Origin of the sequence: Cellulomonas gelida, assembly GCF_006538725.1 — a bacterium.
Lineage (GTDB): Bacteria > Actinomycetota > Actinomycetes > Actinomycetales > Cellulomonadaceae > Cellulomonas > Cellulomonas gelida.
In genome coordinates, this window is sequence record NZ_BJLQ01000019.1 from 1 (window position 1) to 57,671 (window position 57,671).

The window sequence follows — 57,671 nt, forward strand, 5'->3', positions numbered from 1 at the left end:
GGCCGCCCCGTGAGGGGCGGCCGCCTGGTAGGCCGTGCGCGCACACCGCGCGCGGCCTCGCCGACGATCAGGACCGCGGCTTCTCGCGCATCTCGAACGTCTCGATGATGTCCTCGACCTGCAGGTCGTTGTACGACCCGAGACCGATACCGCACTCGTAGCCCTCGCGGACCTCGGTCGCGTCGTCCTTGAACCGCTTGAGCGACTCGATCGTGAGGTTGTCCGCCACGAGCTTGCCGCCGCGCAGGACGCGCGCCTTGGTGTTCCGTCGGATCTCGCCCGAGCGGACGATCGAGCCGGCGATGTTCCCGAACTTCGAGGAACGGAAGATCTCGCGGACCTCGGCGGTGCCGAGCTGCGCCTCCTCGTACTCCGGCTTGAGCATGCCCTTGAGAGCGGCCTCGACGTCGTCGATCGCCTGGTAGATGACCGAGTAGAAGCGCACGTCGACGCCCTCACGGTCAGCCAGCTCCTCGACCCGCTCGGCGAACTTCACGTTGAAGCCGATGATGATCGCCGAGTCGACGGTGGCGAGGTTCACGTCGTTCTGCGTGATCGCACCGACGCCGCGGTGGATGACCCGCAGCTCGACCTCGTCGCCCACGTCGATCTTGAGCAGCGCGTCCTCGAGGGCCTCGACGGCACCCGAGACGTCACCCTTGATGACGAGGTTGAGGGTCTCGACCTTGCCCTGGGCGAGCGCCTGCGTGAAGTCCTCGAGGCTGATGCGCTTGCGACGCTTCGCCAGGAGGGCGGCACGCTCGGCGGCCTCACGCTTCTCGGCGATCTGGCGGGCCGTGCGCTCCTCGGGAGCCACGATCAGCGTGTCGCCCGCGGACGGGACCGACGCCAGACCGAGGACCTGGACCGGACGGGACGGGCCCGCCTCGGCGACCGGGCCGCCGTGCTCGTCGAACATCGCACGCACGCGGCCGTAGGCCGTGCCCGCGACGATCGCGTCACCGACGTGCAGCGTGCCGGACTGGACCAGGACGGTCGCCACCGCACCGCGACCCTTGTCGAGGTTGGCCTCGATGGCGACGCCTCGCGCGTCCTTGTCCGGGTTGGCCCGCAGGTCGAGCGCGGCGTCCGCCGTGAGCAGCACCGCCTCGAGGAGCTGGTCGATGCCCAGCCCCTGCTTCGCGGAGACGTCGACGAACATCGTGTCGCCGCCGTACTCCTCGGCCACCAGGTTGTACTCGGTGAGCTGCTGGCGGATCTTGGCGGGGTTCGACCCCTCCTTGTCCACCTTGTTGACCGCGACGACGATCGGCACGCCGGCCGCCTGCGCGTGGTTGAGCGCCTCGATCGTCTGGGGCATCACGCCGTCGTCGGCCGCGACCACGAGGATCGCGATGTCCGTGACCTGCGCACCACGGGCACGCATGGCGGTGAACGCCTCGTGACCCGGGGTGTCGATGAACGTGATCGGACGCTCGACGCCCTCGTGCTCCTTGACGACCTGGTAGGCACCGATGTGCTGGGTGATGCCGCCGGCCTCGCCCGCGACGACGTCCGTGGACCGGATGGCGTCGAGGAGCTTGGTCTTTCCGTGGTCGACGTGACCCATGACGGTGACGACCGGCGGACGCGCGACGAGGTCCTCGTCGGACTCGCCGGCCTCCTCGGCCTCGAGGTCGATGTCGAAGGCCCCGAGCAGCTCGCGGTCCTCCTCCTCGGCCGAGACCATCTCGATGACGTAGCCGAGCTCGGCCGCGAGCGAGCCGAACGTGTCCTCGTCGAGCGACTGCGTCGCGGTCGCCATCTCACCGAGGTGGAACAGCACCGTGACGAGCGACGCGGGGTTGGCGTCGATCTTGTCGGCGAAGTCGTTCAGCGACGAGCCGTGCCGCAGGCGGACGACGGTCTTGCCGTTGCCGCGAGGGACCTGCACGCCACCGAGCGACGGGGCCTGCATCGCCTCGAACTCCTGGCGCTTGGCCCGCTTGGACTTGCGCCCGCGGACGGGGCGACCTCCGGCGCGGCCGAAGGCACCCTGCGTCGAGCCACGTCCGGCACCGCCGGGACGACCGCCGCCACCGGGACGACCGGCGAAACCGCCGCCGCCACCGGCGCCGGGCGCGCCGCCGCCGCCACCAGGACGACCGCCGAAGCCACCGCGGCCACCGCCGCCGCCGGCACCACCACCGGTGCGCGCAGGACGCTCACCGGGACGGCCGACACCGCTCGAGGTACGACCGGGCATCATGCCCGGGTTGGGACGCGGACCACCCGGACGCGGCGCGGGACGCGGACCGCCGGGACGGTCGCCGGCACCGGCGGCCGGGGCGGCCTCGGTACGACGCTCGCCCGGGCGGGGCATGCCCTGCGAGGGCGCGAACGGGTTGTTGCCCGGACGCGGACCGCCGGGACGGGGGCCGCCGGAGCGCTCGCCGCCACCGGCCCGGGGCATGCCCTGGGACGGAGCGAACGGGTTGTTGCCCGGACGTGCAGCCGGACGCGGGGCGCCCGGACGGGCACCAGCGCCAGGCGCACCGCCGGTGCGTGCGGGCGTGCCCGGACGCGGGGCCGACGACGCCGGCGCTGCGGGGGCCTTGGCGGCCGGGGCAGCGGGCGCGGGCGCCGGTCGGGCCGGAGCCGGAGCGGGTGCCGCGGGCTGCGCCGGCGCCTGTGCTGCGGGCGCGGGCCGCGCGGGTGCGGCCGGAGTCGGTGCCGCTGCGGCAGGTGCCGGGGCGGGCGCCGCCGGGCGCGCGGGGGTCGCGGGACGTGCCGCGGGCTGCTGGGCAGCGCCACCGGCGGCGGGGTACTCGTCGCGCAGCTTGCGCACGACGGGGGGCTCGATCGTCGAAGACGCCGAACGAACGAACTCACCCATGTCGGTGAGCTTCGTCATGATGGTCTTGCTGTCGACCCCGAGCTCCTTCGCGAGCTCGTAGACGCGAAGCTTGGCCACTTCTCTCCCTGTCTCGGCCCGCCCGGACAGGGTCGGACCGTGGTTAGTTCTTGCTGCTCATGACAGTGCTCATCACGGTGCTCATCGCTGGGCACTCATCGGAGCGTGCTCATCGGGTCGCCATCGGCTTCCAACCCGCTTCCCTGATTGACGGTCGGCGCCGGTGCTCCCGGCGTCGTGACATGGTGCTCGAGATGGCTCCGCACGGCAGAGGCGTCCGGCGGGGCCTGCAGGCGCAGGGCCCGACCGAACGCTCGTCGGCGCGTGGCGATCTCAAGGCATCCAGGATCGGGGTGCAGCCAGGCACCCCGGCCCGGCATCGTGCGGTCGACGTCCACGACCAGCACGGGCTCTCCCGTGCCGTCCGCGACGGCGACCACCCTCAGCAGGGCGGACCTGAGGCCGGTCGCTCGGCACCCCACGCACGTGCGGACCGGGACACCCGCCGACCGCCTCGTGAGGCGCTCAGGGACGTCCGGGAGCCGCGTTCCAGCATGCGGGGACTGCCGGGCATCCGGCCCAGCCTCGCTCAGTCTACCCCTGCGGCTCACCCGACGTCGTCCGCCGAGGGGTCCGGGCCGCGGTCGTCGTCCGCGACGTCGTCGGCCGGGACCTCCGCGTCGGACCGGATGTCGATGCGCCAGCCGGTGAGCTTCGCGGCCAGGCGGGCGTTCTGGCCCTCCTTGCCGATCGCGAGCGACAGCTGGTAGTCCGGCACGATCACGCGCGCGGCCCGCGCCGCCTCGTCCACGACCGTGACCGAGATCACTCGCGCGGGCGACAGCGCGTGCGCCACCATCTCCGCCGGGTCGTCGGAGTGGTCGACGATGTCGATCTTCTCGCCACGCAGCTCGGCCATCACGGCACGGACGCGACCACCCATGGGGCCGATGCACGCGCCCTTGGCGTTGACGCCCGGCACGTTGGCCCGCACGGCCATCTTCGAGCGGTGGCCGGCCTCGCGGGCCAGCGCGGTGATCTCGACCGTGCCGTCGGCGACCTCGGGCACCTCGAGCTCGAACAGCTTGCGCACCAGGCCCGGGTGCGTGCGAGACAGCGTCACCTGCGGTCCGCGCGAGCCGCGCGCGACCTCGAGCACGTAGCCGCGGATGCGCTCGCCGTGCACGTAGGTCTCCGACGGCACCTGCTCGTGCGGCGGCAGCACGGCCTCCGTGCCGCCGACGTCGACGAGCACGACGCGCGGGTCGGGGCCCTGCTGGATGACACCACCCAGGACCTCGCCCTCCTTGCCGCGGAACGTGCCGAGCACCTGGTCGTCCTCGGCGTCGCGGAGCCGCTGGACGATCACCTGCCGCGCGGTCGCGGTCGCGATCCGGCCGAAGCCGGCGGGGGTGTCGTCGAACTCCGGCGGCTCGGACAGCGTGTGCCCGTCCTCGTCGACCGGTGCGGCCTCGCGCGCCCACACGGTGACGTGGCCCGAGCGCCGGTCCACCTCGACGCGCGCGCGCTGGTGGGCGCCCGGCGTGCGGTGGTACGCGGACAGCAGCGCCTGCTCGATGGCGGAGACGAGCACGTCGAGGCTGATCTCACGCTCCCGCTCGAGCAGCCGCAGGGCCTGCATGTCGATGTCCATCAGCTCTCCTGTCCGGCGTCGTCGCCGCCGTCGTCGTCGGGACCGAGCCCCGACATGTCCACCTCGACGCGCGCGTCCGCGACCTCGTCGAGCACGATCGTGACCGGGGCGCCGACGCGCGGCGGCCGCCCCTTGACGCCCGGGGTGACCGGCACGACGACGATCGCGTCGTCCTCGACGCCGGTCAGCCGACCCGTCAGGGACGTCCCGTCGGCGAGGCGCACGCGCACGGCACGCCCGACGGCGCGCACGAAGTGCCGGCGCTCGACGAGCGGGCTGTCGGCGCCGCGCGTCCCGACCTCGAGCGTGTACTCCCCCGCGACGGGGTCGGACGCGTCGAGCGCGTCGGAGACGGCGCGGGTCACGTCGGCGATGCGGTCGAGGTCGAGCTCGCGCTCGTCGTCCTCGGTCTGCCCCACGAGGACCTCGACGAGCACGCCTCGGCCGATCCGGCGGACGCGCACCTCCTCGAGCACGAGACCCTCGGCGACGACGACCGGGACGAGCACGTCGTTGACCCGCTGCGCGGATGCGGCTGCTGCGACCATGACCGCCTCCTTCGTGTGCGGGGCCGGACGTGCGACCCACTGGTTGTCGCACCAGGGTAACGACTCCGGCGGCCCGCGCCGGGCGGTGCCGGGCCGACGCGCCTTCGCGTGGGAGGATCGCCCGCGATGAGCACCACGATCTGCGCAGCACCGACCACCTCGCGGGTGGCGAGGATCACGCGTCCCCGACGAGGGTTCGCGGCCCGCCGTGCGGCGCTGGGCGCCGTCCTCGCCGTGACCGCGCTCGTGCTGTCGGGGTGCGGGCTCCGGCTCGAGACCCCGCCTCCGGTCGAGCCGTCACCCGACGCGCTCGAGCAGGTGCGCGCCCGCACGGTCGACGACGCCCTCGCTCTGCGGTCCGCAGCGCAGGACGCGCTGACCACCACGACCGACGAGCAGGTCCTGCCCCTGCTCGACCAGGTCGTCACGTTCTCGGAGCAGCACGTCGCGGCGCTCGGGGGCGAGTACGACTCGGGGCTCGAGGCCGACCCCGACGAGGCCCCCACGCCGTCGCCCACCCCGACGGTCGCGACGACCACGGCGCAGGACGTGCTCGCGCTGCTCGGCGACACCACGACGACCGCGGGCACCGACGCGAACAGCACGACCGACGGACCGCTCGCGCGCCTGATCGCCTCGGTGGCCGTCTCCCGCGCGGACCTCACCGACCGGCTCGCGAGCGCGCTCGGCGAGGACTCCCCCGGGCCCGCGGTGCCGGAGCAGGTCGTCGTCCCGCCGGAGGTCGACGCCGACGTCGCCGGGCCGCTCGCGCGGGCGCACGACGAGGCCGGCTACGCGCTCGAGGTGCTCGCCGCACGGGGTCCGGAGCAGACGCGCGCCGCCACGCTCGCCTCGGCCCGCGCGCACCGCGCCGCCGCGGACGCGTGGGCGAACGCGGCCGCGATCGCGGGGACCGAGCAGGACCCGCGCCTGGCCCAGTACGCGCTGCCCACCGACCTGGACGCGGACGGCGCGCTCAGCGCGCTCGGCGTCGCCGTGCAGGACGGGATCGCGCACGTGAGCACCGCGGCCATCGCCGCCGTGCCCGCGGGCACGCGCGACACCTACCTCGACAGCCTTCGCGTGGCGGTCAGCGAGGCGCGTGCGCTCGGCGCCGCCGCGTCCGCGTTCCCGGGCATGCCCGAGCAGGCCGCGCCCGCCACGCCCTGAGCCCCACCCCAGCCCGAGCCCCGGCCACACGCTCGGCCCGCGGCACGCTGAGCACGGGCCGCCCGTGTGAGCGGGCCCGTGCGACCAGGCGTCGCGGTCAGAGCAGCGCAGCGACCTGCGCGGCCACGACGTCGACCGCATCGGCGACCGGCACCTGCGTGCTCTCGCCACCCGCGCGCGGACGGACCTCGACCACGCCGTCGGCGAGCCCACGCCCGACGACCACGACGAGCGGCACGCCGAACAGCTCGGCGTCGGCGAACTTCACGCCGGGCGAGACCTTCGGACGGTCGTCGTAGAGGACTTCGACGCCCCGTGCGGACAGGCCCTGGGCGAGCGCCTCAGCTGCCTCGAAGACCGCCGGGTCCTTGCCCGTGGCGACCACGTGCACGTGCGCGGGCGCGACGTGCGCGGGCCACGCGAGGCCCTTGTCGTCGTGGTTCGCCTCGGCGAGCGCCGCGAGCACGCGCGTCACGCCGATGCCGTACGAGCCCATGGTGACGACCTGCGCCTTGCCGTTCTGGTCGAGCACGGTCAGGCCGAGCGCGCTCGCGTACTTGCGGCCGAGCGCGAAGATGTGGCCGATCTCGATGCCGCGCGCGAGCTCGAGCGGTCCCGAGCCGTCGGGCGCGGGGTCGCCCGCGCGCACCTCGGCGGCCTCGACGGTGCCGTCCGCGGTGAAGTCACGGCCCGCCACGAGGTCGAACACGTGCTTGCCCTGCTCGTTCGCGCCCGTGATCCAGCGCGTGCCCGGCACGACCCGCGGGTCCAGCAGGTAGCGCACGGCCGTGCGCTCCGCGTCCGGCGCGACGGGCACGTTCGGTCCGAGCGCGAGCGGGCCGATGTAGCCGCGCACGAGCTCGGGGTGCGCCGCGAACTCCGCGTCGCCCGCGGGCTCGACCTCGGCCGGGACGACGGACGCCTCGAGCCGCTTCAGGTCGACCTCGCGGTCTCCGGGCAGCCCGACGACGACGAGCTCGCGCTCGCCTGTGGGGTGCACGAGCGCGAGGACGACGTTCTTGAGGGTGTCGGCGGCGGTCCAGGCGCGGTCGGGCCGCGGGAAGCGGTCGTTGGCGACGGCGACGAGCGTCTCGATCGTCGGCGTGTCCGGCGTGTCCTCGACGTGCGCCTCGGGCGCGTCGTCGTACGGGACGGCCTCAGGGACCACAGTCGTGACGGCCTCGACGTTCGCGGCGTAGCCGCCCGGCGAGCGCACGAACGTGTCCTCGCCGATCGCGGTCGGCGTGAGGAACTCCTCCGAGCGCGACCCGCCCATGGCACCCGACGTCGCCGCGACGATGACGTACTCGAGCCCGAGCCGGTCGAAGACCCGCTGGTAGGCGGCGCGCTGCGCCTCGTACGACGCCTCGAGGCCCGCGTCGTCGACGTCGAACGAGTAGGCGTCCTTCATGACGAACTCGCGCCCGCGGATCAGGCCGGCCCGCGGACGGGCCTCGTCGCGGTACTTCGTCTGGATCTGGAAGAGCGTCAGCGGCAGGTCCTTGTACGACGAGTACAGGTCCTTGACCAGGAGCGTGAACAGCTCCTCGTGCGTCGGCGCGAGCAGGTAGTCGTTGCCCTTGCGGTCCTTGAGCCGGAAGATGTTCGGCCCGTACTCCGACCAGCGACCCGTCGCCTCGTACGGCTCGCGCGGCAGCAGGGCCGGGAAGTGCACCTCCTGCGCACCGGCGGCGGCCATCTCCTCGCGCACGACGGCCTCGACCTTGGCGAGCACGCGCAGGCCGAGCGGGAGCCAGGTGTAGATGCCGGGAGCGGCGCGGCGGATGTACCCCGCGCGCACGAGGAGGCGGTGGCTGGCGACCTCGGCATCGGCGGGGTCCTCGCGCAGCGTACGGACGAACAGCGTGGACAGACGCAGGAGCATGGGTCGAAGCCTAGTTGTCCGACGGGGCCGCGGCGGACGCCCGGGTGGGCGCCACGGTCGGGAGGTGGCCGGTTCGCGACGCGTCCCGGCGCCGAGCGCGGGACGCGGGCGGTCGGGGTGCGCCACGATGGACCCGTGCCCGAGCTCCCCGAGGTCGAGGCGCTCGCCGCGTTCCTGCGCGAGCGCGCGGTCGGCCGCACCGTCACGGCCGTCGGCGTCGGCGACATCGCCGCGCTCAAGACGTTCCGCCCCCCGCCCGACGCGCTCGTCGGCGGGACCGTCGTGGACGCCTCGCGGCACGGCAAGTGGCTCGACCTGCTCGTCGCGACGCCGACGGGCGAACCCGTGCACCTGGTGTGGCACCTGTCGCGCGCGGGCTGGGTGCGCTGGTCCGACTCCCTGGCGACCACGCCGGTGCGCCCGGGGCGCTCGCCGCTCGCGCTGCGCGTGCGGCTCGACGACGGCTCGGGGTTCGACCTCACCGAGCAGGGCACGCGCAAGCGGCTCGCGGTGCACGTCGTCGAGGACCCGCACGACGTGCCGCAGATCGCGTCGCTGGGCGTCGAGCCGCTGTCGCCGGAGTTCACGCGCGAGCGGTTCGGCGAGCTCGTCGCGGCGCGCAACCAGCAGGTCAAGGGGCTGCTGCGCAGCCAGGACACGATCGCAGGGATCGGCAACGCGTACTCGGACGAGATCCTGCACGCGGCGCGCACGTCGCCGTTCACGCTCACGGGCAAGCTGACCGACGAGCAGGTCGACGTGGTCTACGCCGCGATCCGCGACGTGCTCGCGCAGGCCGTCGCCGAGGCCTCCGGCAAGCCCGCCGCCGAGCTCAAGGACGCCAAGCGGCGCGGCATGCGCGTGCACGGGCGGACGGGAGCGCCGTGCCCGGGCTGGGACGGGACGCCCTGCGGCGACACCGTGCACGAGGTCTCGTTCGCGGACTCGTCGTTGCAGTACTGCCCGACGTGCCAGACCGGCGGCAAGCCGCTCGCCGACCGCCGCCTGTCCAAGCTCCTGCGGTAGCCCGGCGACCAGCCGGCGGGAGCAGCGGCGCGGCGACAACAGTGACGCGCGAGCTAGAACAGCACGGTGGCGTACGAGCCGACCTGCCGGAACCCGACCGCGCGATAGGCCGCGATGGCGCGCGCGTTGTAGTCGTTGACGTACAGCGAGACGACCGGTGCCACCTGCTGACGCGCGAGCTCCACGACCGCCGCCATGCCGTGCTCGGACAGCCGCAGGCCACGGCTCCCCGGCTCGACCCACACGCCCTGGACCTGCGCCACTCCCCCGGCGACCGCCCCGAGCTCGGCCTTGAACGTGACCCGCGGGACGCCGGCCGCATCGGGGTCCATCCGGACGAACGAGCGCCCCTGCTCGATCAGCGAGCGCACGCGCGTCTCGTAGGGGCCACGCGGCCCGCTCGCGGGCGAGTAGCCGACCTCCTCGGTGAACATCGCGATGCACGCGGGCAGGACGGTGTCGAACTCGTCGGGCAGCGACCGGCGCACGGCCGGGTCGACCGCGCGCGTCGGGGTGTGGTCGATCACCATCGACGGCTGGTCGTGCCGCACCTCGCGCACGCCCGGCCAGACGGTGCGCAGCCGGTCCCACAGCCCGAGCACGGCCGGGGCGGGCCCGACGATCGACGAGCAGCGACGGCCCTGGCGTGCCGCGGTGGTCGCGAACGCGTCGAGCGCGTCGCACACCACCGCCGGGTCGTTCACCGGGACGACCGGCACCATGTTGGCGCCTGCCCAGCAGATGGCCACGAGCGCACCGCCGTGCTCGTAGCCCCAGAGGGAACCGCCCGTCGCGCCGAGCCTCGTCGCCCGGGCGTGCTCCAGGCGAGCCGTCGCCAGGACCGAGCCGACCGGGTCGAGGGCGCACACGTCCAGCGCCGCCCCGAGGTCCACGTCGTCGAGGACACGTGCCCCGGGTCGCCGGTCGAGCAACGTCGCACGCCGCGAGCCCATGGGGGGATTGTGCCCCACGGAACCGGGCGGCGCGTCACGGACTCGCGTCCGACTTCGCGGCTCGTGCCCGGTCAGCCGACCGTCACCACCGGGCTCGACTGCCCACCCTCGGCGGGCTCCATCGACTCGGCGATGCGCATCGCCTCCTCGATCAGCGTCTCGACGATCTGCGACTCGGGCACGGTCTTGACGACCTCGCCCTTGACGAAGATCTGCCCCTTGCCGTTGCCGGACGCGACGCCGAGGTCCGCCTCGCGGGCCTCCCCCGGGCCGTTCACGACGCAGCCCATGACGGCGACGCGCAGCGGCACCTCGAGCCCCTCGAGCCCGGCCGTCACGCGCTCGGCGAGCGTGTAGACGTCCACCTGGGCGCGCCCGCACGACGGGCACGAGACGATCTCCAGCTTGCGGGGCCGCAGGTTGAGCGACTGCAGGATCTGGATGCCGACCTTGACCTCCTCGACGGGGGGCGCGGACAGCGAGACCCGGATCGTGTCGCCGATGCCCTTGCTCAGCAGCGCGCCGAACGCCGTCGCGGACTTGATCGTCCCCTGGAACGCCGGGCCGGCCTCGGTGACGCCGAGGTGCAGCGGCCAGTCACCTCGCTCGGAGAGCAGCTCGTAGGCGCGCACCATGACGACCGGGTCGTTGTGCTTCACCGAGATCTTGAAGTCGTGGAAGTCGTGCTCCTCGAACAGCGACGCCTCCCACACGGCCGACTCGACGAGTGCCTCGGGGGTCGCCTTGCCGTACTTCGCGAGCAGGCGCGGGTCGAGCGAGCCCGCGTTGACGCCGATCCGCAGGCTCACACCTGCGTCCGCGGCGGCGCGTGCGATCGCCCCTACCTGGTCGTCGAACTTGCGGATGTTGCCCGGGTTGACGCGGACCGCGGCGCACCCCGCGTCGATCGCGGCGAACACGTACTTGGGCTGGAAGTGGATGTCGGCGATCACCGGGATCTGCGACTTGCGCGCGATCGCGGGCAGCGCGTCGGCGTCGTCCTGGCTCGGCACGGCGACGCGCACGATGTCGCAGCCGGCGGCCGTCAGCTCGGCGATCTGCTGCAGCGTCGCGTTGATGTCGGTGGTCGGCGTGGTCGTCATCGACTGCACGCTCACCGGAGCGTCACCGCCGACGTCCACCTTGCCGACTCGGATCTTGCGGGTGGGACGTCGCGGCGCCAGCACGGGCGCGGGCGCCTCGGGCATGCCCAGGGAGATCGGTACGCTCACGCGCTCATCATCCCACCTGCGCGCCGAGGTATCGGCGGCCACGCCCGGGTGCACGGCGGACGCGCACGCGATCCCCACAGGATCCGCGTGCGGGCACGGCTCAGCGGGCCCGGATCTCCGCGCGCCGGGCGAGCACGAGCCGGTCGAGCAGGTCGTCGGGCACGGGGTGGTCCGACGAGAAGCGCACCGTGCCCTTGGACAGCGAGAACCCCGCGAGCTCGTCGCGCACCGTCTCGAGCGCGCCGGGGCTGAACGGGTACAGCCCGATGTGCGTCTTGGCCACCATCACCGACAGCAGCGGCTTGCCGTCGAGCACGAGCGCGGGCATCCCGTAGCCGACGCCGTCGCTCGCCTCCGGGACGAGCGCCCGCGCGCGGGCGTAGACGTGCTCGACGCACGCGCGCTCCGGCGCGGGCAACGACTCGAGGTACTCCGTCAGCTCGGTCACCGGACGCACGCTACGCCTGCGTGGCGACGCGGGGCTCGGGATCGCGCACGGGCGATCAGGTGATGGTCACCGGGTTCACGATGTCGGCGTACACGAGCAGCAGGCCCATCGCCCCGAGCACGACGAACACGCTGTACGCGAGCGGCACGAGCTTGGCCGAGTCGAACGGACCGGGTCGGGGCGCCTTGCGCAGCCTGGCGACCTGACGCCGCGCGCCCTCCCACAGCGCCGCGGCCACGTGCCCGCCGTCGAGCGGCGGCAACGGGATCAGGTTGAACACGAACAGCGCGATGTTCAGGCTCGCCAGCATCTCGAGCAGCCCTGCGAGGCGCACGCTCCAGTCGATCCCCGTGCCCTCAACCGACGCGATCTCACCGGCGAACCGTCCCACGCCGACGATCCCGATGATCGAGTCCGTGCCGCGCTCCTGGCTCCCGAACGTGGTCTGCACCAGGTCGACCATGCGCGCCGGGAGCGTCGCGACGACCGTCGCGGTCTGCCACGTGCGCTCGGCCACCACGCGTGGCACCTCGGCGACGCTCGTCGCCTCGCGCACCGTCGTCGGCGAGACCCCGAGGAACCCGACCGGCACCGTGACGGGCTCGCCGTCGTCGTCGAGGACCGGGTTGCCGTCCGCGTCGTACGAGGGCCGCTGCGCGACCACCGGGGTCACGGTGAGCTCGACAGGGCTCCCGTCCCGCTCGACGACGACGGGAGTCGCCTCGCCGCCCGAGGCACGGATCAGCGTCGTCAGCTCGTCCCACGAGCTCACGTCCGTGCCGTCCCAGCTCACGACCGTGTCGCCGGGGCGCAGGCCCGCGGCAGCCCCCGGCGCGGGCTCGTCGGCGTCCGTGCACTGTCGGTCGGACGCGTCACCCGCGGGGATCACGCACTGCGAGACCGTGCTCAAGGTCGTGGTCGTCGCGGGGACGCCGAAGCCGAGCAGCACGATCGCCAGCAGGACGAACGCGATGAGCAGGTTCATCACCGGGCCGCCGAGCATCACGACGAGCTTCTTGGGCGTCGACAGCCGGTAGAACGCCCGGCCGTCCTCGCCCTCGCGGATCTCCGACGCGCTCGCGTCACGCGCGTCCTGCGCGAGGCGACCCGCCCAGGTGCGCGCGGCCGGGTGCCCGACCGCCTCGGCCGGTGCGTACATCCCGACCAGCCGCACGAACCCGCCCAGCGGGATCGCCTTGAGGCCGTACTCCGTCTCGCCCTTGGTGCGCGACCACAGCGTCGGGCCGAAGCCGACGAAGTAGTGGCTCACCCGCACGCCGAACCTCTTGGCGGGCACCATGTGGCCCACCTCGTGCAACGCGATCGATGCGAGCAGCACGACCACGGCGATCAGCACGCCGACCAGGTACGCCACGCCATCCTCCTTCGGTGCCCGCCGGAGCCGGACCGGCGCGCACGGGGGCACCATCTTGCCCCGAGAACCTGAGGTTCCGCTGTGACCGGGAGCGCATGCGTGGCGAGTTGTCCCCGGCACGCGCGCCGGGGAGCATCGGCGTGTGAGCCCGCTGCCCCGCACCCGCTCGATCGACAGCCCCGACGACCCCGCGCCGTGGGCGGACGCCGACGCCGCGCCCCGCGCGCCGCTCGACGGCGACACGACCGCCGACGTCGTCGTGGTCGGCGCGGGCCTGACGGGGCTGTGGAGCGCGTACTACCTGCTCGAGGCCGACCCGTCGCTCGACGTCGTGCTCGTCGAGTCCGGGGTCACGGGCCAGGACGAGCGCGGGCTCGGCGGGTGTTCGGCGCGAGTGGGTCTCGACGGCGACGCGCTCGCCCGCAGGTGGGGCGCGCCCGCGGCGGTCGAGGCGCGCGCGATCCTGCGCGACGCGGTCGTGGAGGTCGGGGGCGTCGCCGCGGTCGAGCAGGTGGACTGCGGGTTCGCCTTCGGCGGCGAGGTGCTCGTCGCGGCCGACGACGTGGCGCTCGCACGTCTCGAGCGGGAGGCCGCCGCGGCCGTGCGCTGGGGCGACGAGACCCACGTGCTCGACGCGACCGGTCTGCGCGCGCACGTGCAGATCGACGACGCGCTCGGCGGCACCTGGTCCCCCGAGGCCGCGCGCGTCGACCCGGGCCGGCTCGCGCGCGGGCTGCTCGACGTCCTCGTGGCGCACGGCGCGCGCGTCGTCGACCGCACGCCGGTCGCACGCGTGAGCGCCGCCGCCGCCGTGACAGCGCACGGCACGGTCCGGGCCGCCACCGTGATCGACACACGTCCGACGGCGCCGCCCGCACGGGGCGGCGCGACGATCGCGACCGCACCGCTGCCCGCCGAGGTCTGGGCGGCGATCGGCCTGCCACGCGCCGAGCTGGTCGCGCACAGCGACGGTCTACGCCTCGTGCGCACCGCGTCCGACCGGCTCGTCGCCGGCCGCGCCCGGGCCACCGGGCGCCGCGCGGCGCGCGTGCTCGGCGCGCTGCTAACCCCGCTCGGCTCCTCGCGGACGCTGCACGAGGCGCTCGTCGACCTCCTGCCCGTGCTCACCGACGTGCCCGTCACGCACGCCTGGCTGCGGCCGCTCGCCGCCCCGGGCTCCCTGCCGTCGATCGGGCTGGTCGACGACCGTGTCTGGGCGCGCAGCGGCGGCACCGGCCCGGCTGCGGCGAACGTCGCGGGTCGGACCGTGGCCGAGCTCGTCACCGGCACGCCGTCGGCGCTGACGTCGGCGCCCTGGGTCCAGCACGGCTGACCCGCCTCGGTCCACGCCCGGCGGGTGCGACTACGTGCGCGCGAGCAGCTCGTCGGCGCGGGCGCGGGCCCACAGCTCGGCCGCCAGCACGCCGTCGAGCGTGAGCGAGCCCGCGGGCGTGCCGTCGTGCTCGTCGACGACCCGCTCGACGGTCGTGACGATGTCGAGGAAGCCGATGCGGCCCGCGAGGAACGCCGTGACGCACTGCTCGTTGGCCGCGTTGTACACCGCCGGGTGCGTCGCGGACGCCGCGACTGCCCTCCGCGCCAGCCGGACCGCGCCGAACGTCTCCTCGTCGAGAGGCTCGAACGTCCAGGCCGTCGGGCTGGTCCAGTCGCACGCGGCGGCCACGTCGTCGAGCCGGTCGGGCCAGGACAGGCCGAGCGCGATCGGGAGCCGCATGTCGGGCGGCGACGCCTGCGCGATGGTCGAGCCGTCGACGAACTGGACCATCGAGTGCACGACCGACTGCGGGTGCACGACGACGTCGATCCGGTCCGCGGGGACGCCGAACAGCAGGTGGGCCTCGATGAGCTCGAGTCCCTTGTTCATCAGCGTGGCGGAGTTCACCGTGACCACGGGTCCCATCGCCCACGTGGGGTGCGCGAGAGCCTGTTGCGGGGTCACCGTCTTCACGTCGTCGGTCGCCCAGCCGCGGAACGGCCCGCCCGACGCCGTCAGCACGAGCCGCGCGACCTCACGCGACGCGCCCGACCGCAGCGCCTGCGCGATCGCCGAGTGCTCGGAGTCGACGGGCACGATCTGGTCGGGACGGACCGCGGCCTCGTGCACGAGGGCACCGCCGACGACGAGGGACTCCTTGTTCGCGAGGGCGAGCGTGCTGCCGACCCGCAGCGCCGCGAGCGTCGGCCGCAGGCCGACCGACCCGGTGATGCCGTTCAGCACGACGTCGGCGCCGAACCCCGCGAGCTCGGTCGTGGCGTCCGGACCGGCGAGCACCTCGACGGCACCGGCGCCGGCCGCGTCGAGCGCTGCACGGACCGCGTGCACCGCTCTCTCGTCGGCCACCGCGACCGTCCGCGCGCCGGACGCGACCGCCTGGGTCGCGAGCAGCACCGGGTCGCCCCCGCCGGCGGCCAGGCCGACGACCTCGAACGCCTCCGGGTGCCGCGCCAGCACGTCGAGCGCCTGCGTGCCGATCGACCCCGTGGAGCCGAGCAGGACCACGCGCCGGGGGCCGTCGCCCGTCGTCGTCATCGAGGTGGTCACTCGACGCCGAGCAGCACCTCGACGGCGCGCGCGAGGAAGGCGTCCACCGCGGGCTCGCCGTATGCGCTGCGGCCCTTGCGACGTCGGAACGTGGCCGAACGGATCTCGCCCGACGTGAGGGGCGCACCCTTGTCGAAGTAGGCGACGAGGCGGTGGCACAGCGCGTCGACGTCCGCGGGCTCGTAGCCCTGCTCGCGGCCCTCGGGCGGCGCGAAGCGATCCCCGTCAGGCCGACCGAGGCGCCCGTACAACGTGCGCGCCTGCTCGCCGAGCTGCGCCATCCACCCCTGCTGACCGTGCTGCGCGACGTACTCGGCCCGCGCCCGCGCCACGAACGCCGACTCCAGGCGGTCGAGCGCCGCGTCGACGGCCGCCGTCGCGTACCCGCCACGGACGACCTCGAACCCGACCCGCCGCACGTCCTTGGCCGCGAGAGCGGCCGCCGGACCCTTCTCGTAGAGCGAGCGTGCGTGCTCGAAGAACTCGTCCACCTCGGCCGGGTCGTAGCCCGAACGCAGACCGGACACCGTTCGGAACATCCCGTCGCTCACTCGTCCTCCTCCGCGGCGAGCTGGCCGCACGCACCGTCGATGTCGCTGCCGCGGGTGTCCCGGATCGTCGTCGGGATCCCGTGCGCACGCAAGCGTGCCACGAACTCCTGCTCGACCCGGGGATCGCTCGCCGTCCACTTGGAGTTGGGCACCGGGTTGAGCGGGATCGGGTTGCAGTGCACCCAGCCCTTGCCGCGCGCGTTGAGCTTCTCGCCCAGCAGGTCCGCTCGCCACGCGTGGTCGTTGATGTCCTTGATCAGGGCGTACTCGATCGACACGCGGCGACCGGTGACCTCGAAGTAGTGGTGCGCGGCGTCGAGCGCCTCGTCGACGTCCCAGCGCGTGTTGACGGGCACGAGCTCGCTGCGCAGCTCGTCGTCCGGGGCGTGCAGCGACAGCGCGAGCGTCACCGGGATGCCCTCGTCGGCAAGCTTGCGCATCGCCGGGACCATGCCGACCGTCGAGACCGTGACGTTGCGCGCGGACAGGCCGAGACCGTCGGGGGCGACGAGCGTGCGGACCGTGGCCATGATCGCCTTGTAGTTCGCGAGCGGCTCGCCCATCCCCATGAAGACGACGTTCGACAGGCGCGTCGGACCGCCCGGGACCTCACCGGCCTGGAGCGCACGCGCCGCCTCGCGCACCTGCTCGACGATCTCCGCGGTCGACAGGTTGCGCGTGAGGCCCATCTGGCCCGTGGCGCAGAACGCGCACGCGAGACCGCAGCCGGCCTGGCTCGAGATGCACAGCGTCGTGCGGTTCGAGTAGCGCATCAGCACCGACTCGACCTTGGCGTTGTCGAAGAGGTGCCACAGCGTCTTGACGGTCGTGCCGCCGTCCGCGGTCTGCGTGCGGACGTTCGTCAGCAGGCGGGGGAACAGCGCCTCGACGAGCTTGTCGCGGCTCGCCGCCGGCAGGTCGGTCATCGCCGCGGGATCCGCCGTCAGGTGCGTGAAGTAGTGCGTCGCGAGCTGCTTGGCCCGGAACGGCTTCTCCCCCAGCTCCGTGACCGCTGCGACTCGCTCGTCGGGGGTCAGGTCGACGAAGTGCCGCGGCGGCTTGCCGCGCGGACCGCGCACGGGAGAGGACAGGTCCAGTCGGACGGGGGTGGCAGGCACGAGAGCTCCTTGGGGGCGTGCTCAGAACGCGAGAGGCGCGGGCTGGAGCAGCGCGAGGATGAGATAGACGGCAGGCGCCGTGAGCAGCAGCGAGTCGAGCCGGTCGAGGACACCGCCGTGGCCCGGGACGAGCCGGCCCATGTCCTTGAGCTCGAGGTCGCGCTTGAGCATGGACTCCGCGAGGTCGCCGAGCGTCGCGCTGACGACGGTCGCGAGCCCGAGGAAGACACCCACGAGCGGCTCGCCGTCGAACGCCACCTGGACGCTCACGACTCCCACGACGCACGCGAGCACGACGGACCCGGCCAGGCCCTCCCACGACTTCTTGGGGCTGACCGACGGCGCGAGCGGGTGGCGCCCGAGCAGCACGCCGACCGCGAAGCCACCCGTGTCGCTCGCGACGACGAGCAGCACGAACACCATCACGCGCGCCGGGCCGTCCGGCTCGGCGAGCATGAGCATCACGAAGCCCGCGAGGAACGGCAGATAGGCGGCCGCGAACGCACCGCCGACGATGTCGCGCAGCGCGCGGTCACCGCTCCCGTCGAGCACGCGCCACACCATGACGCCGCCGACCGTGAGCATGAACGAGACGAAGAGCGCTTCAGCCCCGGCCGTGTAGGCCGAGACCAGGATGCCGACCGCCCCGACGAGGAGCGGCAGCAGGGGAAGGTGGATCGAGCGGCGCGTGAACGCCTGCGCCAGCTCCCAGAGGCCGGCGCACACCGCCAGGACCGCCAGGACGACGAACGCCTCCTTGCGGATGAACAGCGCCGCGACCACGGCCGCGAGCAGGCCGAGGCCGACCGTGATCGCGACCGGGAGGTCGCGTCCCGGTCGCGTCTTGCTGGGGGCAGCGAGCTGAGTCATCAGACCTCGAGGAGCTCTGCCTCTTTGGCCACGAGGAGGTGGTCGATCTGGTCGACGTGCTTCTTCGTGAGCGACTCGAGCTCCTTCTCCGCGCGGGCGACCTCGTCCTCGCCGGCCTCACCGTCCTTGACGATGCGGTCGAGCTCCTCCTTGGCGCGGCGACGGATCGAGCGCACCGCGATGCGGGCGTCCTCGGCCTTGTGCTTCGCGAGCTTGACGAAGTCCCGGCGTCGCTCCTCCGTGAGGGCGGGCAGCACGACGCGGATGACGTTGCCGTCGTTCGTCGGGTTCACGCCCAGGTCCGAGTCGCGCAGCGCCTTCTCCACCGCCGTGGTCGACGACTTGTCGAACGGCGAGACCAGGATCGTGCGCGCCTCGGTGACGTTGAACGACGCCAGCTGCTGCAGCGGCGTCGGGGCGCCGTAGTAGTCGACGAAGATCTTGGAGAACATCGCGGCGTTGGCGCGGCCGGTACGGATGGTGCCGAAGTCGTCCTTGGCGACCTCGATCGCCTTGTCCATCTTCTCCTCGGCTTCGAAGAGCGTCTCGTCGATCACCGGTGCTCCTTGCTCTGCGTGTCGTGGGCGGCGTCCGGGTGTCGAACTGCCTGGTGGTGCGTGGTCGGGCTCGCGTCCGTCGGGCGGAGCTGCGAGGCTGCGGCGTCCTGGTGGCGCTCGCGCCCCGGCACTGCTCGGACCGGCTCAGCTCGCGGTGACGATCGTGCCGATCTTCTCACCCTGCAGGACGCGCGTGACGTTTCCCGCGCCCTCGAGTCCGAAGACCTGCATCGGGACGTCGTTGTCGCGGGCCAGCGACAACGCCGTCTGGTCCATGACGCCGAGGTCGCCGACGATCGCGTCGGTGTAGGTGAGCCGGTCGAGGCGACGCGCGTCCGGGTCGCGGCGCGGGTCCGCGCTGTACACGCCGTCCACGCCGTTCTTGCCCATCAGCACCTCCTGGCAGTGGGTCTCCAGGGCGCGCTGCACGCAGACGGTGTCGGTCGAGAAGTACGGCATGCCGGCCCCTGCGCCGAAGATGACGACGCGGCCCTTCTCCAGGTGCCGGATCGCCCGCAGCGGGATGTACGGCTCGGCGACCTGACCCATCGTGATGGCGGTCTGCACGCGGGTGCTGACACCGGCCTGCTCGAGCAGGTCCTGCAGCGCGAGGCAGTTCATGACGGTGCCCAGCATGCCCATGTAGTCCGCGCGTGCGCGGTCCATGCCGCTGTCCGCGAGCTCGGCGCCGCGGAAGAAGTTGCCGCCGCCGACGACGATCGCGACCTCGACCCCGCTGCGCACCGCCACCGCGATCTCCTCGGCGACCCGACGGATCACGTCGACCGCGAGGCCGACGGCGCCACCGCCGAACGCCTCGCCGGAGAGCTTGAGCAGGACCCGCCGAGCGGGGACCACGCGGGTCGGATCGGTCGTGGGGTCCGGGCTCACTACGCCTCCTGGGCGGTCGGCAACGTCCTGCGTACGCCGGTGGCCCCGGCCATGGGCCGGGGCCACCGTACGGGTGGTGGGATCAGGCTCCCACGCGGAAGCGCACGAACGCCGACAGCGTGCCGCCGGCCTCCGTGAGCACCTGGCCGACCGACTTCTTCGGGTCCTTGGCGAACGGCTGGTCGAGCAGCACGTTCTCCTTGAAGAACCCGTTCAGACGGCCCTCGACGATCTTCGGGAGCGCACCCTCGGGCTTGCCCTCGTTGCGCGCCGTCTCCTCGGCGATCTTCCGCTCGCTCTCGACGGTGTCCGCGGGGACCTCGTCGCGCGAGAGGAACTGCGGCGAGTAGGCCGCGATGTGCGTCGCGATGTCGCGCGCCACCGAGGCACCCGCCGCGTCCGTCGCCACGAGCACGCCGACCTGCGGGGGCAGGTCCTTGCTGACCTTGTGCAGGTAGACCTCGACGTGCTCGCCGGCCACGCGGGCCAGACGACGCACGACGATGCGCTCGCCGAGCGTGGCCGCGGTCTCGTCGACGATGTTCTGGACGGTCGTGCCCTCGAACTCGGCCGACGTCAGCGCGTCCGCGTCACGGGCGCCCGTGGCGACCGCAGCGGCCAGCACGCGCTCCGCGAGCGAGATGAACGGCTGGCTCTTCGCCACGAAGTCCGTCTCGGAGTTGACCTCGACCAGCACGCCGGTCTGACCCTCGCCGTCGGCCGTGGGGCCGACGTGCGCGGCGACCAGGCCGTCCGAGGCGGAGCGACCCTCACGCTTGCCGACGCCCTTGAGGCCCTTGACGCGGATGATCTCGAGCGCCTTCTCGGCGTCGCCCTCCGCCTCCTCGAGCGCCTTCTTGACGTCGAGCATGCCGGCGCCGGTCTTCTCGCGCAGGTCCTTGATGTCCTGGAGCGAGTAGTTCGCCATCAGTGGTGTCCGTTCTTGTCGATGGAGCTGTCTGCGGACGTGCGGTGAGCTCAGGCCTCGTCGGCCGGCGCGTCGACCGCGGGGGCCTCGGCGGCGGGCGCCTCGTCGGCGACCGGAGCCTCGTCGGCGGCCGGGGCCTCGACGACGACCGGCGCCTCAGCGGCGGGGGCCTCGGCGGCGACCGGCGCGGCCTCGGCCAGACCGGCCTCGGCACCGGCCAGGAGCTCGCGCTCCCACTCGGCGAGCGGCTCGGCCTCGGCGTCCGCGCCGCCCTCGGCGGAGGTCTTGCCGGAGTGGCGCTTGAGCGTGCCGTCGGCCACGGCGTCCGCGATCACGCGGGTGAGCAGCTGCACGGCGCGGATGGCGTCGTCGTTGCCCGGGATCGGGTAGTCCACGACGTCGGGGTCGCAGTTCGTGTCGAGGATCGCGACGACCGGGATGCCCAGCTTGCGCGCCTCGTCGACCGCGAGGTGCTCCTTGTTCGTGTCGACGATCCACACGGCCGAGGGGACCTTGGCCATGTCACGGATGCCGCCGAGCGTCTTCGCGAGCTTGTCCTTCTCGCGACGCAGGACGAGCAGCTCCTTCTTCGTCAGGCCCGAGGCCGCGACGTCGTCGAAGTCGATCTGCTCGAGCTCCTTGAGGCGCTGGAGCCGCTTGTGGATGGTCGAGAAGTTGGTGAGCATGCCACCGAGCCAACGCTGGTTGACGTAGGGCATGCCGACGCGCGCGGCCTGCTCGGCGACGGGCTCCTGCGCCTGCTTCTTGGTGCCGACGAACAGGATCGTCCCGCCGTGGGCGACCGTCTGGGAGACGAAGTCGTACGCGCGGTCGATGTAGGTCAGCGACTGCTGCAGATCGACGATGTAGATGCCGTTGCGCTCGGTGAAGATGAAGCGCTTCATCTTGGGGTTCCAGCGGCGAGTCTGGTGCCCGAAGTGGACACCGCTCTCGAGCAGCTGGCGCATGGTCACGACGGCCATGGCACTTCCTTCCGTGGCGAGCCGCAGCGAGCGGCCCGCACGTCGAGCGAGAGCGGCACGTGGTGCGCTCCCGCGATGCGGTTTGTCGGCGCCGGCGGATGCCGGTGCCCCTGGCGCCACGACGGCCCGCACCGTGAGTCCCGGTCACCCGGCGCTCACGGACCTGTACGGGCACGCCCCCGAGGTCGGACCTCAGGAATGATGGCGCGCGAAGTCGACCGGCTCTCACCGGTCGCGCCAGAAGTCTAGCCCACCCTCGCCGTGGTCGTGGACGAGGCGCCGCCTGCTCCGGTCGCGTGCTCCCGTCGCCTCTCAGAACACGTCGCGCGACGACCCGCCCCCAGCCCTCGTCGGTCCGGCACGCGTCCACAGGTGCGCAGGTTCGCGGCACGGCGTGCGGCGCCGCCCGGGCACGCTCGACGGATGCCGCCGACGTCCACCCGACCACCAGCCCCGCGCAGCCGTTCGTCCTCCCGCCGCGCGCTCCCTGGTCGACCGCTCCTGCACCGCGCACTCCCGGGTCGACCGCTCCCGGGTCGACCGCTCCTGGGCCGCCTGCTGCTGACGTTCCTGCTGCTCGCACCGGCCGCGTGCGCACCGGCGCCCGCCCGGGCGGCCCCGGCAGAGGCCACCGCGGACGCGGGACCGGCACGCGCGGCGGAGGCGGCGCGCTACGTGCTGCCCGCCCCGGGCACCCACGTCGTGCGGGCGTTCGAGCCGCCCCCGCAGCCGTGGTCGGCCGGGCACCGCGGGGTCGACCTCGCCGTCGTGCCGGGCGGGCCGGTGGTCGCCCCGCAGGCGGGGGTCGTCGCGTTCGCGGGCGACGTCGCGGGGCGAGGTGTCGTGACGGTGCGGCACGACGACGGGCTCACGTCGAGCCTCGAACCCGTGCGACCGTCCGTCGCGGTCGGGACGCGCGTCGCCCGGGGCGCGGGCGTCGGGGTGGTGGACGCGGCGGGGCACTGCGCGCCGGTCACCTGCCTGCACTGGGGCGTGCGGACGGCGCCGACGCGGTACGTCGACCCGCTCTCGCTCGTCGGACCAGCCGGGCCGGTCGTGCTGCTGCCGGGGTGACCCCCGCGCTGCGGCCGCTGCCGGCGACGGTCAGTAGCGCTCGGCCTCCGTCAGCCGCGTGCGCAGCCGCGTCATCGCCGCCGTGTGCATCTGCGAGATGCGCGACTCGGTCACCCCGAGCACCCGACCGATCTCCGCGAGCGTCATGCCCTCGTAGTAGTAGAGGACGACGACGATCCGCTCACGCTCGCCGAGCTGCTCGATGGCACGCGACAGCAGGTGCGCCGTCTCCGCGTCCGCGAGCGTGCCGGCCGGGTCCATGATGCGGTCGTCGCAGAGCGTGTCGCCCAGCGACACCCCGCCTGCCCGGTCCTCGCCGCCCAGGAGCTCGTCGAGCGCCGCGAGGTTCGAGGTGGACAGCTGTGAGCACACCGCACGCAGGTCCGAGACGGGCACGCCGAGGTGCGCCGCGAGCTCCGCCTCGTTCGGTGCGCGGTGCAGCGTCGCCTCGAGCTCGGCGAACGCACGGTCGAGCGAGCGGGCCTTGGTCCGCACCGAGCGCGGCACCCAGTCCATCGCGCGGAGCTCGTCGATGATCGCGCCGCGGATGCGCGACGACGCGTACGACTCGAACTTCACCGAGCGGTCGAGCTGGTACTTCTCGATCGCGTCGATGAGGCCGAACATGCCGTAGGAGACCAGGTCGGCCTGCTCGACCGTCGCGGGCAGGCGCATGCCGACCCGGCCGGCGACGGCCGTGACGAGCGACGCGTAGTGCAGGATCAGGGCGTCGCGGTGAACGCGCTCCCCCGTCGCCTTGTACGCCACCCACAGCTCGGTGACCTCGGGCGCAGGCTGCGCACCGCGCTGGCTCGGGACCTCAGGGAGCACGACGACCGCGGCGAGCTCGATCTCGGGCTCGTCGTCGAGCGCGACACCGGGGACGACGTCGTCCACCTCGGCGACGAGCAGACCACGCTGCTGCGGGATCGTGCCGGCCGGGGCGGCGTTGCCCTGGCCGACCGCGCGCAGCGCGGGCGTGGTGTCCACGTGGATGCTCATGGTCGTCCGTCCTCAGGCTCTCGGGTGAGCCTGCGCGTAGGCCGAGCGAAGCCGCTCGGCGGATACGTGGGTGTAGCGCTGGGTGGTCGTGAGGCTGGCGTGGCCGAGGATCTCCTGCACGCTGCGCAGGTCCGATCCGCCTTCCAGCAGGTGGGTCGCCGCGGAGTGGCGCATCCCGTGGGGCGCGAGGTCGACGCCGGTCGCAGCGGTCGCACGGTGCACGACGGTGCGCACCTGACGCTGGTCGATCCGGTGACCGCGGGCTCCGACGAACAACGCGTCGTCGGAGGCGGCGAGCGTGGAGCGCACGCGCAGCCACGCGTCGAGCGCACGTGCAGCGGGAACGCCAAACGGCACGACGCGCTGCTTGTCGCCCTTGCCCGTGACACGCAAGGTCCGCTGCGCGAGGTCCACGTCCACGACGTCCGCGCCGCACAGCTCTCCGACCCGCACCCCCGTCCCGTAGAGGACCTCGAGGATCGCCCAGTCACGCACGGTCAACGGGGACGCGGGGTCGGCCTGCCCAGCGAGCGCGTCGAGCGCGCGGCGCGCGGCGTCCTGCGAGAGGACGACCGGCAGGGTCGCGCCGGCGCGGGCGGTGGCCAGACGCAGCGACGGGTCGGTCGCGATCAGCCCGGTACGCGCGGCCCAGGAGAAGAACGCCCGCGCACTCGCGCCGCGACGTGCGAGGGTCGCCCGGCTGCTCTCGTGCGCGGCCATGGCACCGAGCCACGAGCGCAGCATCGCGAGATCGACGTCCGCGAGGTCGTGAGCACCGTGCCGTGCCGCGTGGCGCAGCAGCGCGTCGATGTCCCCCAGATAGGCCCGTACGGTATGGGGCGACAGGCCGCGCACGTGGGTCAGATGGGCCGAGTAGTCCGCGAGCAGGCGCGCGCGAGCCGGCGCCTGTGCGGTGATCTCGGCCACGTCCATGCGGATACCGTGACGGTTTTCGACGCGCCGAACAAGTCTCACATTCACCTGTCCGGCCTAACGGTGGGCGTTTGTCAGGCGATTGTCCGAATTGAGTCGGACATTTCTCTCGGATCGCCGCGCATTTCACCCGCAGCAGTTGCTCAGGTCACACCCTCCGCGCGCCATCCGGACCCCTCATGCCGCGCGAGACCGGCCAGCTCGAGCGATCCGAGGGCCTCGATCGCCTCCGCCGTGGTGACCCCCGCCACCCGTGCCACCTCGGCCGTGGGGCGCGCCGTGCGCGTTCCCAGAGCGTCGTGGACGCGTCGGCCCAGAGCGTCCACACCGTCCAGGCCCCGCGCCGCCACGCGAGGCTCGGGTGCGAGGTCGGCGCCGAGCGCGCCGGCCAGCTCCACGACCTCCGCCGCATCCGTCACGCACGTCGCGACGCCCTCCCGCAGCAGCCGGTGACAGCCCGCCGACGCCATCGACGTCACGGGTCCCGGCACCGCACCCACGGGCCGGTTCAGGCGCGCCGCGTGGTTCGCGGTGCTCAGCGCGCCCGAGCGCCAGGCCGCCTCGACGACGACGGTTGCGGCCCCGAGTGCGGCGATCAGTCGGTTGCGCTGCAGGAACCGGCTGCGCGTGGGCAGGCTGCCCGGCGGCACCTCGCCCACGACTGCTCCCCCGCTCGCGACCGCCTCCTCGATCAGCCTGACGTTGCCCGCCGGGTACGCGCGGTCCACGCCCCCGGCGACCACGACGAGCGTGCGCCCGCCGCTCGCCAGCGCACCGCGGTGCGCAGCAGCGTCGACGCCGTACGCGCCACCGGACACCACGACGAACCCGGCGTCGACCAGCCCCGCGGCCAGGTCGATCGCGACGCGTTCGCCGTAGGCCGTCGCGGCGCGTGCCCCGACGAGCGCTGCCGTCCGGGCACGCCCGGTGCTCGGCCAGCGAGCGGCGGCCGGATCCCCGCGCACCCACAGGCACGCGGGTGCCGCGGCGCCGAGGTCGTCGAGCCCGGCGGGCCACTCGCGATCACCGGGGACCAGGACCCGCACGTGGGACACCCCGTTCGGCGGCGGACGGTGCACCGACCAGCCCTCGGCGGCCAGGCGCGTCATCCGAGGCGCCCAGCGCTCCACGGCCCGCACGAGACGTGCCGGCGCGTCGCCCGTGGGCGCAGCCCGCGCGGGGACGTCGACGAGTCCCGCTGCGGAGTCGACGACCCACTGCCACGCCTGCACGGCGCCGAGCTGGGCGAGCAGGGCGCCCGCCACGACGTCGCCCGGCTCGGCGAGCGCGCTCCAGGCCGCGCGCGCCCACCGCTCCTGCTCGTCGACGACGGGCGTCCCGCCCGCCTCGTGGTGCACGCTCATGCCCCACGGCCCCGGGTCCGCAGCGCCAGGGCCCGGCCCACGTCCGAGCGCCCGGGCGCGGTACGGCCCGCGAGATCGGCCAGCGTCCACGCGACGCGGAGCACACGGTCCGCACCGCGTCGGCTCAACGTGCCGCGGTCGACCGCGCGGTCGAGGTCCGCCACGAGCGCGCGGTCCGGCCCGAGCCGCTCGCGCAGCCAGGCGCCCGGCACCTGGGCGCACGTGCGCCACGGCAGTCCCGCGAAGCGCTCCGCCTGCGCGGCGCGGGCGGCTGCGACGCGCCGGGCGACCTGGTCGCTCGAGTCGCCCGTCCGGTCGGTCGCGCGCGACGGCTGGAGCTCGACCTGCAGGTCCACACGATCGAGCAGGGGCCCGGAGAGCTTGCCCAGGTAGCGGCGTCGCTGCTCGGGCCGGCACGTGCAGTCCAGACCCTTGCCGACCGCCATGCCGCACGGGCAGGGGTTGGCCGCCAGCACGAGCTGGAACTGCGCGGGGTAGCGCGCGGTCCCCGCGGCCCGGTGCAGCACGAGCTCACCGTGCTCGAGCGGTTGCCGCAGGGTCTGCAGCACCGCGGTCGTGAACTCGGGTGCCTCGTCGAGGAACAGCACCCCGCGGTGCGCGCGCGACGCCGCCCCGGGCCGCGGCACGCCGGACCCGCCGCCGATGACGCTCGCGGGCGTCGCGGTGTGGTGCGGGTCCTCGTAGGGCGGACGGCGGAGCAGACCGCCGCCCGGGTCGAACGTGCCCGCCACGGAGTGGATCGCCGTCACCTCGACCGCCTCGTCCTCGACGAGGTCGGGCAGGATGCCCGGTAGCCGTGCGGCGAGCATCGTCTTGCCCGTCCCGGGCGGGCCCACCATGAGCAGGTGGTGGCTGCCCGCGGCCGCCACCTCGAGGCACAGCCGCGCCTCGTCCTGACCGACGACGTCGGACAGGTCCGGGTCGAAGGCCGAGACGCGCGCCGCGACCGGCTCCGCGGGTGCGGCGGGCACGTCAGGCACCTCGACCGGCGCGCCGTGCGCCGCGAGCACGGCGGCGAGCGTGCGTGCACCCCGGACCCTCGCACCGGGAACGAGGCTCGCCTCGGCGACGCTCGCCTCGGGCACGACGACGTCCGGGTGCCCGGCGGCGACGGCCGCCGCGACTGCCGGCAGGATGCCGCGCACGGGGCGCAGGCGACCGTCGAGCCCGAGCTCGCCCAGGTGCACGACACCGCGCACCCGCGGCAGGTCGACGACCCCGGCACCGGCGAGCGTCGCCACGGCGATCGCGAGGTCGAACCCCGAGCCCGACTTGGGCAGGGTCGCGGGCGACAGGTTGACGGTGACGCGCCGGTTCGGCCACGTCAGCCCGCACGAGGCGACAGCCGCGCGGACGCGGTCGCGCGACTCCGCGAGCGACGCGTCGGGGAGCCCGACGAGCGTGAACGCCGGGAGCGCCGCGGCCAGGTGCGCCTCGACCTCGACCACGTGCCCGACCATCCCGACCAGGGCGACCGACAGCGTCGCACCGAGCGCCACGTCAGCACACCCCCTGCAGGTGCTCGACCTGCGCCGCTCCGGACCGCGGCAGCAGGATCGCGATCACGTCGACCCGCACCGACGCCGCTCGCACGTCGTGCTCCGTGAGCCACTGCGCGGCCAGGCGCCGGATGCGCGCGAGCTTGCGCCACGTCACTGCCTCGGCCGGCGTCCCGTACGCCGTCGACCGTCGCGTCTTGACCTCGACGACGACGAGCACGTCGCCGTCCATGCCGACGAGGTCGAGCTCGCCCAGCCGGCACCGCCAGTTGCGGTCCAGCACCCGCCATCCGCGTGCCTCGACGTGAGCCGCAGCCACGTCCTCCCCGTACCGCCCGACGGCGTCCTTCGCGCGCACCCGCACCACCTCCGGCCACAGGGTGCCGTCGGGCGGCAGGTCGCGACGCGCGCCCGCCCCGGACCTGTGGAGGCGACGCCGCGAACCCGGGCTGGGGTCGGCTCGCGGAAGGGCCGACTGCGGCCCGACAGGGAACTCGCCTCCGGCCAGGCGACCGTGGTGCCACGCCCAGGAGGCGCCGCATGGTCGCTCAGCGAGCTGCGTGGTCAGCCCGGCGGGCGGTCAGCGGGGGAAGCCGGGCCCGCCGCCGAGGTCGAGCTCAGGCTTGGCGAGCTCCTCGACGTTGACGTCCTTGAACGTGACGACCCGCACGGACTTCACGAAGCGCGCGGACCGGTAGACGTCCCACACCCACGCGTCGGCGAGGGTCAGCTCGAAGTAGACCTCCCCAGCCGCGGACCGGACCTGCAGGTCGACGTGGTTCGCGAGGTAGAAGCGTCGCTCGGTCTCCACGACGTACGAGAACAGGTTCACGACGTCCCGGTACTCGCGGTAGAGCGCGAGCTCCATGTCGGTCTCGTAGTTCTCCAGGTCCTCGGCACTCACGCGTCCATCATCCCCCACGCCGGCGACGAACCGGTCACCTGCCGCGCCGAGCCTGCTGCGGGCTCGGTGCCCGGCAGCCGCCACGAGCGGCGGTGCAGCACGCACGGCCCGAGCTCGCGCAGCGCACCGATGTGCTCCGGGCTCGCGTAGCCCTTGTTCTCGTCCCACCGGTAGTGCGGGTGGTCCGCCGCGAGCGTCACCATGAGAGCGTCCCGCTCGCACTTGGCGAGCACGCTCGCCGCGGCGACGCTCGCGCACGAGCGGTCCGCCTTGACCTTGAGCAGCACGCGCGGCGTCACCAGGCCCGACGCCGTCTCGTCGTCGTGCCCCTCGTCGGTGAACAGGTCACCCTGAGCGGGGGGCGTGAGCCAGTCGTGCGAGCCGTCGAGCACGACGACGTCCACGGGCCCAGCGACCTCGGCCGCGGCGAGCAGCGCGCGCGTACCCGCGAGTCGCAGCGCGGCGATGATGCCGATCTCGTCGATCTCCGCCGCGCTCGCATGGCCCACCGCTCGCGTGACGCCCCAGCGGTGCAGGCGCGGCAGCAGCGCCACGCGCGCCGCGGGGGTCAGGAGCTTGGAGTCGGCCACGCCCTGCGGCGCCGACCGGGTCTGCAGGTCGACGACGACCACACCGACGCTCACCGGCCCGGCGAGCGAGCCGCGACCCACCTCGTCCATCCCCGCGACCAGCCGAGCACCGTCGCGCAGCAGCGCCCGCTCGATGCGCAGGTGCGGGCCCGGGCGCGTGGTGCGGCGCGACCCGGCAGGCACGACCGGCGTCGACGGTGCTGCGTCGGTCGCGCGAGCGGGTTCGTCCAGGAGGGTCATGACGCGTCGGGGACGTCCTCGAACGTCGCACCCGGGTTGTGCAGGACGGTCGCGCGATCGAGCGGCCACACGAGCACGAACGCCTTGCCGACCACGTTGCCGATCGGGATCGAGCCGCCGCCCGGGTCACCCCGGTGCAGCCGCGAGTCCGACGACGACTGCCGGTTGTCGCCCATGACCCACAGGCTGTTCGGCGGGACGGTGATGTCGAAGTCCATCTGGCTCGGGATCGCCCCGGCGGCCAGGTACGGCTCGTCGAGCGCGACGCCGTTGACGGTGACCGGCTCGCCCGGGCCCGCGCACGCGACGCGGTCGCCCGGCAGGCCGATCACGCGCTTCACGAGGTGCTCCCCCGCGTCCTGCGGGTACAGGCCGACGAACGTGAAGACGTCGTTCATCGCGCCGCGCCAGCCGGTGGCCTCGACCGGCTTCTGGCCCTCGAGCCAGCCGCCCGGGTCCTTGAAGACGACGATGTCGCCGCGCTCGAGGTCGAACGGTCCGGGCGTGAGCTTGCTGACCATGATCCGGTCGTCCTCGACGAGCGTGTCGTGCATCGACGAGCTCGGGATGAAGAAGGCCTGGACCAGGAACGTCTTGATGAGCCACGACAGCACCAGCGCGCTCACGAGGATGATCGCCGTCTCGCGCAGGATCGACCCGCCGGCGCTGCGTCGCGCCGGTCGTCCCCGCTCGGCCAGCCGGCGCTGCGCTCGCGTGGTCGACGAGGCCTCGGCACCCGCCTCGGTGCCGCCCGTGACGCCGTCGCCGCGCCCGCCCTCGGTGCTGGGTTCCCCGAGCTGGGGATCGGCCGGCCACGCGCCGGCGCTGGTCTCGTGCATGCTGTCCCGCTCCGTCTCGAAGTGCGGGGGCGATCCCCCTGCCTCGGCGCGCCACGGCCCGCCGCTCGCGCTCGCCGACGCCCCGTTCGCGCCCGCGGGCGCGGGCTCGTCGTCGGCTCGCGAGTTCACCGGGTCACTCTCCCACGCTCGGCTGTGCCCGGCGCCCACAGACCGGTACCTGAACGCCGGCACCAGAACGCCGACACCCGAACGCCGGCACCTGAGCACCCGAGGATCGTGCGAGCCCGCCCGCTCGGCCGGGCTGCCTTGCCCGGGTACGCCGCAGGGCGGCCACCCGAGAGTGACCGCCCTGCGTGCGAGTGCGGGAGAGCTCAGCCCTGAGCGGCCGTGTTCTCGCGCTTCTCCTTGATCTTGGCCTTCTTGCCGCGCAGACCGCGCAGGTAGTAGAGCTTGGCGCGACGGACGTCACCGCGGGTGACGACCTCGACCGACTCCAGCGACGGGGTGTGCACGGGGAACGTGCGCTCGACGCCGACCTGGAAGCTGATCTTGCGGACCGTGAAGGTCTCACGCACGCCGGCGCCCTGGCGGGCGATCACGACGCCCTGGAACGCCTGGATACGGGAGCGGTTGCCCTCCACGACCTTGACGTTGACCTTGACGGTGTCACCGGGGCGGAAATCGGGGATGTCGGTCCGCAACGAGGCGGCGTCGACCTGGTCCAGCGTCTGCATGGTGTTCTCCTCGTCCTGCCGACGGGTCAGGAACGCGAGTCGAGGACGGCACGGCGAGTCACGCGCGAGCACGTCCTGGTGGTCTGGTTCGTGGTGCGTCCGGACCGTGACCCGAGGGCCCGACCGGCGATCGTCGGCAGTCTCCCCCGTGGCAGAGACGCGACGCGCGCGCACCAGCCGACAAGTCTGCCACACCGGGCGTCACGGTCGGTAATCGTCGCCGTCCTGCGCGGCCGGCCGGCCGGCCGCGGCGTCCGTCGCCGGCCCGTCCGAGCTGCTCGCGCTCTCGGCGAGCACGTCCCGGTCGCGCGCGTCGAGCACGCCCGGGTCGAGCGCCGACAGCATGTCCGGACGACGAGCGGCGGTCCGCCGCAGCGCCTCGTCGCGCCGCCACCGCGCGATCCGCGCGTGGTGACCCGACAGCAGGACGTCGGGCACGTCCAGCCCGCGCCAGGACGGCGGCTTGGTGAACACCGGGTACTCGAGCAGCCCGGCCTCGCCGTGCGACTCCTCGACGAGCGACTCCGGGTTGCCCACGACCCCCGGCAGGAGCCGGGCCACCGCCTCCACGACGACGAGCGCCGCGACCTCGCCGCCGTTCAGCACGTAGTCGCCGAGCGACAGCTCGCTGACGCGCACGCCCGCGGCGCGGTAGTGCTCCGCGACGCGCGCGTCGATCCCCTCGTACCGGCCGCACGCGATGACCAGATGGGTCTCGTGGGCGAGCGCGTGGGCAGTCGGCTGGGCGAAGACCTCGCCGGACGGGGTGGGGAGCAGGAGGTGCGCGTCCGGCGTGAGCACGTCATCGAGGGCCGCGCCCCACACGTCGGGTCGCATGACCATGCCCGCGCCGCCCCCGAACGGCGTGTCGTCGACCGTGCGGTGCCGGTCGGTCGTCCACTCGCGCAGGTCGTGCACCCGCAGGTCGAGGATCCCGGCCTCGTGCGCCTTGCCCACGAGCGAGAGCCGGAGCGGCGCCAGGTAGTCCGGGAAGATCGTCAGGACGTCGATGCGCACGGCTCAGACGCCCTCGTCGTCGGCGCGGTCGTCGCTCTCGCCGGCCGGGCCCGACGTCTCGTCGGACACGACGAGGTTCGCGGCGTCCGACGCGAGGAGCCCGCCCGGCGGGTCCAGCACGACGCGACCGCCCGCGACGTCGACGACCGGCACGATCGCCCGGACGAACGGCACCAGGGTCCGCGCGCCGTCCGGCTCGCGCAGCACCAGGACGTCGTGCGCCGGGAGGTGCTCGAGCCCGACGACCTCGCCGAGCAGCCGACCGTCGACGTGCTCGGCTCGCAGCCCTGCGAGCTCGTGGGGGTACCACGCGTCGTCGTCGTCGGACGTGTCCTCCTCGGCCAGCAGGGCGACCCCGCGCAGGCCCTCGGCCTCGGTGCGGTCCCGGACCTCGGCGAACGTCACGTACCACCGGCCCTGCTGGATCCGCGTCGAGGTGACGGTCAGCGAGCCGAGGCCCGCCCGGTCGGTCGCGAGCACCGACCCGGTCGCGAGGCGCTCGTCGGGGGCGTCGGTGCGCAGGTCCAGCCCGACCTCACCGCGCAGGCCGTGGGCGCGGCCGATGCGCGCCACCGTGAGCAGCATGGGAGTCCTCCTCGATTCGTCCGGGTTCGTTCGCGGGTGTGCCGTCGAGCACGACGAAGGCCCGGCCCCAGAGTAGGGGCCGGGCCTCACGCATCGCGGCGCGCGGCCGCGACGTGCTCGTCTCGCCGAACCTCAGCGCCGGTCGACGTCGACGACGTCGACGCGCACCGGGCCCTCGGTCGACAGCGCACCGACGACGGTGCGCAGCGCCTTGGCGGTCCGGCCGCTGCGGCCGATGACCCGCCCGAGGTCCTCGGGGTGGACCCGGACCTCCAGCAGCTCACCGCGGCGCAGCGCGACCGCGCTCACGCGCACGTCGTCCGGGTGGTCGACGATGCCGCGCACCAGGTGCTCGAGCGCGTCGGCGAGCATCAGGCCTGCTCGTCCTCGGCGGGAGCCGCGTCCTCGGCCGGGGCCTCGGCGACGGGCTCGTCAGCCTTCTTCTCCGACGCCTTGGCCTTGACCTTCTCGGCGTCGAGCGCGGCCGCCTCGATCGCGGCCTTCGGGTCGGCCTTGCCGGCCTTGACCCGCAGCGTGCCCTCGGCGCCCGGCAGGCCCTTGAACTTCTGCCAGTCGCCGGTGACCTTGAGCAGCGCGAGGACCTGCTCGGTCGGCTGCGCGCCGACACCGAGCCAGTACTGCGCGCGCTCGGAGGAGATCTCGATGAGCGAGGGCTCCTCGGTCGGGTGGTACTTGCCGATCTCCTCGATGACGCGACCGTCACGCTTGGTGCGCGAGTCCGCGACGACGACACGGTAGTACGGCGCCCGGATCTTGCCGAGACGCTTCAGACGGATCTTGGTGGCCACGTTGTGGTCTTCTCCTGGAGTTCAGCTGGGTGCCCCGCCAGCCTGCCCGTGGGGTTGGGCGGCCGGTGACGGCGAAGGACGCGTCGCGGGCAGGTAGAGGGGCTGCACCGACGTGTACAGCCGACCATCATGCCAGACGTGTGGCGGGGTTCCCAAGCCGCACGCGGTCGACTGCGTACCAGACGAGCGCGATCGCCGCGGTCGCGAACGCCGCGACGAGGACCCACCACATCACCTCGCTGATCCACGGCGGCGCGAACGCCGGGCCGAGCAGGACCGAGAGCCCCGAGCGCGCGACGTCGTCGTCACCGCCGTCGGGCATCGCGCCGTAGCCCACGAGCGTGCCGAGCCCGAGCACCCACGCCAGCACGCGGTAGCGCGTCGGCGCGTGGCCCACATGCTTGCGCACCCTGCCGAGCCCGAGGAGCGGCCGAGCCACGACCCACGCCCCCGCGATCGGCAGCACGATCGTGACGGGCCAGTACAGGAGCACGACGAGCACGCCCCAGCCGCCGACGCCGAACTTGGCGACCAGCCCGAGCACCACGCCGAGCCAGACGACGACGGCCGCCACGACGTCGGCCCTCGCCAGGCGCTCACGCGCGGGGGCTTCGACGCTCGAGACCGAGCTGCTCACGTGCGACTCCCGTCGGTGGCGGACGACCGCCGCGTGCGGTCGCGCACAGCCAAGCAGCCGCCCACCGCGGTCGGCCAGTGCACCGAGAGGTCTGTCACCCGTCCGGACGCCCGCTGTCGCCCGCCCGCGCGCGTCAGACGTGCCGCGTGCCGCGCAGCACGACCGCTGCGGGCTCGTGCAGCACGGTCACGTCGCGGCGCGGGTCCCGGTCGTAGACGACCACGTCCGCGCTCGCACCCTCGGCGATCGACTCGGCGCCGAGCCACTCGCGCGTCCGCCAGCTCGCGGCGGCCACGACGTCGCGCGCGGGGATGCCGGCCGCGACGAGCTCCGCCGCCTCGTCGGCGATCCGGCCGTGCCCGATGGTCCCGCCCGCGTCGGTCCCGACGAGCACGGGCACGCCGGCGTCGTACAGGTCCCTCACGTGCTGGTGACGCCGCTCGCCCATCGCGCGCATCCGTCGCGCGAACCGGGGGTACCGCGACTCGCCCTGGTCGGCGATCGCGCCGAACTGCGCGACCTGCAGCAGCGTCGCGGTCACCGGGATCCCGCGCTCGGCGATGCGCTCGATCTGTGCGGGCGTCGCACCCGTCGCGTGCTCGAGGCAGTCGATGCCGGCCTCCAGCAGCGGGTCGATCGACTCGGTCGCGAACGTGTGGGCCGTGACCCGGGCGCCCGCGTCGTGCGCAGCCGCGACCGCGGCGGTCAGCACGTCGTCGGGCCACAGGGGGGTCAGGTCCCCCGCGGGCCCGAGGTCGCGGTCGATCCAGTCGGCGACGAGCTTGACCCAGCCGTCGGCCCGCACGGCCTCGTGGTGCACCACACCGGGCAGGTCGTGCACGTCGGCCAGCTCGAGGCCGTAGTGCCGCAGGTAGCGCTTGGGGCGGGCGAGGTGGTGGCCCGCGCGGATGAGCCGCGGCAGGTCGGCGCGTCCGTGCACCCAGGACGTGTCGGCGGGTGAGCCCGCGTCACGCACGAGCAGCACGCCCGAGTCGCGGTCCGCGAGCGCCTGCCGCCCGGCCGTCGCCGCGTCGACCGGCCCGTCGGCCGCGAGACCGATGTGGCAGTGCACGTCGACGAGCCCGGGCAGCACCCAGCCGCGGATCGTCGTCGCCTGCGCCGCGGGACGCGTCAACGTCAGACGCCCCCCGACCACCCACGCCTCGCCGACCTCACGCTCGTCGTCGAGCACGACCGTCCCGGCCAGGTGCAGGACGTCGCTCACGGCGTCAGCGCCCGAGGAACTTCTCGAACCCCGCGGGCAGCTCGAGCGAGGCGGGGTCGGCCTGCTGCGGAGCCGGCGCGCCGAGCCCGAACGCGGACCCGGCCGGTGCGCTCGGCGCCGGCTTGCCCTCGATCGCCGCGCGCTCCTGCGCCGCTCGCTTGGCGGGGTTGCCCGACTTGCCGCGCACCTTGCGCTGCGGCACGGCCTTGCCGCGCGCCTTCTTGCCCATCCCCGGCAGGTTGCCCATACCCGGCATGCCGCCGGGCATCCCGCCCGACTTGGCCATCTGGCGCATCATCTTCTGGGCCGCGTCGAACCGCTCGAGGAGCTGGTTGACGTCGGTCGGCGTGGTGCCGGACCCCTTCGCGATGCGCGCGCGGCGCGAGCCGTTGATGATCTTCGGGTTGTCGCGCTCGCCGGGGGTCATCGAGTGGATGATCGCCTCGATGCGGTCGACCTCGCGCTCGTCGAAGTTGTCCAGCGCGTCGCGCATCTGCGCCATGCCCGGGAGCATCCCGAACATCTTCTTGAGCGAGCCCATCTTGCGCAGCTGCTGCATCTGCTGCTGGAAGTCCGCGAGCGTGAAGCCCTCGCCGCTCGCGAGCTTGCCCGCCATCTGCTCGGCCTGCTCGGCGTCGAACGCCTTCTCGGCCTGCTCGATGAGCGTCAGGACGTCGCCCATGTCGAGGATCCGCGACGCCATGCGGTCGGGGTGGAACACCTCGAAGTCGGTGAGCTTCTCGCCGATGCTCGCGTACAGGATCGGCCGCCCTGTGACGGAGGCGACCGACAGCGCAGCGCCACCGCGCGCGTCGCCGTCGAGCTTCGACAGCACGACACCCGTGAAGCCGACACCGTCCGCGAAGGCCTGCGCGGTGGTCACCGCGTCCTGGCCGATCATCGCGTCGATCACGAACAGGATCTCGTCGGGCTGCACGGCGTCGCGGATGTCCGCGGCCTGCTGCATGAGCTCGGCGTCGACACCGAGCCGGCCGGCGGTGTCGACGATCAGCACGTCGTGCTGGCGTGCGCGTGCGGTCTCAAGACCGGCGCGTGCGACGGCGACGGGGTCCGCGTCCGCGGGGAGCACGTCGTCGGCGCCCTGGTTACCGGGGTGCGGCGCGAACACCGGCACGCCGGCCCGCTCGCCCACCACCTGCAGCTGCGTCACGGCGTTCGGACGCTGCAGGTCCGCCGCCACGAGCAGCGGCGTGTGGCCCTCGCCCTTGAGCTGGAGCGCGAGCTTGCCTGCGAGCGTCGTCTTGCCCGCGCCCTGCAGACCCGCGAGCAGGATCACCGTGGGCGGGTTCTTCGCGAACCGCAGCGTGCGCGTCTCGCCGCCGAGGATCGCCACGAGCTCCTCGTTGACGATCTTGACGACCTGCTGCGCGGGGTTGAGCGCCTGCGAGACCTCGGCCGAGAGCGAGCGTTCGCGCACCGCGCTCGTGAACTGCCGGACCACGGGCACGGCGACGTCCGCGTCGAGCAGGGCCCGGCGGATCTCCCGCACCGTGGCGTCGACGTCCGCCTCGGACAGCCGGCCCTTGGTGCGCAGGTTCTTGAAGGTCGACGTCAGGCGGTCGGACAGAGTGGCGAACACGTAGGGCGTCCTCGCGAGAAGGGGTCAGGGACGTCCCAGGGTACCTGGGTGACCCGCCGCGCGACCGCCACCGAGCCGAGCCCGTGCACGGCCGACGAGGTCGTCCACGAGCGTGCCGCGCCACTGGCTCCACGCCGCGGGCCCGGCCGCCACCGCGTCGGCCTCGGTGAGCACGCGCAGCGCGAGCAGCACGTCCTCGCGGTGGTCGACCGCGTCGAGCAGGCGGTCGGTGGTCGCCGGGTCGTCCGGGTCCGCGCTCGTCGCGAGCTCGACGAGCAGCAGGTGCTCGCGCACGAGGCGCGTCACGTCGGCCACGACCTCGTCGCGGAACCCCATGCGCTCCACGATCGGCCCCACGAGCCGGGCGCCCTCGACCGAGTGGTCGCCCGCACCGGCGCGCTTGCCGATGTCGTGCAGCAGGGCCGCGAGCAGCAGCGTCTCGCTCGGGGCGCCCGACGACAGCGCGGAGACGTTCGCCGCGGTCTCGACGAGGTGGCGGTCGACCGTGTGCCGGTGCACCGGCGAGCGCTGCGGACGGTTGCGCACGCCCGCCCACTCAGGGATCCACGTGGTCACGACACCCGCGAGGTCGAGCGCCTCCCAGATCGGCACCTGTGCGTGCCCGGCCGCGAGCAGCTGCAGGAGGTACTGCCGCGCCTGGCGCGGCCACGGCGTGGGCAGCGCGGGGGTCACGGTCAGGTGCTGCACCGAGACCGGGGAGAGCTGCAGGCCCGTGCGCGCCGCCGTCGCCGCCGTGCGCAGCGCGAGCAGCGGGTCGTGCTCCGGGGTCGCGTCGACCGCGAGCACGATCTCGTCGCCGTGCTGGACGAGGCCCTCGGCGATCGGGCGCAGGCGCGGCGGCATGCGGCGACCGCGGACCAGCCGCGGCCCGCGCGCCGGTCGCTCGAGGGCCTGCCGGGCGTTGCGTGCAGTCGTGTCGAGCGCGTACGAGATGATGCGCGCCGCCTCGGCGACGCTCGCCAGCAGGTCGTCGCGGTCGTCGAAGCCCACGATCGCGGCGACCTCGTCCTGGTCGGCGAGCAGCAGGCGGTTGGTGTGCCGCCGCGTGGCGACCTGCACCGCGTCCCGCACGTCGAGCAGGTGCGTGTACGCGTGGTCGACCGCACCGTGCGGGCGGTCCGTGAGCCAGGTGGCCGCGAGCGCCGAGAGCACCACCGCGTCGCGGATCCCGCCGCGCGCCTCCTTGAGCTCGGGCTCGATGAGGTACGCGAGCTCGCCGTGGCGCTCCGCGCGCTGCCGCGTGGACGCGATCAGCTCGGGCAGCCGGCGACGGGCCGCCGCGCGCCAGTCCTCGAGCAGCGCGGACGTGGCGCGCGCGATCACCACGGGGTCCCCCGCGACGTGCTGCAGGTCGAGCAGCCCCACCGCGGCGGGCAGGTCCTTGGACGCGACCTGGCGGCACTGCGCGAGTGAGCGCACCGAGTGGTCGAGGTCCAGGCCCGCGTCCCAGATCGGGTACCAGAGCTGCTGGGCGAGCGCCGAGAGGTCCTCGGCGGAGCGTCCGCGCCCCTCGTGCACCAGCAGCAGGTCGAGGTCGGAGACGGGGCTCGCGTCGCCGCGGCCCACCGACCCGACCGCGCCCAGCGCGACGCCCGTCATGTCCTGCCCCGCGGTGGCCTCGTCCCAGAGCTCGACGAGCCGACGTCGGACGAGTGCGGAGACCTGCCGGCGACGGGCCGTGCCGTCGCTCGTCGTGCCGGTCAGGGAGGTGGCGAGGTCGAGCCGTTCGACGCGCAGGTCCCGCACCCCAGGGGCGGGGTGCGGGACCTGCGTGTCGTGGGCGTCCCCGGCCGCGCCCCCCACGGGCGGCCGTTCGTGAGACATGGTTCCTACAGCGCGTCGTCGCCGTGCTCACCGGTGCGGACGCGAGCCACGTCCTCGACCGGCACGACCCAGACCTTGCCGTCACCGATCTTGCCGGTCTGCGAGGCGCGGATCACGACCTCGACGATGCCGGCCACGTCCTCGTCGGCGACCAGGACGTCGATGCGCACCTTCGGCACCAGGTCCACGGTGTACTCCGCGCCGCGGTAGACCTCGGTGTGACCGCGCTGGCGGCCGTAGCCGCTCGCCTCGCTCACGGTCAGGCCGCGGACACCCGCTGCCTCGAGGGCCGACTTCACGTCGTCGAGCCGATGCGGCTGGATGACCGCCGTCACGAGCTTCGTCATCACTTCACCTCCGTCACGACGCGGGCCCCGCCCAGCGTCTCGTATGCGGACTCACCGTGCACGGCGAGGTCGATACCGCCGACCTCGACCTCCTCGCTGACCCGCCAGCCCATGGTCGCCTTCAGGATCAGCCCGATGACGACCGTCACGACCCCCGAGACCAGGATCGCGACCAGCGCGATGATGACCTGGATGAGCAGCTGGTCCCAGCCGCCGCCGAAGAACAGGCCCGTGTCCGCGGCGAGGAAGCCGATGAGGACCGTGCCGACGAGGCCACCGACGAGGTGCACGCCGACGACGTCCAGCGAGTCGTCGTAGCCGAACTTGTACTTCAGACCGACGGCCAGCGCGCACAGCACACCGGCGACCACGCCCAGGATGATCGAGGTGACCGGGCGCAGCGCGCCGGCCGCCGGGGTGATCGCGACCAGACCGGCCACGACACCGGACGCGGCACCCAGCGACGTCGCGTGACCGTCGCGGAACTTCTCCGTGAGCAGCCAGGCGAGCATCGCGGCCGCGGTCGCGACCGTCGTGTTGAGCCACGCGAGACCCGCGTTGCCGTCAGCCGTGAAGGCCGAGCCCGCGTTGAAGCCGAACCAGCCGAACCACAGGAGCGCGGCACCCAGCATCACGAAGGGCAGGTTGTGCGGACGCATCGGCTCCTTGGCGAAGCCCTTGCGCTTGCCGACGATCAGCGCGAGCACGAGGCCCGCGACACCGGCGTTGATGTGCACGACCGTGCCACCGGCGAAGTCGATCGGTGCCGTCAGCGCGACCCCGTCGGCGTCCGTCCCGAAGATCTTGGCCGCGATCGAGCCGTCAGCGCCCGAGAGCAGCCCGCCGCCCCAGACCATGTGGGCGATCGGGAAGTACGAGAGCGTCACCCAGGCGGCGACGAACGTCAGCCAGGTGCCGTACTTGATGCGGTCCGCGAGCGAGCCGCTGATGAGCGCGACGGTGATGATCGCGAACGTGACCTGGAAGGCGACCCCCACGGCGGCGGGAACACCGAAGCCGTCGATGATGTACTCACCCGAGTCGTCCCAGATCGTGCCTGACAGACCGAACTGGTCGAACGGGTTGCCGAAGATCCCGGCGACGTCGCTGCCGTACGACATCGACCAGCCCCACAGGACGTAGACGATCACCACGACACCGATGGCGCCGAACGACATCATCATCATGTTCAGGACGGACTTGCCGCGGACCATGCCGCCGTAGAAGAACGCCAGCGCAGGCGTCATGAGCAGCACCAAGGACGCTGAGGTCAGCATCCAGGCTGTCGCTCCGGTATCCAGCTCCATGAGTAGCTTCTCCCCTCGCCAGCCCGGGGTGGCTGGTCGCGGACAACGTTCGAGGAGAGGCGTTTCACTGAGCGACTGCGCGCGTTTCGGCCAGGTGACAACGCGCACGCTCGTGTAAACGTTGCGTTTCGAGGTGGGCGTTCGTCCGACTCGTTCCCGTGCGCCCGACGAACGTCCGACCTCGCGCGCCGAGCCGGGCTACTGGAGCAGGCCGTCGACGAACGCCTCGGGGTCGAAGGGCGCGAGGTCGTCGGGACCCTCGCCCAGCCCGACGAGCTTGACGGGCACGCCGAGCTCGCGCTGCACCGCGACGACGATGCCGCCCTTGGCGGTCCCGTCGAGCTTGGTCAGCACGATGCCCGTGATGCCCGCGACCTCGCCGAACACGCGCGCCTGGTTGAGCCCGTTCTGGCCCGTGGTCGCGTCGAGCACGAGGAGCACCTCGCTGAGCGGGGCCTCCTTGCCGATGACACGCGTGATCTTGCCGAGCTCGTCCATCAGACCGGCCTTGTTCTGCAGGCGCCCCGCGGTGTCGACCACGACCACGTCGACCTGGGCCTGCTTGCCGGTCCGGACTGCCTCGAACGCGACCGACGCCGGGTCGGCGCCGTCCCGGTCGGACCGCACCGTCGGGACCCCGACGCGCGAGCCCCACGTCTCGAGCTGGTCGGCCGCCGCCGCGCGGAACGTGTCCGCGGCGCCGAGCACCACCGACTGCTGCTCCCCCACGAGCAGTCGCGTGAGCTTGCCGATCGTCGTCGTCTTGCCCGTGCCGTTGACACCCACCACCAGCAGGACCGCGGGCATGCGCGTGCCGTCGTCGGCCACGGTCGGCGACGTGTGCAGCGAGCGGTCGAGGCTCGGGTCGACGAGCTCGAGCAGCTGGGCCCGCAGCAGGGCCTTGACCTGCGCGGGGTCCCTGAGGCCGTCGACGCGCACGCGCGTGCGCAGCGCGTCGATGAGCTCGCCCGTGGGGCCGGGACCGACGTCGGCGAGCAGGAGCGTCTCCTCGAGCTCGTCCCAGTCGTCCTCGGACAGGTGGTCGCGGGACAGGACCGCAAGCAGGCGGGTGCCCAGCGGCGAGCCCGAGCGCGAGAGCCGGTCGCGCAGGCGCGCGAGACGACCCGCGGCCGGCGCCGGCACGTCGAGCACCGGAAGGTCCGGCGCCTCACCGGGCGCGCTCTCGGCGAGCGGCGCCTCGGCCTGCTCGGGGAGCGTCTCGAGGGTGCCCACACCGGCGGTCGGGGGCACCTCGACCGCGACGCCGGACGCGTCGTCGTCGGGCGCGGTGGCCTGGGTCGGGACGTGCTCGATCGTCGGCGTGGGCGCCGAGGTCGAGCCGTCGTCGCGCGGACGGCGGCGCGAGACGAACAGCGTGACGACGGCCGCGACGAGCGCGATCGGCACACCAGCGGCGAGGAGAGTGGTCAGGGCGTCGGAGCTCACCCGCACAGTCTGGCCGCGGACCAGGCGGCGGCGCGAACCCACGACCACCGGCGTGGACTCCCGTGCCCCCGGCCCGCACTCGCGGCGAGTCCGTCGGCGCCCTCCGGACCGCCGTCCGGCACCGGGTCCGAACGCCGTGATTCGTTTCGGCCGTGTCGGTGCGCACGGCCCGTGGGTACGTTCACAGGCCGGGACGACCGCTCCCGGTCGTCCCGGACGGCGCCGTCCCGACGAGAGGTGGGCCCCATGCCCCGCACGCATCGAGCACCCGACCACGCGCACCACGTGCGACCCCGTCCCGGCCGCTCGGACCGGCACCGCGGACCGCGCTCGAGGCGCGTGCGGACGGCCGTCGCCGCCCTCGTCACCGCCGCGCTCGTCGGGACCCTCGGCCTGATCTCCGCCCTGGGCGCGAACGCCGCGACGATCGACCCGAGTGCGTGGTACGTGCTGGTCAACCGCAAGAGCGACAAGGTCCTCGACGTCCAGGGCCAGGCGACCGGTGACGGGTCACCGCTCGTGCAGTCGACCCGGACCGACGCCACGAGCCAGCAGTTCAGGGTCGTGGACGCCGGCGGCGGGTGGTACGAGCTGCTCAACCGCAGGTCCGGCAAGGTCGTCGACCTGTGGGAGTGGAGCACCGCCGACGGCGCGACCTTCCGGCTGTTCACGGACCTGAACGGCGCCAACCAGCGGTTCGGGATCGTCGACCAGTCCGGCTACGTCCGCTTCGTCAACCAGCACTCGGGCAAGGTGCTGCAGGTGGCCGGCGCGTCGACCGCCGAGGGTGCAGCCGTCGTGCAGGGATCGGACACGAAGTCCTACCACCAGCAGTGGCTGCTGGTGAAGCTCGGGAACGGGAGCACGCCGGCACCCACGACCGGCCCGACACCGACCACGCCGCCGAGCACACCGCCGAGCACACCGCCGAGCAACGGCTCCTGGCCGACCGCGACCGGTCAGCAGCGGGTCATCTCCACGATCGCGGTCAGCGGCACGTTCGACGGTCGGCTCGTGCGCTACTACGGGATCTCCTCGGGCGGTCAGGACGAGTCGCAGCCACCCATGTTCAAGCTCGCCGACGGCGCGGTCCTCACGAACGTCATCCTCGGCTCGGGTGCGGGCGACGGCGTGCACTGCACCGGCACCTGCACGCTGCGGAACGTGTGGTGGGAGGACGTCGAGGAGGACGCCGCGACGCTCAAGGGCAGCTCGTCGTCCCAGGTCATGACGGTCGACGGCGGCGGGGCGCGGTCCGCCTCGGACAAGGTGTTCCAGCACAACGGCCCCGGCACGTTCGTCATCAAGAACTTCCAGGCGACGGACATCGGCAAGCTGTACCGCTCGTGCGGCAACTGCTCCACGCAGTACGCGCGCACGGTCGTCGTCCAGAACGTGACGATCACGGCGCCCGCGAAGTCGCTCGTCGGCATCAACTCCAACCTCGGGGACCGCGCGACGCTCTCGGGCATCACGCTCGTCAACGACTGGTCGAAGAAGGTCGCGATCTGCGAGGAGTACCGCGGGGTGACGTCCGGCGAGCCGACGAAGGTCTCGTCAGGACCGAGCGCGGCGTGCGGGTACTCCCCGTCCGCGGTGGTCTACCGATGACGGCGTGACCGTGAGGCCCTTGTGACGACTCGCGGGCCGGTCGCCGCTGCGGCCGGTCCGCGCCTCACGTCCCTGGGCGGCAGGTCAGCCGTGGCGGCGCAGCGGGTTCGCGCGCACGGCCTTGTCCTTGGCACGTGCGAGACCGGCCGAGAGGTCGTCGACGTGCAGGTAGCCCTCACCCTGCTCGGCCGTCGCGTTGAGGAAGTCCGCGAGCGACAGGTCCACGGGCTCGGCGTCGGCGGCCTGCGCCGCGGCGATCTGGTCCGGCGCGGGGTGTCGACGTGCCCGCAGGCCGCGGCGGAACGCCTGCCACGGCGACTCGTCGTCCCGGCGGTCGTCCGCGTCCGACGAGCTCGCGACGAGCAGGACGGCAGCCGCCACCGCAAGGGCGACGAGGACGGCGATCACGACAGGCAGCACCCGTCCAGTGTCGTCCGGGACCCGCTGCGCCGCCTCGACGAGGAGCGGTTCAGACCGACTCCCACACACGATCTTCACGCGCGCCGCCCGCGCGAGCCCGCGGGCCGTCTCCAGAGCGCCGTCGGCCCGCCGCACGGGCGCCCGCTCAGGCGGTCTCGCGCATCCGCTGGCTCACGACGGTCGTCACACCGTCACCGCGCATCGTGACGCCGTACAGCGCGTCCGCGATCTCCATCGTGCGCTTCTGGTGCGTCACGACGATGAGCTGCGAGTCCTCCTGCAGCTCGCGGAAGATCTCCAGGAGTCGGCCGAGGTTCGCGTCGTCGAGCGCGGCCTCGACCTCGTCCATCACGTAGAACGGGCTCGGCCGGGCCTTGAAGATCGCGACGAGCATCGCCACCGCCGTGAGCGAGCGCTCGCCGCCCGACAGCAGCGACAGCCGCTTGACCTTCTTGCCCGCGGGACGCGCCTCGACGTCGATTCCCGTGGTGAGCATGTCGTCGGGGTCCGTCAGCACCAACCGGCCCTCACCACCCGGGAACAGGCGCGGGAACACCACGTCGAAGGCGGCGGCGGTGTCGCGGTACGCCTCGGCGAAGACCTGCTCGACCCGCTCGTCGATCTCCTTGACGATCTCCAGCAGGTCCGTGCGGGACTTCTTGAGGTCGGCGAGCTGGTCGACCAGGAACTTGTGGCGCTCCTCGAGCGCCGAGAACTCCTCGAGCGCGAGCGGGTTGACGCGGCCGAGCAGCGAGAGCGCGCGCTCCGCGGCGCGCAGGCGCTTCTCCTGCTGCTCGCGCACGTACGGGACGTGCGTCGGCGCGTCCGGGTCGGGCTCCGTCCCGGGCGGCACGACGACCGGCACGTCCTGGTGCGGCCCGAACTCCTCGAGCAGCACGGCCGGGTCGAGCCCGAGCTCCTCGACCGCGCGCGTCTCGAGCTGCTCGATCCGCAGGCGCTGCTGGGTGCGGGCAACCTCGTCGCGGTGCGCGACGTCGGTCAGGCGCGCGAGCTCGGCGGCCTGCTGCTCGGCCCGGACCCGCATCGTCGTGATCGTCTCGTCGCGCTGCGCGCGCGCGGCCTCGGCGGACTCGCGCTCGTCGGACGCCCGCCGCAGCGAGCCGTCGAGCAGGGCGAGCGCGTGGTTCGCGCCGTCCCGCACGGCCTGGGCGACCGCCGCCTGCCGCGCACGCGCGCGCTCGCGCTCGGCGGCGCGCTCACGTGCCGCCCGCTCGGACTGCGCGGCCCGCTCGAGCGACTCGGCGCGCCCCGCGAGCGCGCGGGCACGCTCCTCGACCGTGCGCAGCGTCAGCCGGGCCTCGGTCTCCCGCTGGCGCGCCGCCGTCGCCGCCTCGAGCAGCGTGTCGCGGCGCTTGGTGCCCTCGGCGATCTGCGCCTCGCTCTCGACGGGCTCGACCTCCGCGGCGGCGAGCCGCTCGGTGAGCTCGGCGAGCTGCGCGGTGTCGTCCTCGAGCGTGCGGGATGCCGCGTCGAGCGACGCCTGCACGCGCTCGGCCTCGGCCCGCGCGGCGCGCGCGGTCGAGCCGAGGTTGCCCAGCTGCTCGGCGACCGCCGCGAGCTGCGCGTCGGACTCGTTGAGGCGGTCCAGCGTGTCCTCGTACGCCGCGCGCGCCTGCTCCTTCTCCTGCGCCGCGCGCGCGACCTCGAACCGCAGGCGCTCGGCCTCGGCCGCCGCGTGCTGCGCGCCCTGCCGCGCCTGGTCCAGCGCCGCCTGCAGGTGCAGCGCGCTGGGGGCGGCCGCCGACCCGCCCGACGCGCGCGTGCGGGACAGGACGTCCCCCGTGCGGGTCGCGACGACGAGGTCGGGCGCCTGGGCGAGCAGCGCGCGCGCGGCGGCGAGGTCGTCGACGACGACGACGTCCGCGAGCAGCGCGTCGACCGTCGCGCGCACGTTCTCCGGCGCCTCGACGAGGTCCGCGGCCCGGTCCGCGCCTGCGGGGAGGTCCACGCGCCGCGTAGGCGACCCGGGTCCGCCGACGAGCAGCGTCGCGCGTCCGGCATCCTCGGTGCGCAGCCAGCGGATCGCGTCCACGGCGGCCTCGACCGACTCGACGGCCACGGCGTCGGCCGTGGCGCCCAGCGCGGCGACGATCGCGTCCTCGTCGCGCGGGTCGACGGCGAGCAGCGCGGCGACCGAGCCGATCGTGCCCGTCAGACCGTCCGCCGCGAGCAGCGCACCCGCGCCGTCCTTGCGCGTCAGGCTCAGCTCGAGCGTCTCGGCGCGGGACTCCAGCGCCGTCCGCTCGCGCTCCGCGGCGCCCAGCGCCTCGGTGGCCTCGGCGAGCCGCGTGGTCACGGCCTCGAGCGCGTCGGCCGCCGCCTCGTGCGCGGCGTCGAGACCTTCCTCGCCCTCCTCCGCGCCCGCGACCTGCGACTCGAGCGCCGCGAACTCCGCGGTCGCCTCGGCGCCCCGGCGCTCGGCCGCCACGAGCGTCTCGCGCAGGCGTCCGAGCTCGGCCTGCGTGGCCTCGACCCGGCTGCGGCGCGCAGCGACCTGACCGGCGAGGCGCGCGACGCCCTCGCGGCGGTCCGCGGCACCGCGGAGCGCGGTCGCGAGCTCCTTCTCGGCGCTCGTCGCCTGCTGCTCGACGTCCTGCCGGGCGGCGACCGCGGCCTCCAGGGCGGCGCGCGCGAGATCGACCTCGGCGGCCAGCTCGGCCTCGGCCTGGCGCACGCGCTCGGCCTGCGCCGCGAGGTCGTCAGGATCGCGTCCGTCGGAACGCTCCGGTGTCGACGAGCCCAGCAGACGCACGCGGTCGGCCGCGAGCGTCGCGGTCCCCCGCAGCCGCTCGCGCAACGACGACAGTCGGTACCAGACCTCGCTGATCTCACTGAGCGCCGGCGCGGCCTCGGCCGCCTCGCGCTCGAGCGACGCGAGCCGGGCGCGCGTCGCGCCGAGCTCCGCCTCCACCTGCGCACGCTGGTCGTTCAGCGCGGTCTCGTCGGCGATCTCCTGCTCGAGCTGTGAGCTGAGCTGCGCGAGGTCGTCGGCGAGCAGGCGCGCCCGCGCGTCGCGCAGGTCCGACTGCACGACCGCGGCCTTGCGCGCGACCTCCGCCTGGCGGCCGAGGGGGCCGAGCTGGCGGCGGATCTCCGCGGTGAGGTCGGTCAGGCGCGTGAGGTTGGCCTGCATCGCGTCGAGCTTGCGCAGCGCCTTGTCCTTGCGCTTGCGGTGCTTGAGGACGCCCGCGGCCTCCTCGATGAACCCGCGGCGCTCCTCGGGCGTGGCCCGCAGCACGGCGTCGAGCTGGCCCTGCCCAACGATCACGTGCATCTCGCGCCCGAGGCCGGAGTCCGAGAGCAGGTCCTGGATGTCGAGCAGGCGGCAGCCCTGCCCGTTGATCGCGTACTCCGACCCCCCGTTGCGGAACAGCGTCCGCGAGATCGTCACCTCGGTGTACTCGATCGGCAGCGCGCCGTCGGTGTTGTCGATCGTGAGCGAGACCTCGGCGCGGCCCAGCGGCGGACGCCCCGCTGTGCCCGCGAAGATGACGTCCTCCATCTTGCCGCCGCGCAGCGACTTGGCGCCCTGCTCCCCCATGACCCACGCGAGCGCGTCGACCACGTTGGACTTGCCGGAGCCGTTCGGCCCGACGACGCAGGTGACGCCCGGCTCGAAGCTCAAGGTCGTCGCCGAGGCGAACGACTTGAACCCGCGCAGGGTCAGCGTCTTGAGGTGCACGGACGCGAGTGTAGGTCGGCCGGGGCCCCGACCCGGGGACGTGGCCCCGGAGCCGTCCGCTCAGGCCGTGCCGCGAGTGCCGTTCAGAGGGCCGGGAACCAGAGCGCGATCTCGCGCGCGGCGGACTCCGGTGAGTCGGAGCCGTGCACGACGTTCTCGATGACCTTGCGGCCCCAGTCGCGCGCCAGGTCGCCGCGGATCGTGCCCGGCGCGGCCGTCGTCGGGTCCGTCGTCCCCGCGAGCGAACGGAAGCCCTCGATCACGCGCTGCCCCTCGACGACCGCCGCGACCACCGGACCCGAGCGCATGAAGTCGATCAGCGGCTGGACGAACGGCTTGCCCGCGTGCTCCGCGTAGTGCTCGGCGAGCAGGGCCTCGTCGGCCTCCCGCAGCTCGAGGGCGACGAGCGTGTAGCCCTTGGCCTCGATGCGCCGCAGGACCTCCCCGACGTGACCGCGGGCGACGCCGTCGGGCTTGACGAGGACGAGGGTGCGCTGGACGTCAGACATGGCGCCCACCCTAGTGTCGCGGGCTGTGGCGCCGCGGGGCGTCGAGCGACCTCGTCCGCGCGGCGTGCGTCACACGTCAGGCGCCGAGCGGGTGCGCCGCGTCGTACTCCGCGCGCTCCCGGTCGATCCGGCCACCGATGCGCAGCGCGGCCACCCACAGCGCGACGAACACGATCGCGACGAGCACCGCGATGTCCCTCGCGACGGACGGCAGGACGAGCGCCGCCGCGACGAGCCAGCCCTGCAGGACCCACCCCACGGCGTACCCGCCGCGCCGGCCGACGAGGCCCGCGGCGACGACGAGCAGGAGCGCGAGGCCCCCGCCGACCGCCCACACCGCGCCGCTCGAGGCGACACGCAGGCCGTACGCCACGAGCGTCGCGAACAGGACGCAGCACGCCTCCAGCACGAGGATGGTCTGGCTGAACTGCGGCTTCGCTGGGCGCTTGCGGCGCACGGCCGGCGCGGACGACGTCACCGTTCCAGGCTACCTTCGGCGTCGGCGTCGCCCGCACCGCGGCCGGCACCCGCCCCGACGGGCGCCTCGACGTGCGACTCGACGTGGGCGGTGAGCTCGTCGACGACGATCGGCGCACCCTCGTCGGACGCGGTACCCGCGACACCCGAGCCGTCGGCGGCCACGGCCTCGCCGCGCGCGACCATGCCGGCGACGTCGGAGAGCTTGACCTCCTTGAGGAACAGCGCCAGGACGAGCCCGATCAGGACGAGCGGCACGAAGTACCAGAACGACGGGGCGAGCGTGCTGGCGAACGCGTCGATGACGCCGGACTGGTACGGCTCGGGCAGGTCGGCCACGACCTCGGGCGTGATGCTCGCCGCACCGCCTGCCGCGCCGCCGGGCGCGTCGGCGAAGACCTCGGTGAGCTTGGCGAACAGCGCCGTGGTGAAGATCGTCGAGAAGATCGCCGTGCCGACGGCCGCGCCGATCTCGCGGAAGAAGTTGTTCGCGCTCGTCGCGGTGCCGAGCTCGTGCGGGTCGACCGCGTTCTGGACGGCGAGCACGATCGTCTGCATCACCAGGCCCATGCCCGCGCCGAGCACGAAGATCATGGCGCCGAACAGCACGAGCGACATGTCCCCCGTGATCCGGGTGAGCCAGACCAGGCCGAGCGCCGTGATGATCAGGCCCGCGACGGGGTAGATCTTGTAGCGGCCGGTCTTGGTGATCGCGATGCCCGAGCCGATCGCGGTGAGCATCACGCCGACCATCATCGGCAGCATGAGGAAGCCGGACTCGGTCACGCCGACGCCGGTCGACATCTGCAGGAAGGTCGGCAGGAACGCGAGCGCCGCGAACATCCCGGCACCCAGGATGAAGCCGATGAGCGTCGCGATCGTGAACGTCGCGTTGCGGAACAGGCGCAGCGGCAGGATCGGGTCCTGGGCACGCGTCTCGACGAGGACGAACATGCCGATCGCCACCACGGTCGCGACGACGAGCAGGACGAGCCAGCCGTTGGACCAGTCGTAGTCGCGGTTGCCGGAGAACGACGTCCACGAGCTGGCCAGCACGAGGCCCGAGGTCGCGACCACCATGAAGAAGATGCCCCACACGTCGATGGACCGCTCCGAGCGGTGCGACGGGAGCTTGAGCGTGATCCAGGCGGTCACGAACGCGGCGATGCCGATCGGGATGTTGATCCAGAAGCACCAGCGCCAGTCGGCGTGCTGCGTGAACAGGCCGCCGAGCAGCGGGCCGATCACCGCGGCGATGCCGAACAGCGCGCCCATCGGGCCCATGTACTTGCCGCGGTCCCGCGCGGGGACGATGTCGGCGATGATCGCCTGCGACAGGATCATCAGGCCACCGCCGCCGAGGCCCTGCACGCCGCGCCAGAACACGAGCTCGCCGAACGACTGCGCGAAGCCCGCACCGGCCGAGGCGATCGTGAACAGGCCGATCGCGACGAGGAACGGCCAGCGCCGGCCCCAGATGTCGCCGAACTTGCCGTACAGCGGCATGACGATCGCGATCGCCAGGATGTAGGCGGTCACCACCCAGCCCTGGTGCGCGACGCCGTCGAGCTCGCCGACGATCGTCGGCATCGCGGTGCCGACGATCGACTGGTCGAGCGACGACAGGAACATGCTCGCCATCAGGGCGCCGAAGATCAGCCAGACGGTGCGCGGGGTGAGCACGACGAGCGGCTTGTCGCTCGCCTGCTCGACGGTGGGGGCCAGTGCCATGGGTTCCTCGTTCGGGTCGTGCGGCCCGGACCGCGCGGCGGTCCGGGATCTGTCGGGGGCTGTCGGGGGGCTCGAGCGGGACGTGCGGAGGCGCGTCAGCGCTGGTCGGTGGCGAACAGCGCGCGCACCTCGGCGACCACGGCCGCGAGGTGGACGCGCGCGTCGGAGTCGGCGCCGACCGCCTCCCACCGCGTCGCGGTGGCGTGCACCAGGAACATCGCGACCGACGCGACGGTCTCGGGGTCGATCTGCGGCTCGGGGCCGAGTCGCTCGGCGACGAGCGACTGCAGCTCGCTGCGGTGCGACTCGAACCAGGCCATGTGGCGGGCCAGGAGTCGCGGCTCGTGCGCGACGAGCTCGATCGCGCGGCGGAACCGCTCGTGGCCGATCGGCTGCTGCTCGATGACCGAGGCGAGCAGCTCCTCGAGGTCCACGAGCAGGTCGCCCGTCGGGCCGCCTCCGACGAACCGCGCCGCCGCGACGGGCGAGACCGGCCAGGGCACGTGCCCGAGCAGCGCGTCGTCCTTGGACTCGAAGTAGTTGAAGAACGTCCGGGTCGAGACGCCCGCCGCCTCGCAGATCGCCTCGACCGTGACCGACTCGATGCCGTCACGCTCGACGAGCCGGTGGGTCGCCTCGATCAGCGCCTCGCGTCGTGCACGCTTCTTGCGCTCCCGCAGGCCCAGGTCGCCGCTCGTCTCGAGCGCGCGCGCCAGCGTCTCGAGCGACGAGGCGGTCGTCGCCGTCGCGCGCCGGGTGTCCATCACGACGAGAACGTTACATCCACTGCAACTTTGCACTCAGCGCAATTACCTGCGACGTCGGTCACACGTGCGATGCGGTCAGATCTCGCCGAACCCCGCATCGATCGCGTCGGTGAGCGCCTCGACGGCCTCGCCGGCCTGCGCACCGCTCGCCTCGATCTGCAGCTGTGCGCCCTGCGTCGCGCCGAGCTTCATGAGCTCGAGCACGCTCGCGGCGTTGACGCCGTTGACCGAGACGGTCGCGTCGTACCCCGCGAGCATGCGGGCCACGACCGCCGCCGGCCGGGCGTGCAGGCCGAGCGGGTTGAGCAGCGTGCGCGTGGCGCGCACGACGCCGTCGTCCGCGGGCGCGGTCGCGTGCCCGTCCGTCGTCGGCGCCGCCTCCACGGGGCCGAACGACGTCGCGGCGTGCACGGCCGAGGCGGCGACCTCCTCGAGGTCCGCTCCCCCGTGCGCCGTCACCGCGGCGGCCACCGCTCCCTCGACGAACGGCGCGTCCGCGAGCCGCACGCGCTGCGCGAGCTCGGGATCGACGGCCTCGAGGACCGACTCGGTCGTGAGCACCGCCGAGCCGAGGTCCGTCAGCACGACGACCGAGCGCCCGGCCTCGCCGGCCCGCTCGATCGCGGCCTCGACCGCGGCGTAGTCCGTGCCGAGACCACCGTCCGCCATGCCTCCAGCGGCGACGATGAGCACGCCGGGCGCCATCTGCGCCGCGAGCTCGGTCGCACCGAGCGCCAGGGCGCGCGAGTGCGAGACCAGGACGAGCGCAACCCGCGCGAGCTCACGGCCCGTCGGGACGCCGGCCTCGGCGGTCACGACGCGCGGGCCGCGGTCGCCGCGGCGGCCTCGAGGAGCAGCTGCGACGAGCGCGCGCCCGGGTCCAGGTGGCCTGCCGAGCGCTCGCCGAGGTAGCTCGCGCGACCCTTGGTCGCGACGAGCGGGATCGTCGACTCGGCGCCGGCGGTGGCGGCGCGGGCCGCCGCCTCGAGCACCTGCGCGGGCTCGGCGCCGTCGGCCGCCGCCTTGGCGGCCGCCTCCGCGGCCGGGGACCACGCGTCGACCATGGTCTTCTCGCCCGTGGTGGCCTTGCCGCGGGCCACGATCCCCTCGAGGCCCGCCTCGAGCAGCGCGACGACGCCCGCGGAGTCGACGGTGCTGCCGCCGCACGCCTTCGCGGCCCGCAGGTACGCGGTGCCGTACAGCGGTCCGGCAGCACCGCCGACCGTCGACATGAGCGTGGTCGCGACGAGCTTGAGCACGTCGCCGATCGTGGCGGGCGGCGCCTCGAGCGCGTCGAGCTTGGCGACGACCGCCGTGAAGCCACGCTTGAGGTTCTCGCCGTGGTCACCGTCCCCGATCTGCCGGTCGAGCTCGATCAGCTCGTCCCGGTGCTCGACCACCGTGGCGGCGCTCGTCCGTACCCAGTCCACGGCCCACGCCACGTCCAGCGTCATGCCACCTCCATCGTCGACCCCTGACCGCTGCCCATCCTCGCCCACGCCGCAGGCGTCACCAGCGCAGCGCGGTGGTGTGGACCGGAGCGTCCCACAGGGTGGTGAGCTCGTCGTCGAGCCGCAGCACCGTGACGGACGCGCCCTGCATCTCCAGCGACGTCACGTAGTTGCCGACGAGCGAACGGGTCACGTTCACCCCGCGGGCCTCGAGCAGCGCGCGTGCCTTGCGGTACACGATGTACAGCTCCGAGGCGGGGGTGCCGCCCATGCCGTTGACGAAGAGCAGCACGTCCTCGCCCGAGGCGAGCTGCAGGTCGTCGACCACGGGCGTGAGCAGGAGCTCGGTGATCTCGTCGGCTCCGGCCAGCGGGATGCGCCGACGGCCGGGCTCGCCGTGGATGCCGATGCCGATCTCGATCTCGTCCTCGGGCAGGTCGAACGACGGCTTGCCCGCGTGCGGGACCGTGCAGGCCGTCAGCGCGACGCCCATGGACCGCACGTTGGCGATGACCTTCTTGGCGACCGCCTCGACCGCGTCCAGGTCGTCGCCGCGCTCGGCCGCGGCGCCCGCGATCTTCTCGACCGCGACCGTGCCGGCCACGCCGCGCCTGCCGGCCGTGTAGAGCGAGTCCTCGACCGCGACGTCGTCGTTGACGACCACGGTACGGACCGTGACGTCCTCGGCCTCGGCGAGCTCCCCCGCGGTCTCGAAGTTCAGCACGTCGCCCGTGTAGTTCTTCACGATCGCGAGCACCCCGGCGCCGCCGTCGGCCGCCTGGTACGCCGGGAAGATCTGGTCCGGCGTGGGGCTCGTGAACACCGCGCCCGGCACGGCCGCGTCGAGCATGCCGACGCCGACGAACCCGGCGTGCAGCGGCTCGTGGCCGCTCCCGCCACCGCTGACCAGGCCGACCTTGCCGCTGACCGCGCCGCCGACCCGGGTCACGAAGTCGGGGTCGTGATGCACCGCGACGACGTCCGCGTGCGCAGCACCGAACCCGTCGAGCGTCTCGGTGACCACCTCTGCCGGATCGTTGATGAGCTTCTTCACACCCGCCATCCCCTCTCCGGGCGCCACGCGGGCCCCGGTGTCGCCAACGCCCCCGCTGTCGTCCTCACCTTCTCGGTGTGGCCGCACCGCGGCAAGTGGCGGGCGTGCATGCGCCGTGCACGTTTGTGCACGGGGCGTTCCGAGCCTGCCACACGGCCGACGACGAGCGTCAGGGGCGTCCCAGCAGGACCCGTGCCTCGGCGACGAGCAGGATCGACCCGGTCACGAGCACTCCCGCGCCCCGCTCGACCTCGGACTCCGCACGCTCGACCGCGAGCGCGACCGCCGCGTCGAGCCGCTCGACCACGTGCACGCGGTCCTCGCCGAACACCTCGACGGCGATCTGGCCGAGCTCGTCCGCGGGCATGGCGCGCGCGGTGCCCGCCTGCGTCACGACGATCTCGGCCAGCTCGGGCTCGAGCACGGACAGGATGCCCTCGGGGTCCTTGTCGGCCATGACGCCGACGACGCCCACGAGCCGCTCGAACGCGAACGCCTCGTCGAGCGAGGCGACCATGGCGGTCGCCCCCGCGGGGTTGTGCGCGCCGTCGACCAGGACGGTCGGGCTCGAGCGCACGACCTCGAGCCGGCCGGGCGAGCTCGCGTCGTCGAACGCAGCACCGACGACGTCGCCGTCGAGCGCCGCACCACCCGTGAGCAGCACCTCCACCGCGACGAGCGCGAGCAGCGCGTTCTGCGCCTGGAAGGCGCCGTGCAGCGGCATGAAGATGTCCGCGTACACGCCGCCCAGCCCCCGCAGGGTGAGGACCTGACCACCGACCGCGACCTGCCGGTCGACGACCGAGATGTCGACGCCCTCGCGCACGACCCGAGCACCGCGCTCCGCGGCGACCTGCAGGATCACGGCCTCGACGTCCTCGGACTGCTCCGCCAGGACCAGCGTCGCGCCGTCCTTGACGATGCCCGCCTTGACCGCGGCGATGTCGAGGACCGAGTCACCGAGCCACTGCTCGTGGTCCATGCCCACGGGCGTGATCACGGCGACGTCGCCGTCGGCGACGTTGGTGGCGTCCCACGAACCGCCCATGCCGACCTCGACCACGGCCACGTCGACGGGTGCGTCCGCGAAGGCGGCGAACGCCATCACGACGAAGACCTCGAAGAACGACAGCTGCGGCTCGCCCCGCTCGGCGGAGCGCGCGTCGACCATCTCGACGTAGGGCAGCACGTCGCGGTACGTGGCGACGAAGGTCGCGTCGTCGATGGGCTCGCCGTCGATGGCGATGCGCTCGTTGACGCGGGTCAGGTGCGGGCTCGTGAAGCGGCCCGTGCGCAGGCCGTGCTCGCGCAGCAGGCGCTCGACCATGCGGCTCGTCGACGTCTTGCCGTTGGTCCCGGTCAGGTGCACCACGCGGTACGCGCGCTGCGGGTCGCCGAGCAGCTCGCACACCTCGCGCACGCGGCGGTTCGACGGGTCGATCTCGTGCTCGGGCGTCCGGCGCAGGATCTCGCGGTACACCTCGTCGGCCTCGGCGCGGGCGGCCGCGTCACGCGTCGCCGCGCGGCGGTCGGCCTCGCGACGCTCGCGGTCGCGGGGGGTCACCGGACGACCTCGACGACGAGGACAGCGGGGTTGGTCATGAGCGCCATTGTGCCGTGCCACGCCCGCGGGCCCGACCTCGGACGCGCCTGACCTCGGACGCGCCTGACCTCGGACGGTGTCCCGCCAGGCGCCGGGCCGCTACGTTCTGCGCATGCCGCCTCGCCCCCGCCCGCGCCGCACGGCCCGCCTCGCGTCCGTCGCGGCCCTCGCGCTCGGGCTCGCCGCGCTCGCCGCCGCTCCGTCCGGCGCTGCCTCTCCGTCTGGCGCTGCCTCTCCGTCTGGCGCTGCCTCGTCGGGCGCCGTCGCCGCCGGTGCGCCCGTCACCGCCGCCACGGTGAAGATCGTCGGGAACGGCACGGCGCGCTCGTGCACCCCGACCGCGCTGGCCAAGGCCGTGCGCTCGGGCGGCACGATCCGGTTCCGGTGCGGGCCGACGAAGGTCGCGATCTCGCTCGACCGCACGCTCTACACGTGCAACACCACCACCTGCCGGCACCCGTGGGAGGACCCGAGCGCGCGCGTCGTCGCCGCGGTCGTGATCGACGGGGGCGACAAGGTGATCCTGTCCGGCGCGGGCAAGCGCGGGATCTTCTACGCCAACACGTGCGAGGAGTCGTTGGGCTGGCTCGACGCCCACTGCGACACCCAGACCACGCCGCACGTGACGTTCAAGAACATCGTGCTGAAGAACGGCAACGCGACCAAGGGTCCCGCGCGCTTCGACTCGGTGGGCGGCGGGGGCGGCGGCGGCGCGATCGCGATGCGCGGCGGTCGGCTCACGGTCCAGGACGCGCAGCTGCGCGACAACCGCTGCATGACCAGGCACTCCGACGCGGGCGGCGGCGCCATCCGCGTCGTGGGCCAGCGGGCGACCGCGCGGATCGTCCGCTCGACGTTCGAACGCAACCGGTGCGCCAACGGCGGAGCGATCTCGTCGCTGCAGGCGCCGCTGCTGGTGCGCGGGTCGACTCTCGTCGAGAACACCGCCACCGGGTCGGGTGCGAGCTCCGGGCAGGGCGGCAACGGCGGCGCGATCTACTTCGACGGGACCGCGCAGGACGTCACGGTCGAGAGCTCGACCATCCAGCGCAACGCCGCCCCCGAGGGCGGACCCGGCGTGTTCTACGTGAGCAACGACCGCACCGGAACCCTGACGATCACGGGGTCCACAGTCACCAGGAACACCGGCGCGAGCTTCTGGACGGGGTCCACGCGCAGCATCTTCTTCCTCGGCAAGGCGTTCGTCCGGTCCGGCTCGACGATCACCTGACGCGCCGCGGGCGGCCCCGACCGGGAGGTCCGGACCGCCCGCGGCGTCGTTCGCGAAGCGTCAGACGCCGGCCTTGCGGACGGTGGCCTCGAGCGCGGGACCCGCCACGACCGTGAGCTCGACCGCGAGCGTCTCGTCGGCGACGAACGTGCGGTGCTTCTCCACGTCGGCCACGTGCTCGTCGGGCGCGGTCACCTCCAACACGATCCGGTCGCTGACGTGCAGGCCCGCGGCCTTGCGCGCGTCCTGCACGACGCGCACCACGTCGCGCGCGTAGCCCTCGGCGCGCAGCTCGTCGTCCAGGCCGATGTCCAGGACGACGAAACCGCGCTCGGGCAGCACCGCGGCCGCGACCTCGTCGCCCGCCTCGTCGCGCACCGCCGCGACGAGCGTGTACTCCTCGCCCGTGAGCAGGACGTCGCCGTCGGGGGTGCGCACCAGCACGCCCTCGTCGGTCTGCTCCCACTCGCCGGACTTCGCGGCGCGGATGACGCCCTGCACGGCCTTGCCGAGGCGCGGTCCCGCGGCGCGCGCGTTGACGTCGAGCCGCGTCCAGACCCCGAACTCGGACGCGGCCGCGTCGTCGACGGACAGGATCTGGACCTTCTTGACGTTGACCTCGGCCGCGATGAGCTCGGCGAACGGCTGCGCGAGCTGCGGGTACGGGATCGCGACGCGCAGCTCACGCAGCGGCTGGCGCACGCGCAGCGCGTTGGCCTTGCGCAGACCGAGCGTCGCCGAGACGATCTCGCGCACGCGGTCGATCGCGGCGACGAGCTCGGCGTCGGTGAGCTCCGCACCGGTCGCCGCGGCACCCTCGACCATCGAGGCAGCCCCGAGCCCGGGCAGGGTCACGACCTCGGCGGGCGTCGGCCAGTCGGTCAGGTGCACGCTGCGCCCACCCGTGAGGCCGCGCCAGATCTCCTCGGTGACCAGGGGCGCGAGCGGCGCCATGAGTCGCGTGAGCGTCTCGAGCGCGGTGAACAGCGTGTCGAACGCCGACTGGTCCTCGTCCCAGAACCGCTGACGCTGCGTGCGCACGTACCAGTTCGTGACGACGTCCAGGTGCTGGCGCACGGACTCGCACGCCCCGGGCACGTCGTACGCGTCGAGCTGCTCGGTGAGGCGCACGACGAGCTCGCGCGTGCGCGCGAGCAGGTCGCGGTCCGCGGTCTGCAGCGCAGCCGCGGTCGTCTCGTCCACACGGCTCGCCGTCAGGCCGGCCCCGCCGCGCGCGGCACCCGCGTACAGCGTGAAGAAGTAGTACGTGCTCCACAGCGGCAGCAGCACCTGACGCACGCCGTCGCGGATGCCCTCCTCGGCGACGATGAGGTTCCCGCCGCGCAGGATCGTGCTCGACATGAGCGACCAGCGCACGGCATCGGAGCCGTACACGTCCCACATCTCGACGGGGTCGGGGAAGTTGCGCAGCGACTTCGACGCCTTGCGGCCGTCGTCGCCCAGCACGATCCCGTGGCACATGACGTTGCGGAACGACGGCCGGTCGAAGATCGCCGTGGCAAGCACGT

General features: G+C 73.6%; 54 protein-coding genes (1 of these 54 running past the window's edge). 6 read left to right on the forward strand and 48 right to left on the reverse strand.

Features of this window, described 5'->3' with window-relative positions; translation table 11 throughout:
- Positions 1-67: 67 nt before the first annotated feature.
- The 4 genes from infB to rimP all read right to left on the reverse strand — a co-directional run bounded on the left by infB (position 68) and on the right by rimP (position 5,056).
- Positions 68-2,914 (reverse strand): translation initiation factor IF-2, encoded by a 2,847-nt coding sequence (gene infB, locus CGE01nite_RS09795; RefSeq protein WP_141370613.1) that lies wholly within the window; start codon positions 2,912-2,914, stop codon positions 68-70.
- 95 nt (positions 2,915-3,009) lie between these two features.
- Complete coding sequence (locus tag CGE01nite_RS09800) at positions 3,010-3,465, reverse strand: YlxR family protein (protein WP_082156222.1); 456 nt, start codon at positions 3,463-3,465, stop codon at positions 3,010-3,012.
- Positions 3,462-4,508 carry a transcription termination factor NusA gene (nusA, locus tag CGE01nite_RS09805; RefSeq protein ID WP_048342090.1) on the reverse strand — a complete coding sequence of 349 codons (1,047 nt, stop codon included), beginning with the start codon at positions 4,506-4,508 and terminating at the stop codon, positions 3,462-3,464. Before nusA ends, CGE01nite_RS09800 begins: the two co-directional genes overlap by 4 nt.
- Positions 4,508-5,056 (reverse strand): ribosome maturation factor RimP, encoded by a 549-nt coding sequence (rimP, locus tag CGE01nite_RS09810; RefSeq protein ID WP_141370615.1) that lies wholly within the window; start codon positions 5,054-5,056, stop codon positions 4,508-4,510. The genes nusA and rimP overlap by 1 nt, the downstream gene beginning before the upstream one ends.
- Before the next feature lie 126 nt (positions 5,057-5,182).
- Between rimP and CGE01nite_RS09815 the strand changes: the two genes are divergently transcribed.
- On the forward strand, positions 5,183-6,226 hold the full coding sequence (locus CGE01nite_RS09815) for a DUF4439 domain-containing protein (protein ID WP_141370617.1): 1,044 nt from the start codon (positions 5,183-5,185) through the stop codon (positions 6,224-6,226).
- A gap of 97 nt (positions 6,227-6,323) precedes the next feature.
- Here the strand turns inward: CGE01nite_RS09815 and CGE01nite_RS09820 are convergent, their stop codons facing one another.
- Positions 6,324-8,111, reverse strand: coding sequence for a proline--tRNA ligase (locus CGE01nite_RS09820; RefSeq protein ID WP_141370619.1), 1,788 nt, complete (start codon positions 8,109-8,111; stop codon positions 6,324-6,326).
- 135 nt (positions 8,112-8,246) lie between these two features.
- Between CGE01nite_RS09820 and CGE01nite_RS09825 the strand changes: the two genes are divergently transcribed.
- Complete coding sequence (locus tag CGE01nite_RS09825; RefSeq protein ID WP_048341266.1) at positions 8,247-9,137, forward strand: Fpg/Nei family DNA glycosylase; 891 nt, start codon at positions 8,247-8,249, stop codon at positions 9,135-9,137.
- Between the two features lie 53 nt (positions 9,138-9,190).
- Here CGE01nite_RS09825 and CGE01nite_RS09830 read toward each other — a convergent pair whose 3' ends face one another.
- The 4 genes from CGE01nite_RS09830 to CGE01nite_RS09845 form a co-directional block, all read right to left on the reverse strand.
- Complete coding sequence (locus CGE01nite_RS09830) at positions 9,191-10,090, reverse strand: GNAT family N-acetyltransferase (protein ID WP_048341267.1); 900 nt, start codon at positions 10,088-10,090, stop codon at positions 9,191-9,193.
- Positions 10,091-10,161: 71 nt separating this feature from the next.
- Positions 10,162-11,322, reverse strand: a complete 1,161-nt coding sequence (gene ispG / locus CGE01nite_RS09835; RefSeq protein ID WP_048341268.1) for a flavodoxin-dependent (E)-4-hydroxy-3-methylbut-2-enyl-diphosphate synthase — start codon at positions 11,320-11,322, stop codon at positions 10,162-10,164.
- Between the two features lie 100 nt (positions 11,323-11,422).
- The gene (locus CGE01nite_RS09840) at positions 11,423-11,770 is read right to left on the reverse strand and encodes an iron chaperone (protein WP_141370621.1); all 348 of its coding nucleotides are present in this window, start codon (positions 11,768-11,770) and stop codon (positions 11,423-11,425) included.
- Between the two features lie 55 nt (positions 11,771-11,825).
- A complete protein-coding gene (locus CGE01nite_RS09845) occupies positions 11,826-13,145 on the reverse strand; it encodes a M50 family metallopeptidase (RefSeq protein WP_048341269.1) in 1,320 nt (439 codons plus the stop codon).
- Between the two features lie 142 nt (positions 13,146-13,287).
- Here CGE01nite_RS09845 and CGE01nite_RS09850 point away from each other — a divergent pair, with 142 nt between their 5' ends.
- On the forward strand, positions 13,288-14,478 hold the full coding sequence (locus tag CGE01nite_RS09850) for an NAD(P)/FAD-dependent oxidoreductase (protein ID WP_141370622.1): 1,191 nt from the start codon (positions 13,288-13,290) through the stop codon (positions 14,476-14,478).
- A 30-nt stretch (positions 14,479-14,508) separates the two neighbouring features.
- Here CGE01nite_RS09850 and dxr read toward each other — a convergent pair whose 3' ends face one another.
- The 8 genes from dxr to rpsB form a co-directional block, all read right to left on the reverse strand.
- Complete coding sequence (gene dxr / locus CGE01nite_RS09855; protein WP_141370624.1) at positions 14,509-15,696, reverse strand: 1-deoxy-D-xylulose-5-phosphate reductoisomerase; 1,188 nt, start codon at positions 15,694-15,696, stop codon at positions 14,509-14,511.
- A gap of 8 nt (positions 15,697-15,704) precedes the next feature.
- On the reverse strand, positions 15,705-16,259 hold the full coding sequence (locus tag CGE01nite_RS09860) for a DivIVA domain-containing protein (protein WP_048342306.1): 555 nt from the start codon (positions 16,257-16,259) through the stop codon (positions 15,705-15,707).
- A complete protein-coding gene (rlmN, locus tag CGE01nite_RS09865) occupies positions 16,256-17,377 on the reverse strand; it encodes a dual-specificity RNA methyltransferase RlmN (protein WP_048342307.1) in 1,122 nt (373 codons plus the stop codon). The genes CGE01nite_RS09860 and rlmN overlap by 4 nt, the downstream gene beginning before the upstream one ends.
- Positions 17,378-17,398: 21 nt before the next feature.
- Positions 17,399-18,247, reverse strand: a complete 849-nt coding sequence (locus CGE01nite_RS09870) for a phosphatidate cytidylyltransferase (RefSeq protein WP_048342308.1) — start codon at positions 18,245-18,247, stop codon at positions 17,399-17,401.
- Entirely contained in the window at positions 18,247-18,804 is a 558-nt protein-coding gene (gene frr / locus CGE01nite_RS09875) for a ribosome recycling factor (RefSeq protein WP_048342309.1), read from the reverse strand. The genes CGE01nite_RS09870 and frr overlap by 1 nt, the downstream gene beginning before the upstream one ends.
- A 144-nt stretch (positions 18,805-18,948) precedes the next feature.
- Entirely contained in the window at positions 18,949-19,695 is a 747-nt protein-coding gene (gene pyrH, locus CGE01nite_RS09880) for a UMP kinase (protein ID WP_048342310.1), read from the reverse strand.
- An 82-nt stretch (positions 19,696-19,777) separates the two neighbouring features.
- A complete protein-coding gene (gene tsf, locus CGE01nite_RS09885; protein WP_048342311.1) occupies positions 19,778-20,623 on the reverse strand; it encodes a translation elongation factor Ts in 846 nt (281 codons plus the stop codon).
- Between the two features lie 50 nt (positions 20,624-20,673).
- Entirely contained in the window at positions 20,674-21,606 is a 933-nt protein-coding gene (gene rpsB / locus CGE01nite_RS09890; protein ID WP_141370626.1) for a 30S ribosomal protein S2, read from the reverse strand.
- A gap of 423 nt (positions 21,607-22,029) precedes the next feature.
- On the opposite strand from rpsB, the gene CGE01nite_RS09895 reads away from it, so the two are divergent.
- Positions 22,030-22,680, forward strand: coding sequence for a murein hydrolase activator EnvC family protein (locus CGE01nite_RS09895; protein WP_082156193.1), 651 nt, complete (start codon positions 22,030-22,032; stop codon positions 22,678-22,680).
- A gap of 30 nt (positions 22,681-22,710) precedes the next feature.
- On the opposite strand, the gene CGE01nite_RS09900 is transcribed toward CGE01nite_RS09895, so the two are convergent.
- The 20 genes from CGE01nite_RS09900 to ftsY form a co-directional block, all read right to left on the reverse strand.
- Positions 22,711-23,682 (reverse strand): FliA/WhiG family RNA polymerase sigma factor, encoded by a 972-nt coding sequence (locus CGE01nite_RS09900; protein ID WP_174773433.1) that lies wholly within the window; start codon positions 23,680-23,682, stop codon positions 22,711-22,713.
- A 12-nt stretch (positions 23,683-23,694) separates the two neighbouring features.
- Positions 23,695-24,615 (reverse strand): tyrosine recombinase XerC, encoded by a 921-nt coding sequence (locus CGE01nite_RS09905; protein WP_141370628.1) that lies wholly within the window; start codon positions 24,613-24,615, stop codon positions 23,695-23,697.
- A 143-nt stretch (positions 24,616-24,758) separates the two neighbouring features.
- Complete coding sequence (dprA, locus tag CGE01nite_RS09910; protein ID WP_141370629.1) at positions 24,759-25,979, reverse strand: DNA-processing protein DprA; 1,221 nt, start codon at positions 25,977-25,979, stop codon at positions 24,759-24,761.
- The gene (locus tag CGE01nite_RS09915) at positions 25,976-27,499 is read right to left on the reverse strand and encodes a YifB family Mg chelatase-like AAA ATPase (RefSeq protein WP_141370631.1); all 1,524 of its coding nucleotides are present in this window, start codon (positions 27,497-27,499) and stop codon (positions 25,976-25,978) included. The genes dprA and CGE01nite_RS09915 overlap by 4 nt, the downstream gene beginning before the upstream one ends.
- 1 nt (position 27,500) lies before the next feature.
- Positions 27,501-27,857 (reverse strand): YraN family protein, encoded by a 357-nt coding sequence (locus CGE01nite_RS09920; protein WP_048341286.1) that lies wholly within the window; start codon positions 27,855-27,857, stop codon positions 27,501-27,503.
- 222 nt (positions 27,858-28,079) lie between these two features.
- On the reverse strand, positions 28,080-28,403 hold the full coding sequence (locus CGE01nite_RS09925) for a DUF2469 domain-containing protein (protein WP_048341273.1): 324 nt from the start codon (positions 28,401-28,403) through the stop codon (positions 28,080-28,082).
- The gene (rnhB, locus tag CGE01nite_RS09930) at positions 28,400-29,233 is read right to left on the reverse strand and encodes a ribonuclease HII (protein ID WP_141370633.1); all 834 of its coding nucleotides are present in this window, start codon (positions 29,231-29,233) and stop codon (positions 28,400-28,402) included. The genes CGE01nite_RS09925 and rnhB overlap by 4 nt, the downstream gene beginning before the upstream one ends.
- Positions 29,230-30,201, reverse strand: coding sequence for a signal peptidase I (lepB, locus tag CGE01nite_RS09935; protein ID WP_229747444.1), 972 nt, complete (start codon positions 30,199-30,201; stop codon positions 29,230-29,232). The genes rnhB and lepB overlap by 4 nt, the downstream gene beginning before the upstream one ends.
- Before the next feature lie 203 nt (positions 30,202-30,404).
- Positions 30,405-30,767 carry a 50S ribosomal protein L19 gene (gene rplS, locus CGE01nite_RS09940; RefSeq protein WP_048341289.1) on the reverse strand — a complete coding sequence of 121 codons (363 nt, stop codon included), beginning with the start codon at positions 30,765-30,767 and terminating at the stop codon, positions 30,405-30,407.
- 201 nt (positions 30,768-30,968) lie between these two features.
- Positions 30,969-31,784 (reverse strand): tRNA (guanosine(37)-N1)-methyltransferase TrmD, encoded by an 816-nt coding sequence (gene trmD / locus CGE01nite_RS09945; protein ID WP_141370635.1) that lies wholly within the window; start codon positions 31,782-31,784, stop codon positions 30,969-30,971.
- 3 nt (positions 31,785-31,787) lie between these two features.
- The gene (gene rimM, locus CGE01nite_RS09950; RefSeq protein WP_048341274.1) at positions 31,788-32,369 is read right to left on the reverse strand and encodes a ribosome maturation factor RimM; all 582 of its coding nucleotides are present in this window, start codon (positions 32,367-32,369) and stop codon (positions 31,788-31,790) included.
- 132 nt (positions 32,370-32,501) lie between these two features.
- Positions 32,502-32,741, reverse strand: a complete 240-nt coding sequence (locus CGE01nite_RS09955; RefSeq protein ID WP_048341275.1) for an RNA-binding protein — start codon at positions 32,739-32,741, stop codon at positions 32,502-32,504.
- A complete protein-coding gene (rpsP, locus tag CGE01nite_RS09960) occupies positions 32,741-33,178 on the reverse strand; it encodes a 30S ribosomal protein S16 (protein ID WP_048341276.1) in 438 nt (145 codons plus the stop codon). Before rpsP ends, CGE01nite_RS09955 begins: the two co-directional genes overlap by 1 nt.
- 127 nt (positions 33,179-33,305) lie before the next feature.
- Positions 33,306-33,815: a hypothetical protein gene (locus CGE01nite_RS09965; RefSeq protein WP_141370637.1), complete on the reverse strand. Its 510-nt coding sequence runs from the start codon at positions 33,813-33,815 to the stop codon at positions 33,306-33,308.
- A 133-nt stretch (positions 33,816-33,948) separates the two neighbouring features.
- On the reverse strand, positions 33,949-35,040 hold the full coding sequence (locus CGE01nite_RS09970) for an amidohydrolase family protein (RefSeq protein ID WP_141370639.1): 1,092 nt from the start codon (positions 35,038-35,040) through the stop codon (positions 33,949-33,951).
- Positions 35,041-35,044: 4 nt separating this feature from the next.
- The gene (gene ffh, locus CGE01nite_RS09975) at positions 35,045-36,640 is read right to left on the reverse strand and encodes a signal recognition particle protein (protein ID WP_048341279.1); all 1,596 of its coding nucleotides are present in this window, start codon (positions 36,638-36,640) and stop codon (positions 35,045-35,047) included.
- A gap of 24 nt (positions 36,641-36,664) precedes the next feature.
- Positions 36,665-38,485 (reverse strand): [protein-PII] uridylyltransferase, encoded by a 1,821-nt coding sequence (locus CGE01nite_RS09980; RefSeq protein WP_141370641.1) that lies wholly within the window; start codon positions 38,483-38,485, stop codon positions 36,665-36,667.
- Between the two features lie 5 nt (positions 38,486-38,490).
- On the reverse strand, positions 38,491-38,832 hold the full coding sequence (locus CGE01nite_RS09985; RefSeq protein WP_048341281.1) for a P-II family nitrogen regulator: 342 nt from the start codon (positions 38,830-38,832) through the stop codon (positions 38,491-38,493).
- Positions 38,832-40,139, reverse strand: a complete 1,308-nt coding sequence (locus CGE01nite_RS09990) for an ammonium transporter (protein WP_141370643.1) — start codon at positions 40,137-40,139, stop codon at positions 38,832-38,834. Before CGE01nite_RS09990 ends, CGE01nite_RS09985 begins: the two co-directional genes overlap by 1 nt.
- A gap of 198 nt (positions 40,140-40,337) precedes the next feature.
- Positions 40,338-41,585 (reverse strand): signal recognition particle-docking protein FtsY, encoded by a 1,248-nt coding sequence (ftsY, locus tag CGE01nite_RS09995; protein ID WP_141370645.1) that lies wholly within the window; start codon positions 41,583-41,585, stop codon positions 40,338-40,340.
- Between the two features lie 246 nt (positions 41,586-41,831).
- Here ftsY and CGE01nite_RS10000 point away from each other — a divergent pair, with 246 nt between their 5' ends.
- Complete coding sequence (locus tag CGE01nite_RS10000; RefSeq protein WP_141370647.1) at positions 41,832-43,196, forward strand: pectate lyase; 1,365 nt, start codon at positions 41,832-41,834, stop codon at positions 43,194-43,196.
- An 84-nt stretch (positions 43,197-43,280) separates the two neighbouring features.
- Here the strand turns inward: CGE01nite_RS10000 and CGE01nite_RS10005 are convergent, their stop codons facing one another.
- From CGE01nite_RS10005 to CGE01nite_RS10050, 10 genes are all read right to left on the reverse strand, one after another.
- A complete protein-coding gene (locus CGE01nite_RS10005; RefSeq protein ID WP_229747445.1) occupies positions 43,281-43,616 on the reverse strand; it encodes a hypothetical protein in 336 nt (111 codons plus the stop codon).
- Between the two features lie 145 nt (positions 43,617-43,761).
- A complete protein-coding gene (smc, locus tag CGE01nite_RS10010) occupies positions 43,762-47,319 on the reverse strand; it encodes a chromosome segregation protein SMC (protein WP_141370649.1) in 3,558 nt (1,185 codons plus the stop codon).
- 83 nt (positions 47,320-47,402) lie between these two features.
- Positions 47,403-47,828 carry a nucleoside-diphosphate kinase gene (gene ndk / locus CGE01nite_RS10015; RefSeq protein WP_141370652.1) on the reverse strand — a complete coding sequence of 142 codons (426 nt, stop codon included), beginning with the start codon at positions 47,826-47,828 and terminating at the stop codon, positions 47,403-47,405.
- A 76-nt stretch (positions 47,829-47,904) separates the two neighbouring features.
- A complete protein-coding gene (locus CGE01nite_RS10020; protein ID WP_048342277.1) occupies positions 47,905-48,306 on the reverse strand; it encodes a DUF4233 domain-containing protein in 402 nt (133 codons plus the stop codon).
- Positions 48,303-50,036: an MDR family MFS transporter gene (locus CGE01nite_RS10025; protein ID WP_141370654.1), complete on the reverse strand. Its 1,734-nt coding sequence runs from the start codon at positions 50,034-50,036 to the stop codon at positions 48,303-48,305. The genes CGE01nite_RS10020 and CGE01nite_RS10025 overlap by 4 nt, the downstream gene beginning before the upstream one ends.
- Before the next feature lie 95 nt (positions 50,037-50,131).
- Positions 50,132-50,800: a TetR/AcrR family transcriptional regulator gene (locus CGE01nite_RS10030; RefSeq protein ID WP_053071571.1), complete on the reverse strand. Its 669-nt coding sequence runs from the start codon at positions 50,798-50,800 to the stop codon at positions 50,132-50,134.
- A 78-nt stretch (positions 50,801-50,878) separates the two neighbouring features.
- Entirely contained in the window at positions 50,879-51,619 is a 741-nt protein-coding gene (gene dhaM, locus CGE01nite_RS10035) for a dihydroxyacetone kinase phosphoryl donor subunit DhaM (RefSeq protein WP_141370656.1), read from the reverse strand.
- Complete coding sequence (dhaL, locus tag CGE01nite_RS10040; RefSeq protein ID WP_048342275.1) at positions 51,616-52,257, reverse strand: dihydroxyacetone kinase subunit DhaL; 642 nt, start codon at positions 52,255-52,257, stop codon at positions 51,616-51,618. The genes dhaM and dhaL overlap by 4 nt, the downstream gene beginning before the upstream one ends.
- A gap of 55 nt (positions 52,258-52,312) precedes the next feature.
- Entirely contained in the window at positions 52,313-53,308 is a 996-nt protein-coding gene (dhaK, locus tag CGE01nite_RS10045) for a dihydroxyacetone kinase subunit DhaK (protein ID WP_048342290.1), read from the reverse strand.
- A gap of 169 nt (positions 53,309-53,477) precedes the next feature.
- A complete protein-coding gene (locus tag CGE01nite_RS10050) occupies positions 53,478-54,872 on the reverse strand; it encodes a bifunctional folylpolyglutamate synthase/dihydrofolate synthase (RefSeq protein ID WP_048342274.1) in 1,395 nt (464 codons plus the stop codon).
- A gap of 151 nt (positions 54,873-55,023) precedes the next feature.
- Here CGE01nite_RS10050 and CGE01nite_RS10055 point away from each other — a divergent pair, with 151 nt between their 5' ends.
- Positions 55,024-56,142, forward strand: coding sequence for a right-handed parallel beta-helix repeat-containing protein (locus CGE01nite_RS10055; protein WP_141370658.1), 1,119 nt, complete (start codon positions 55,024-55,026; stop codon positions 56,140-56,142).
- Positions 56,143-56,202: 60 nt separating this feature from the next.
- Here the strand turns inward: CGE01nite_RS10055 and ileS are convergent, their stop codons facing one another.
- On the reverse strand, positions 56,203-57,671 hold the end of the coding sequence (ileS, locus tag CGE01nite_RS10060) for an isoleucine--tRNA ligase (RefSeq protein WP_141370660.1). It continues 1,831 nt past the right edge of the window; 1,469 of the gene's 3,300 nt are visible here — the last part of the coding sequence; its start codon lies off the right edge, out of view — the gene reads right to left on this strand; its stop codon occupies positions 56,203-56,205.

Bases quoted from the DNA above. Each gene is read 5' to 3' on its own strand.
- CGE01nite_RS09990 (WP_141370643.1), bottom strand. From the start codon at position 40,139: ATGGAGCTGGATACCGGAGCGACAGCCTGGATGCTGACCTCAGCGTCC.
- CGE01nite_RS09985 (WP_048341281.1), bottom strand. From the start codon at position 38,832: ATGACGAAGCTCGTGACGGCGGTCATCCAGCCGCATCGGCTCGACGAC.
- CGE01nite_RS09870 (WP_048342308.1), bottom strand. From the start codon at position 18,247: ATGACTCAGCTCGCTGCCCCCAGCAAGACGCGACCGGGACGCGACCTC.
- CGE01nite_RS09955 (WP_048341275.1), bottom strand. From the start codon at position 32,741: ATGCTCGCCGACGCGCTCGAGCACCTGGTGCGCGGCATCGTCGACCAC.
- rplS (WP_048341289.1), bottom strand. From the start codon at position 30,767: ATGCAGACGCTGGACCAGGTCGACGCCGCCTCGTTGCGGACCGACATC.
- CGE01nite_RS09980 (WP_141370641.1), bottom strand. From the start codon at position 38,485: ATGTCTCACGAACGGCCGCCCGTGGGGGGCGCGGCCGGGGACGCCCAC.
- ndk (WP_141370652.1), bottom strand. From the start codon at position 47,828: ATGTCTGACGTCCAGCGCACCCTCGTCCTCGTCAAGCCCGACGGCGTC.
- CGE01nite_RS09905 (WP_141370628.1), bottom strand. From the start codon at position 24,615: ATGGACGTGGCCGAGATCACCGCACAGGCGCCGGCTCGCGCGCGCCTG.
- CGE01nite_RS09820 (WP_141370619.1), bottom strand. From the start codon at position 8,111: ATGCTCCTGCGTCTGTCCACGCTGTTCGTCCGTACGCTGCGCGAGGAC.
- dhaL (WP_048342275.1), bottom strand. From the start codon at position 52,257: ATGACGCTGGACGTGGCGTGGGCCGTGGACTGGGTACGGACGAGCGCC.
- rimM (WP_048341274.1), bottom strand. From the start codon at position 32,369: ATGCTGCTCACGGTGGCGCGCATCGGCCGCGCCCACGGCCTGCGCGGT.
- nusA (WP_048342090.1), bottom strand. From the start codon at position 4,508: ATGGACATCGACATGCAGGCCCTGCGGCTGCTCGAGCGGGAGCGTGAG.
- rpsB (WP_141370626.1), bottom strand. From the start codon at position 21,606: ATGGCCGTCGTGACCATGCGCCAGCTGCTCGAGAGCGGTGTCCACTTC.
- dxr (WP_141370624.1), bottom strand. From the start codon at position 15,696: ATGACGACGACGGGCGACGGCCCCCGGCGCGTGGTCCTGCTCGGCTCC.
- CGE01nite_RS10025 (WP_141370654.1), bottom strand. From the start codon at position 50,036: ATGGCACTGGCCCCCACCGTCGAGCAGGCGAGCGACAAGCCGCTCGTC.
- CGE01nite_RS09900 (WP_174773433.1), bottom strand. From the start codon at position 23,682: ATGAGCATCCACGTGGACACCACGCCCGCGCTGCGCGCGGTCGGCCAG.
- CGE01nite_RS10055 (WP_141370658.1), top strand. From the start codon at position 55,024: ATGCCGCCTCGCCCCCGCCCGCGCCGCACGGCCCGCCTCGCGTCCGTC.
- CGE01nite_RS09815 (WP_141370617.1), top strand. From the start codon at position 5,183: ATGAGCACCACGATCTGCGCAGCACCGACCACCTCGCGGGTGGCGAGG.
- tsf (WP_048342311.1), bottom strand. From the start codon at position 20,623: ATGGCGAACTACTCGCTCCAGGACATCAAGGACCTGCGCGAGAAGACC.
- CGE01nite_RS09830 (WP_048341267.1), bottom strand. From the start codon at position 10,090: ATGGGCTCGCGGCGTGCGACGTTGCTCGACCGGCGACCCGGGGCACGT.
- dprA (WP_141370629.1), bottom strand. From the start codon at position 25,979: ATGAGCGTGCACCACGAGGCGGGCGGGACGCCCGTCGTCGACGAGCAG.
- CGE01nite_RS09895 (WP_082156193.1), top strand. From the start codon at position 22,030: ATGCCGCCGACGTCCACCCGACCACCAGCCCCGCGCAGCCGTTCGTCC.
- CGE01nite_RS10030 (WP_053071571.1), bottom strand. From the start codon at position 50,800: ATGGACACCCGGCGCGCGACGGCGACGACCGCCTCGTCGCTCGAGACG.
- rnhB (WP_141370633.1), bottom strand. From the start codon at position 29,233: ATGACCCTCCTGGACGAACCCGCTCGCGCGACCGACGCAGCACCGTCG.
- CGE01nite_RS10000 (WP_141370647.1), top strand. From the start codon at position 41,832: ATGCCCCGCACGCATCGAGCACCCGACCACGCGCACCACGTGCGACCC.
- rimP (WP_141370615.1), bottom strand. From the start codon at position 5,056: ATGGTCGCAGCAGCCGCATCCGCGCAGCGGGTCAACGACGTGCTCGTC.